A 53,278-nucleotide genomic window follows, 5' to 3' on the forward strand; every position below is an offset into this window, starting at 1 on the left:
CGCCGCGCTCGCCGTCTCCACCGCCCTCATGGTGGCCGCCACCGCCTGCGGCGGCACCACCAAGTCGGACTCCAACAAGGAGGACGCCAAGTCCGCCGCCGCGGGCAAGGCCGACCCGAACGCCAAGACCAAGAAGGGCCTCACGGTCGCCTTCCTGCCCAAGCAGGTCAACAACCCGTACTTCACGACCTCCGACACCGGCGGCAAGAAGGCGCTGGCCACCCTCGGTTCGACGTACAAGGAGGTCGGCACCAGCTCCGGCACCGACACCTCCGGGCAGGTCTCCTACGTCAACACCCTCACCCAGCAGCAGGCCGACGCCATCGCGGTGTCCGCGCAGGACCCGGGCGCCCTGTGCACCGCGCTCAAGCAGGCCATGAAGAACGGCGTCAGCATCGTCACGTACGACTCCGACACCAAGGTCGACTGCCGCAACGCCTTCGTCTCGCAGGCCTCCGCCGAGGACCTCGGCCGCACCCAGGTGCAGCAGATCGCCAAGCAGATCGGCAACAAGGGCGAGATCGCGATTCTGTCGGCGGCCCAGACCGCCACCAACCAGAACACGTGGATCAAGTACATGAAGGACGAGCTGAAGAAGCCCGCCTACAAGGACATCAAGCTCGTCACGACCGCCTACGGGGACGACGACGCGCAGAAGTCGTTCCAGCAGACCCAGGGCCTCCTCCAGGAGCACCCGAAGATCAAGGGGATCATCTCCCCGACCACGGTCGGCATCAAGGCGGCGGCCCAGTACCTGTCCGGCTCGAAGTACAAGGGAAAGGTCAAGCTGACCGGCCTCGGCACGCCCAACGACATGCGTGCCTACGTCAAGAACGGCACCGTCGAGGCGTTCGAGCTGTGGGACCCGGCGAAGCTGGGCGCGCTCGCCGCGCACACCGCCGTGGCTCTGGAGTCCGGGCAGATCACCGGCAAGGCGGGGGAGAAGTTCAAGGCCGGGGACATGGGCGAGTACACGATCGAGAAGGACGGTGTCGTCACCCTCGGCAAGCCGACCGTCTTCGACAAGTCGAACATCGACGACTACAAGTTCTGAGCGGGAAACCGGGGAACGACACATGAGTGACATGCAACGGGTCTGCTTCCTGCTCAAGGTCAAGTCCGACCGCATCGACGAGTACCGGGCGCGCCACGCGCACGTATGGCAGGAAATGCAGGACGCCCTGACGGCCACCGGCTGGCACAACTACTCCCTCTTCCTGCGCGAGGACGGACTGCTCGTCGGCTACCTGGAGACCGAGGACTTCGACAAGGCGCGCGCCGCCATGGACGCCACCGACGTGAACGCACGCTGGCAGGCCGAAATGGGCGAGTTCTTCGAGGCGTTGGACGGGCAGGCGCCCGACGCGGCGATGCGCCCGCTCACCGAGGTCTTCCACCTTGCCTGAGCGTTCGGCGGTGGGCATCAAGGATGTAGCGAGGGAGGCGGGTGTCTCGGTCGGCACCGTCTCCAACGTCCTCAACCAGCCCGCCCGGGTCTCCGAACCCACCCGCCGCCACGTCCAGCAGGTCATCGCCCGCCTCGGCTACGTCCGTAGCGAGTACGCCCGCCAACTGCGGGCCGGACAGAGCCGGATCGTGTCCCTGCTCGTCCTCGACATGGGCAACCCGTTCTTCGTGGACCTCGCGCGCGGCGCCGAACGCGCCGCGCGCGAGGCCGGGCTCGGCGTCATGGTGTGCAACAGCGCGCAGAGCCCGGACGTGGAGGCCGAATACCTCTCCATGTTCGCCGAACAACGGGTACGCGGCGCCCTGATCACCCCGGCCGACCCCAGCGGAGCGACTCTCCGGGCCTTCCGCCGCCACGGCATCCCGTACGTCGTCGTGGACCGGGTCGCGGGCGACGAACCGGGCTGCTCGGTGGCGGTCGACGACGTGGCGGGCGGGTCGCTCGCCCTCCGCCACCTCCTCGACACGGGTCACCGCTCGATCGCCTACGTCAGCGGCCCGCCCCACCTCAAACAGGTCCAGGACCGCCGCGAGGGCGCCCACAAGGCCTTGGCGGAAGCAGGCCTCCCTTCCTCCTGCTTGTACGAACTCCCGACCGACCGCCTCGACGTGGCGGCAGGCCGCGACGCGGGCGCCCGCCTCCTGGGCCTGGCCCACCGCCCGACGGCCGTCTTCTGCGCCAACGACCTCCTGGCTCTGGGCGTCCTCCAGTCCCTCTACGCGGCAGGCATCCGCGTCCCCGACGACATCTCCCTGGTCGGCTACGACGACATCGAATTCGCCTCGGCCGCGACGGTCCCCCTCACCTCAATCCGCCAACCGGCCACCAGCCTCGGCACTATCGCCGCCCACCTCCTTCTCCAGGAAACGGGCGACCACGCGGCGGACCACCAGCACGAACACATCGTGCTGAGACCGGAGTTGGTGGTGCGGGGGTCGAGCCGGGCCCCGAGCTGAGCACTCCGCTGGCGATCCGTGATGCTCGCGGAGCAGCTGGACCGCGCGCTCAAGGCCCAAGGTGCGCGGGTGGTGCCACCGTGAAGAGCGGCCAGCGCCGCCGCGGCTGCGGCGGGTTCCGCCTCGTGAACGGCCAACAGGCGAACCAGCGGTCAACGTCAAACCTAACGCCCCTCTCAGAGCGCCCACTGTCACCGGCTTGCACTCGTGCGTCATCATGCTTCTTGCAACGGTCTGGGCTGGGGCAGGGGGGCGAGTGTGCGAGGACAACTCCTCGGGGGGCGTTACCAGTTGCGTCGGCAACTGGGCGAAGGAGGCATGGGCGAGGTATGGGAGGCCCAGGACGAGACCTTGAACCGGCTGGTCGCCGTGAAGGTGATCTCGCTGCTTGCCGGAGCGGGCCGTGCCGGCGACGAAGCGCGTGCCCGGTTCTTGCGTGAAGCGCAGATCACCGCACGTCTCCAGCAGGCCAACATTGTGACGGTGCACGACCTGGGACAGACGGGGACGGGAGCGGACGCGATGCCGTTCCTGGTCATGGAACTCGTCCAAGGAGTGGGGCTGGACGAGAGGCTGCGCCAAGGCGCCGTATCGGCGCGTGACGCGGCGCAGTGGGGCGCACAGATATGTGACGCGCTCGCTCATGCCCATGCTCTCGGCGTTATGCACCGGGACATCAAACCGTCCAACATCCTCGTCCCGCACGCGGGCGGCGGAGCGAAAGTGCTCGATTTTGGCATCGCCCGCGCCGTCGCCCCTGACAAGAGCGCTGACCGGCTCACCCACACCGGGTACGTCGTGGGGACACCTGCGTACATGGCTCCCGAGCAGGCACGTGGCCGTCCCGAGCCGCGCAGCGATCTTTATGCACTCGGCTGCCTGCTGTTCGAGCTGATCACCAGCCGCCTGCCCTTTCAGGCCCCCGACGCCGTGGGGTATCTCTCTGCTCAACTGACCGAAGAGCCACCGGCCCCCAGCACCGTGCGCCCGGGCATCGACGCCGCGTGGGACGACCTGATTCTCACGCTCCTGAGCAAAGACCCCGACAAGCGATACGCCTCAGCTGACGCCGTCGCCCAGGCGCTGCGAGGCCTCGGCCAATCGCGCCATCGAACCCAGACGGGCCTGACGACCTCGTCGTCTTCGACGATGAGCACTACTTCGCAGCCCGGCCCCGCTCGGGATGCCCCATTCACCATGTCGTGGACCGGCACCGACCCGCTGGAGACATACGGCGCGCAGACACGCGCGCCGTTCGACGGTCGGCGGCAGGCAGCCAAGGTGGGGATCTCGGCGACGGCGGCGGCCATGGGCTTCTACCTGTCTCTCGGATTGAATTACGGAGCTGTCTCCGGTGAGCAATTCACTGGTTGGGCTGCCGTCTGCGTGCTCTCCGCGGTCGTGTCCTTTTACTCCCTCGGGGTGCTGGTGCACACGGCGTGGGACCGTCGCATGCGGCGGCTCCACACGGGGCATCGGGGCTGGACGCTGGAGGTCGGGCCGCATGGCATCACCACCACGAGCAGTGTCGGACGGCGAGTGTTCGGATGGGACACGATCAAACGTATCGAGATCGGCTCGATCCGGTCCGACGCACCGTATGTACACAAGGGTATTCTGCTGACACCACGCGGAAACTCATGGCCGAGGCGGAGAGACTGCCCTGCAGGCTGGCCCTACCGTGTATCGCCCATGCGAGACGGCGGCCAGCCCTTTGTCGCCTGCGTCCTGGGCCCCCTCACCTCACGCCAGCGCACCAGGCTCGTCCAGGCACTCGCCCGCTACGGCGGCAAACGCTGGCAGAAGCCGTGATGACATGTGAGTCCGTGCGTCCGGTGCTGTTGGTGGATGTGGACGGGCCGTTGAACCCGTATGCCGCGAAGCCCCATCGAAGGCCCAAGGGCTATGAGACACATCGCCTGCTCACGCCTCGCTGGGTGGCCGCCGAGCGGCGTCGGCTGAGGGAATGGGGACTGCCCAACAAGCCGGTGAAGCCGTTGCGGGTTTGGCTCAACCCGAAGCACGGGCCTGCGCTGCTCGACCTTCCCTTCGACCTGGTGTGGGCGACCACGTGGGAGGAGGAAGCCAACACCGTCATCGCGCCAATATTGGGACTGCCCGAACTGCCCTGCGTTTCCTGGCTGCCCACGCGTCACGAGCCCGGGGATGGTGTCCATTGGAAGACGCCTGAGGTCGTCGCGTGGGCGCAAGGCCGGGCGTTCGCCTGGATCGACGACGAAATCACAGAGGCCGACCGCATCTGGGTGAAGCAACGGCACAACGGACCGGCGCTATTGCACCGAGTCGACCCACGACTTGGCCTCGGCGGTGCCGACTTCGCGGCGTTGACGGCATGGGCAACCGGCCTCGCCTGAGGGCGAACTCGTCGTGGGACGCGAAGTGAGGTGGTTCACGCCTCAGGACGGTCGCGCGATCCATGACGTGATCTCGCGGGCTTACCGGCTCGGCATGAAATGGACACCCGGCCGGAAGTAGCCCGCCGACGGAACTTCGTGGCGGGCTACGTTCGTCTCCGTTTCTGCCTGCCCGCGTCAGCGCACCGAACTCGTCACCCGATACCTCCCCGGCGACAGCCGGTACGTCGCCACCTTGTCCGTGAAGCTCTCGAAGTGGACCCCGGCGGTCTTCGCCAGTGGGGTGCGGCCCTCGCGGACCGTGTCGGATGAGACGGCCGGTAGGGCCAGGGTCGCCTCCGTGTTGGGTGGGACCACCGCCTCGTACGTGAGGGTGCCGGCGGGGGAGAGGGACCAGGTGCTCGTGATCTCGCCGTAGGGGGAGAGGTGGCGGGCCTCGACCTCGGTGATCTTGCCCGTCGGGTCCAGGTGGGGCTGGAGGCGGAAGCGGCGGAAGCCGGGGTGGTCGGGGTCGGTGGCGATGCCGGCCATGTACGCGTACATCCACTCCATGATCGCGCCGTACGAGTAGTGGTTGAAGGAGTTCATCTCCACCGGGCCGAAGCCGTCTTCCTTGGAGTAGGAGTTCCAGCGTTCCCAGATCGTCGTCGCGCCGTTCTTCACCGAGTAGAGCCAGGACGGCATGGCGTCCTGGTGGAGGAGTTCGTACGCCAGGTCGGGGCGGCCCTCGTCGGTGAGGACCGGGGCGAGGACGTTCGCGCCGAGGAAGCCGACTGAGAGGGTGTTCTCCGCGTAGGCGACGCGCGCGCTGTCGGGGTGGGCCGCCTTGTACGCCGCGTCATTGCCGATGTTGTCCGCCAACAGGCCGACCAGGGCGCGGCGTTGGGCTTGCGTGTCGTAGAAGCCGAGTTTGAGGACCCAGAGGAGGGCCGACTGGCTGTTGTCCTCGGGGTCGCCGCCCATGAGCGGCTTGCCGCCGAGGCTGGAGCGGACCGTGATCTTGTCGCCGTCGACCGCGATGTACTTCGCCATGAAGGCACGGCGGATGAGGGTGAAGAGGGTCTCGTACGACTTCGACTCCGAGGTCCTGCCCGTTGCGCGTGCCATCTGTGTCATCAGGCGCACGCTGTACGCGTAGTAGACGTCGCTCATCAACTGCGTGCCGGTGTTCTGGAAGGCGAGCCAGTCGGCGAAGATCGCGCCCTGGCCGGCGTAGCTGTCGCCGCCCTTCTTCTTGATCCAGTTGATGTAGGCGACCATGGCGTCCCAGCTGCGGTCGATGACCGTCCTGTCGCCGCTCATCTGCCACACCGTCCACGGCACGACAACCCCGCAGTCCGCCCAACCGCTGCACGGCTCCGCCGCGTTGTACCGGTTGCCGGGGGCCACCGCCGTGAACTGCGCGCCGCCGACGCCGTACGTCTTCTGCGACTCGATCAGGATGTCCTCGAAGTGGCTGAGGAAAGCCACCGAGTCCGTGTTGTACAGGCCGGTGCGGGAGAACACCTGGGTGTCGCCGGTCCAGCCGAGCCGCTCGTCGCGCTGCGGGCAGTCGGTGGGCACCCAGAGGTAATTGCCGCGCTGGCCCCAATGGACGTTGCTGATCAGCTGGTTGACGTCGTCGTCGTTGGTCCGGATGCTGCCGGTCTCGCGGATCGCGGAGGTGGCGACCCTGCCGGTCAGGCCGGAGACCGTGACCTCGGCGTCCTTCGTGGTCACCTCCACCGACACGTACCGGAAGCCGTAGAAGGTGAGTGAGTCCTCGTGCGTCTCGCCTTCGCCGCCGGCGCCCTTGAGGATGTACGTGCTCGTGGCCTTCGCCGAGCGGAGATTGGCCCGGTAGAGGGAGCCGACGGGGCCGTCCGCGCCCTTGCTGTCGTCGTTGAGCATCTCGCCGAACCTGACGACGACTTCGGCTCCGGCCGGACCGCGCAGTGTGTAGCGGGGGACACCGACCATGTTCTGGCCGAGGTCGAAGACGGCGGTGTCACCGGGGCGCAGGGTGGCCGGGCCCGGCTTGCCGGAGGTGGAGCGGGCCGGGTCGGGGACGATGCGGCCCTTGCCGTTGGCGCTCGACTCCTCGCCCGTGACCTCGGAGTAGACCGTCAACGACTCCGGCGTGCGGTCCCACTTCGCCATCAGGCGGGCTGTCTCGCCGGGGTAGGCGGTCAGCTTGGCGTCCGGGTACTTCGCGGCGTAGCCGACCTCCTCGACGTCCGACCACGCGGAGGTGTCGAAGCCGCTCGCCGTCCAGCCGGGGAGTTCCTTGCGGGCGTCGTAGGTCTGGCCGTCGTAGATGTCGTCGGCGCGGTAGGGGCCGGTGTCGGTGGCCTTCCAGCCGGCGCCGGGCTTCGTGACGAAGCTCTGCGTGCTGCCGTCGGAGTACCGGACAAGCAGCTTGGCCTTGAGGGCGAGCGGATTGCCGTCCTTGGAGTAGTACTTGCTGCCCTCGGAGACGCGCGCGTTGTACCAGCCGTTGCCGAGCACGGCGGCGAGCGTCACGTCGCGGCCGCCGCCGCGTGCGACCAGGTCCGTGACGTCGTACGTCATGTAGTTGACGCTCGTGTCGTAGTTGGTCCAGCCCGGGGTGAGGAGTTCGGCCGTGCGGCCCTCGGCCTCGGGGACCGTCACGCGCTCGCCGTTGACGTACGCCTCGTAGACGCCGAGCGCCGTCACGTACAGGCGTGCCTCGCGGACCCGGCCGCCCTTGCGCAACGCGGTCTGGCCGCGCAGCAGCGGCGCGCCCGCCGAGTTGGGCTTCTTGCCCTTCATGCCGATCCACTGGGCGCCGTCCCAGCGGGTGACACCGTCGGTGCTGAGCAGGGCGGTCTCGAAGCGGGCGGCGGGGGAGGTGCCGACCTCGCGGCCGTCCGCGTCCCACACCGTCACGGACCAGAAGTAGCCGGTGGACGGCTTGAGTTCGGGCCCGTCGTAGCGCACGGCCACCGAGTCGGACGACTTGACGCGGCCGCTGTCCCACACGTCGGCGCGGGAGAGTCGGGCCGCGCCGGACGCCACCCGGATCCGGTACGCGCCCTGCGCCAGGCCGCGCTTTCGCGAGCCGAGCCGCCAGCCGAAGCGGGGGCGGGCGGCGTCGGTGCCGAGGGGGTCGACGCGGTGCTCGGTGGTGAGTCCGGTGACCGCGCCCTCCGGGGGAGCGGGCAGGGAGGCGGCTTCGCTGGGGGCCGCGGCGGCTGACGGGCTCGCGGCCGCGATGACGGGCACCGCGCCCGCGCTCGCGGCGAGGACGGTTCTGCGACGTATGTCGCTGCGCATCTCGGGGTGTCCCTTCGTCGGTGAAGGTGTTCCGGTTCAAACGATTCAGGTACGCGCCGTGAGAGGCAAGAGGCGTGCATGAGGTATACGTGAGGCACATCCGGCTTACTGGTACGGCGGATCGCGGGGAGGGAGGCGCGGCGGGTGACGTCCCGCCAGCCCGGACGACTGGTCTGACCGAAACGATTCACCCGGTCGTCCGGCGTATCGAACACCGACCGGCCCCCGCCACGTACACTCCCACTGCCGCACCAGCTCACCAGGAGGACCACACCCGATGGGACAGTCCGTGGGGATCAAGGACGTCGCCCGTGAGGCGGGGGTGTCCGTGGGCACGGTCTCGAATGTGATCAACCGGCCCGAGGCCGTGGCCGATGCGACGCGTGCCCGCGTCCAGGCCGCCATCGAGCGGCTCGGCTATGTCCGCAGCGAGTCGGCCCGCCAGCTGCGCGCCGGGCGCAGCCGCATCATCGGCCTGCTCGTCCTGGACATGGGCAACCCGTTCTTCGTGGACGTCGCACGCGGAGCCGAGCGGGCCGCCCGTGACGCCGGGCTCGGGGTGATGGTGTGCAACAGCGCGCAGAGCCCGGCCGAGGAGGCCGACTACCTGTCGCTCTTCGCCGAGCAGCGGGTGCGCGGGGTGCTCCTCACGCCCGCCGAGGCGACCGGCCCCACCGTGGAGGCCTTCCGCAGGCACGACATCCCGTTCGTGCTGGTCGACCGGGTCGCCGAAGGCGCCACCGAGTGCTCGGTCTCGGTCGACGACGTCAACGGCGGGGCGCTCGCCGTGCGCCACCTCGTCGACGCGGGCCACCGCTCCATCGCGTACGTCAGCGGACCGCCCACCCTCAACCAGGTCGCGGACCGCCGCCAGGGCGCCCAGCGCGCGCTGAAGGAGGCCGGCCTCCCGTCCTCCGTGCTGCGCGAACTCCCGACCGAACGCCTCGACGTGGCCGCGGGCCGCGACGCGGGCGCCCGCCTCCTCGGCCTCACCGAACGCCCCACCGCCGTCTTCTGCGCCAACGACCTCCTCGCCCTCGGCGTCCTGCAGTCCCTGTACGCGGCCGGGGTCCGGGTCCCCGAGGACATCGCGATCGTCGGCTACGACGACATCGAGTTCGCGGCGGCGGCCGCCGTCCCGCTCACGTCGGTGCGCCAGCCCGCGGTCCACATGGGCGCCCTCGCGGCGGACCTGCTCCTGGAGGAGATCGAGGCGGCCGACGACCCGGAGAGCGCGCACGAGCACCGGCGGGTCGTGCTGCAACCGGAGCTGGTGGTGCGCGGGTCGAGCCTCGGCGCGCGCTGAGCGTCAGCGGACCGTTCGGCCCTACCGGGGGCGGTCGACCGCGGCTAGCGTGCTGCGGAACCGCCATGGGGAGGGCGCCATGCCGACCGGGGACCGTACGAAAGCGCCGTGGCTGCCGCCGCGCTGGTTCATCCGCCTGGCCTGGAAGGTGCACCGGGGCGCGTACCGGGCCTTCGGCGGCCGGATCGGTCTGTGGAAGCCGCGCCCCAGCAAGTGGGGCACCCTGCGCCTGACCACTACGGGCCGCCGCTCCGGCCGCCCGCGCGGCGTCATCGTCGCCTACGTCGAGGACGGCCCGCACCTGGTCACGCTGGCGATGAACGGCTGGGGCGAGGGCGAACCCGCCTGGTGGCTCAACCTCCAGGCGCACCCCGAGGCGAGTGTCCACCTGGTCACCGGGCGGCGGACGGTACGCGCGCGTGCGGCCACGGGCGAGGAGCGGGAGCGGCTGTGGGACCGCTGGCGCGCGATCGAGACGAACCTGGACGCGTACGCGGCGAAGCGGTCGTTCGAGACCACAGTGGTGGTCCTGGAACCACTGTCCTGAACCGCGGTCAGGAGTTGTCAGGAGACCGGCCCACGGCCGTCCCGCAGCCGCGAGGCGAACTCCCGTGCCGCGGCGAGATCCGCGTCGTTCGGCCGGTGCTTGTTGATGCCGCCGACGACCTTGAAGGGCGCCCAGGTGTCGAACGCCCTGCACGTGAAGCCGGCGTCCACCTCGTAGCCCTTGCTCGCGAGGAGGTGCGACAGGGGACGGGTGAAGCGTGTCAGAGGTGTCTCGGGGAGCCCGCTGGTGGCGAAGACGAAGGCCCGGCCGCGAGTGGCGGGCAGCGCCCCGGCGAACTCGGTCAGGCGCGGGTGCAGCTTCGTGTAGAAGACGCCGGAGCCGAGTCCGACGAGGTCGGCCTCCGCGAGTTCCGTGGGGTCGGCCTGCTCGGGGGTGACGACCTTCGCATCCAGTACCTCGGCCATGGCGTCGGCGACACGGCGCGTGTTGCCGTGCGAGACGGAGTGGCACACGATGACGGCTTTCATCGACACGATCCTTTCTGGGACTCCTGAGCTTTCGAAAGGGAGAACCGGTCAGGCGCCCCGGATGTGACAACCGGATGTGGCAGAAGGTGTCGATCATGGGAGTGGGAGACTGGCCGGACGCACCATCCGCACCACAGCCCACCGCACAGGAGCCGCATTGAGCGCCGCCAGCTACCGACAGGCCGGGGTCGTCCTGACCGACCGCCGGTTCTCCGTCCCCCTGGACCACGACGTCCCCGACGGGGAGCGCATCGAGCTGTTCGCGCGGGAGGCCGTCGCCCCGGGGCGCGCGCACGAGAACCTGCCGTGGCTGCTCTACCTCCAGGGCGGCCCCGGCTTCGGCGCCAACCGCTTCTCCGGCCCGGCGGCCTGGCTCGGCCGGGCCCTGAAGGACTACCGCGTCCTCCTCCTCGACCAGCGCGGCACCGGCGCCTCCGCCACCGTGAACCGCCAGACGCTCCCGCTGCGCGGCGACGCCGAACAGCAGGCCGCGTACGTGGGCCACTTCCGCGCCGACTCGATCGTCCGCGACTGCGAGTACATCCGCCGCGAGGTCACCGGCGGCGCGCCCTGGACGATCCTCGGACAGAGCTTCGGCGGCTTCTGCGGCGTCCGCTATCTGTCGTCCGCGCCCGAGGGCCTGGAGACCGCGCTCATCACGGGCGGCCTGCCCACCCTCGACGGTCACGCCGACGACGTCTACCGCGCCGCGTACCCGCGCGTCGAGCGCAAGGTCCGCGCGCACTACGCCCGTTACCCGATGGACGTCGAGCGGGCGAAGGAGATCGCCGCGTACGTCCAGGAGCACGAGCCGGTCCTTCCGAACGGCTACCGCCTGACCGTCCCCGCCTTCCAGTCGCTCGGCATCTGGCTCGGCGCGGGCGACGGCAGCGACCGCCTGCATTACCTCCTGGAGGACGCGTTCGTGCGGACCCCCGGCGGGCGGGAGCTGTCCGACGCGTTCCAGGAACAGATCGCCGGCGCGCTCTCGTACCGCCCCCACCCTCTCTACGCCGTGCTGCACGAGGCGATCTACGCACAGGGAGGGCGGCCCACCGACTGGTCGGCGGAGCGCGTGCGCGGGGAATTCCCGCAGTTCGACGGGGAGAAGGCCCTCGCGGACGGCGGGCCGCTGCTGTTCACCGGCGAGACCATCCACCCCTGGCAGTTCGACTGCGACCCGGCGCTGCGCCCGCTGCGCGAGGTCGCCGAGCGGGTCGCGGCCCGCACCGACTGGGCGCCGCTGTACGACCCGACCCGGCTCGCCGCGAACGAGGTCCCGGCCGTCGCCGCCGTCTACCACGACGACATGTACGTGGACACGGAGCACGCCCTGCGCACGGCCCGCACCATCCGCGGTCTGCGCCCCTGGGTGACGAACGAGTTCGAGCACGACGGCCTGCGGGCGGGCGGTCCGCGCGTCCTCGACCGGTTGCTGGCGATGGTGCGCGGAGAGGTGTGAGCCCCCGGGCGGGGTCATAGGCTGCCCGCATGACCCTGCCCGAACCGAACACCCAAGCCTCGCTGCAGCCCATGCCGGAGGACTGGCAGCGGGCTCTCGCCGTCGTCGCCCACCCGGACGACCTGGAGTACGGCTGCTCCGCCGCCATCGCGGCCTGGACGGACGCGGGCCGCGAGGTCGGCTACGTACTCGCCACCCGCGGCGAGGCCGGCATCGACACCCTCGAACCGGCCAAGTGCGGCCCGCTGCGCGAGCAGGAGCAGCGGGCCAGCGCGGCGGTCGTCGGCGTGGAGACGGTCGAGTTCCTCGACCACCGGGACGGCGTCATCGAGTACGGCACGGCGCTGCGCCGCGACATCGCCGCCGCGATCCGCCGGCACCGCCCCGAACTCGTCATCACCCTCAACCACCGTGACACCTGGGGCGGCGTCGCCTGGAACACTCCCGACCACGTCGCCGTCGGCCGGGCCACGCTCGACGCGGTGGGCGACGCGGGCAACCGGTGGATCTTCCCCGAGCTCACCGAACAGGGCCTCGAGCCGTGGAACGGGGTGCGGTGGGTGGCCGTCGCCGGTTCCTCGCAGCCCACGCACGCCGTCGACGCCACGGCCGGCCTGGAGCGCTCCATCAGCTCGCTCCTCGAACACCGTACGTACATCGAGGTGTTGACCAGCGAGGACCCGGAGACGTACTGCCGCACCTTCCTCACGGGCAACGCGCAGGCGGCGGCGGTGCGGTTCGGCGGGAAGCCGGCGGTGCCGTTCGAGGTGTTCGCCCGGTAGGGCTCGCGCGCCCGGTGGGCCCCGCCGCTCACAGGGCGCTGCTGCTCGCCGAGTCGACCCGGCACGTGGGCCAGTGCCGGGCGCCGCGCGACACGAACCCTTCGGCGCAGCACGCGGTGTACAGCTCGGCGAACGCGTCCGCGGACAGCATGCAGCCCTTGCCATGGGCGTAGCCGCCCGAGAGATGCGCGAGGCGACAGCACTCGACGGCCATGTCGAGTTCCTCGACGATCGCCGCGCGCCGGGCCCGCTCGCACTCGGAGAGGACCGCCTGGTGCTCGGCGTAGGACCGCAGCGCGGACCGGACGAGGACCGTGGCCAAGCACAGGCCGGGCAGGCAGTGCCACGGGGCTTCGGTCAGGCCGACGTGGAGGGCACCGACGGTGAGCGCGGCCGCGGCGAAGAGATGGGCGCGGGCGGTGCGGAGTGCGCGGGTCATGATCAGTCCTCACTGGCGCGACGTTCGAAGCGGTGGCATTCGTGGGCGCAACGGTGGGAGAGCTCGTAGGGGCAGGGTGAGCGGCAGCGGCGTTCGTGGCAGTCGTGGCGGATGGTGCCCGTGCATTTCTCGTGTTGCATCGTGTTGCTTCTCGGGGGCGGAGGTGGAGGGTTCTGGTGAGGATGGCCGGATCGACTCCGGGGTGGTTGAGCGAGGGAGCGCCCTTGCTCGCCCTGTGGTGAGCAGGAGCGCGCAGGCGAGCGGCCGGATGGGCGGCGCGACGTCGAGGTGCCGGCCATGTCGGACGGCTTCGCCGTTGTGGCTGGTGTCGGCCACAGACGGGTGGTGGCGCTTTCGGGACCACGGGGACGGCCGCCCTCGTCGTCGAGGACGGCCGGTCGGGGGGCGGACGGCGCCGAGGCCTCGCGCTCGTCCGCCTCAGCGGCGCAGACGGAGCGCGGAGACGAGGAAGAAGACGCCGCCCAGGAAGGCGTATCCGGCCAGATTGGTCAGCGACGCGTCGTCCTTCGCCGCCTGGGCGACGAAGGAGGCCCCGGCGAGGGCGGAGATGCCGCCGCTGGCGATCATCGGCCACTGTCCGCCCATGCCGCGCCGCAGGACACCGACGGTTAGTTGGACGAGGCCCGCGGTGACGGCCCAGGCACCCCACAGGCGCAGCACGGCCGGGATGCCGGAGGAGACGGCCGCGATCAGCCCCGCGGTGGTCAGGACGCTGAGCGTGATGTTCGCGTAGAGGCCGAGCACGGGCCCGCGGTCGGCCCTGGCGGAGCGGACGTCGACGATCGCGCAGGCCACGTCGAACAGGGGATAGACCACCAGCAGTGTCTTGCTGAGGGGCCCCAGGGTGTCCGCGCTCGTGAACAGCAGGCCGGCCCAGACGGCGGCGAACGCGAAGCGGAGCAGGTACAGGCGGCGCAGCGACGCGACGGGGCTCGTCGCGGGGGCGGGTGTGGAGACGACGGTTTCCATGAGGATCCCTTTCGGAGGGCGGAGGGCGGAGGAGAAGCAGGAAGAAGGCGTGGGCGTGGCGCGCCGAAGCAGCCAAGCGAGGGAGAACGTTCGGTCTCTTTCCTCTTTCTCATCTAAAGCCGTCCGCGGCCCGCCGTCAAGACCGAACGTTCTCCCTCGCGCTCCTGGTACGGTGACGCCATGAGCGCGAGCACGACAGGCGGCAGAACGTCCGAGGCGCGGACGCGGCTGCTCTCCACGGCGACCCGCATCTTCTACGGCGAGGGGATCCACTCCGTCGGCGTGGACCGGATCATCGAAGAGGCCCAGGTCACCCGGGCCACGCTGTACCGGCACTTCAAGGGCAAGGAAGACCTGGTCCTCGCCTATCTGCAACAGGCCGACCAGGGCATCCGCGGCCAGGTCGAGGCCGTCCGCGCCCAGGAGCTGCCCCCCGCCGACACGGTCCGCGCCGTCGCCCGCACCATCACCGAGGGCATCCGCTCCGAAGGCTTCCGCGGCTGCGCCTTCCTGAACGCCGCAGCCGAGTACCCCGACCCGTCCCACCCGGTCCACCAGGCCGTACTGGCGCACCGGCAGTGGTTCCTGGACACCGCCGTCGAACTGCTCGACCGGGCCGGCTGCACGCCCGCGGACGCGGTAGGGCGGCACTTCGTGATGCTCCGGGACGGCGCCATGGCTGCCGGCTGCCTCTCCGACGCCACGCTCATCTCCGAGACGTTCCTGTCCGGGGTGGAAGGCATCCTGCGCTCCGCGTCCTGAATGACGGCGCGCCGCCGCGTGTCGGCCCGTGCATGCCACGATGAAGTCATGAGTCACGACGAAGGCGTGAGTGGTGCGGGTGGCGAGCGCCGCGCTCTGCTCGCCGACAAGACGCCCTTCCCCGAAGGCCTCGACGACCGGCTGCGGGACCAACTCACCTTCCTCGTCGAGGTGGATCAGCTCAAGACCGTCCTGCGGCAGTCGCCCCTGGCCGCGGCGGAGCGCCGCGAGAACGACGCGGAGCACTCGTGGCACCTGGCGATGATGGTGGTCGTCCTCGCCGAGCACGCCGACCGCCCCATCGACGTCGGGCACACCGTCCAACTGGTGCTCCTGCACGACCTGGTGGAGATCTACGCCGGCGACACACCCCTGTACGACAGTGCCGCGGGCAGCGACCAGGAGGAGCGGGAGAGCGCCGCGGCCGACGAACTGTTCGGACTGCTCCCGGCGGACCAGGGACGCCGGATGAGGGCACTGTGGGACGAGTTCGAGGAACGGCGCACCCCTGAAGCGGTGTTCGCCAAGGCGATGGACCGGCTGCAGCCCCTGCTCCTCAACTGGATGGCGCGCGGCGGCACCTGGCGCACTCCCGGCGTCACCGCCGACGACGTCCGCGCCCGCAAGGCGGTGATCGGGGACGCGTCCGCGGCCCTGTGGCAGGCCGGACAGCGGCTCATCGACGAGGGCGAGGCGCGCGGCTGGTCGCGGCGTGCCGAGCCCGGATGAGCGCGGGCCGCTGTGGCGCGGGGGTGTCGATCCCCGCAAGGCCAAAGGGGCTATCGTGTCGGCATGGCAGCCGAGTTGATCCGTATCGTCTCCCGTTCGTCGCCGATGGCGCTGGCCCAGGTGGAGCGTGTCCGCGCCGAACTCGCCGCGCTGCACCCCGGCATCCGCACCGAGGTCGTGCCCGTCACGACCAGCGGTGACAAGTGGATGGGCGACCTGTCGAAGCTCGGCGGCAAGGGTGCGTTCACCAAGGAGGTCGACCGGGCGCTGCTCGACGGCCAGGCCGACCTCGCCGTGCACTGCCTCAAGGACATCCCGGCGGACCGGCCGCTGCCGGAGGGCTGTACGTTCGGCGCGTACCTCAAGCGGGACGACGTACGGGACGCGCTGATCGACCCGGCGGGCCGCACCCTCGACGAGCTGCCCGAGGGGACCCGCGTCGGCACGTCCTCCGTCCGCCGTGTCGCCCAACTCGCCGCCTCCCACCCGCACTTGGAATGCGTCCCGATGCGCGGGAACGCCAACCGCCGCATGGAGAAGATGGCGGCGGGCGACGCGGACGTCCTGCTCCTCGCACTGTCCGGGCTCGAGCGGATCAACCGCACCGACGTCATCACGGAGGTGCTCGCGCCGGAGCGGATCTGCCCGCCGATCGGCGCCGGGATCCTGGCGCTGCAGTGCCGCGAGGACGACGAGTCGACGCTGGAGGCGGTGACCGGGCTCGGCGACCGCGACACCTGGCGCGAGGCGACCGCCGAGCGGATGTTCCTGCACGTCCTTCAGGGCCACTGCAACTCACCGATCGCCGGCTACGCCCGCGCCGAACGCTCCGGCGACCTGTCGCTGCGGGGCTGCGTATTCACCCCCGACGGCAAGCGGGTGCTGAACGCGCAGGAGTGGGCGGGGCCGTTGGACCCGGCGACGCTGGGGATGTCGGTGGCGGTGGCGCTGCTGCGGCAGGGTGCGCGGGAGCTGATCGACGGGATTCCGCACTGAGACGCTGAGCCCCGGGACCCTGGTGCCCTGGGGGCTGGTCCGATCGGCGGACTCTCCTGATCGCGTAATCTGTGGCACGGATGTTCGGGTGTTCGGGTGTCCCGTGCGCGACCAGGAGGGTGACCGGTGATCAGTGCGACCGCAGTCGGGGGAGTGGCCCTGATCGAACTGGGCATGGCGCTCACGCCGGGGCCGAACATGATCCACCTGGCGTCGCGCGCGATCACTCAGGGGCGCAGGGCGGGCCTGGTCAGCCTGAGCGGCACCGCCGTCGGCTTCGTGGCCTATCTGCTGGCCGCGGCCGCGGGGCTGTCCGCACTGTTCGCCGCCGTGCCGGTGGCGTACCTGGTGGTCAAGCTGGCCGGCGCCGCCTACCTGGCCTATCTGGCCTGGAGCATGCTCAAGCCCGGCGGGCGCTCGCCGTTCGCCCCGGCGGGGGACCTGCCGCCGGTGTCCGACGCCCGGCTGTTCTCGATGGGGCTGCTGACCAACCTGCTCAACCCCAAGATCGCGCTCCTGTACGCCGCGCTGCTGCCCCAGTTCCTCGATCCGCACGCCGGGCCCGCCTGGGTGCAGCTGCTCCAGCTCGGCGGCGTACAGATCGTGGTGGGCCTCGCCGTGAACGCCGCGATCATGCTGGGCGCGGCGCGGGTCTCGGGATTTCTGGCGGCGCGCCCCCGCGCCATGACCGCCCAGCGGTTCACGGCGGGCGGCCTGCTCGGCGTCTTCGCGGTGCGCACGGCGCTGTCCCGTACGCCGGTCTCCGGCTGAGCAGCGCCCGTCAGGACGTTTCCGTACGGGCCTGGACCGCCGCCTTCGGAGTCCTGCCCGGAAGCCGCAACGCTGTCGCGCCGGCCACGAGCACCAGGCCGGTGAGTGCCGTCAATGTCACGCCCATCGACGCCACGAAGTCCGCGCCGGACGCGAGCAGTGTCGTCGCCGTCGCCACGCCGAGCGTCGGGCCCACGTTCATCGCCGTCTGCTGCAGTCCGCCCGCCACCCCGGCCGCGCGGAGGTCGGCCCGGCGGACGAGCGACTCCGTCGCGGCGACCATCACCGTGCCGAAGCCCGTGCCCATCGCGAACGCGCAGGCTCCGACGGCCAGTTGAGGCGGCGACGTGTCGAGGCGTCCGAAGCCGAACACCCCCGCCGCCAGGATCAGCATCCCGCCCGATGTCGTCGCCCGGGTCCCGCAGCGGCGCAGCAGTACCGGGGTGAGCGGCGCCGCCAGCACCATGCACAGGGCGGCGGGCAGCATGCGCAGCGCCGTGCCGAGCGGGTCGAGGCCGAGTACGTCCTGAAGGAAGTACGTGGCCGTGAACAGTGTGCCGAACAGGGCCGCCGACGCCGTCAGCAGGATGACCAGCGCGGGGGCGACGGTCGGGGACGCGAGCAGGGCGGGGGACAGCAGTGGGTCCGCCGTGCGGCGCTCGTGTGCGACGAAGCCGACCGCCGCCGCGCCTGCGCCGCCCGCGAACAGCGTCGTATCAGCCGTCCACCCGGATCCCGGCAGGCCGGCCAGCGCCGCCACCAGGCAGCCGAGTGCCACGGCGAGCAACAGCGCGCCGCCCGGATCGAGTCCGACGGTGCGTGGTGCGGGCGCCGCCGTACGGTCGTCGGCGGGTACGTCATCGGTCCGCTCAAGGGCGTCGTCCCGCACCGCCAGGACGAGCATGGCGATCACGACGGCGGGCAGCACCCCCAGGAAGAACACCGAACGCCAGCCCAGTTGCGCCGTCAGCGCCCCGCCGACCAGTGGGCCCGCGGCCGCCGCGACACCGATCGCACTGGTGCGCAGCGCGATCGGCATACCGAGCGCATCGGCGGCGTAGGCCGTCCGCAGCATGCCCAGCGTCGCCGGCTGCAGCAGTGCACCGCACACCCCCTGGAGCACGCGCAGCCCGATCACCCAGCGGATGTCCGGCGCGACACCGATCCCGGCGGAGGCCGCCGCGAACCCGAGCGTCCCGTATCCGAAGAGCCGCGCGTGCCCGTAGCGGTCGCCGAGCCGCCCGGCGAACACCAGCAGGCTCGCCACCGCGATCAGATAGCCGGTGCTGGTCCACTGGACCTGTGCGAGGGAGGCGCCGAGGTCGTCCTGGAGCGCGGGCTGGGCGACGGTCAGGACCGTGCCGTCGAGCGCGACGAGGACCGCGCCGACGACGCTGCCCGTGAGCGTGATGCGGCGACGTGTCGAGCCGTTCACCGGGATGCCGGGCCCAGATGGGCGTCGAGCACCGTGGCCAGCAGCGGCTCGATGTCCTCGGCGGCGACGGCCAGTTGGAGGCTGCCCCAGCCCCACAGCTGGGCGACACCGTGCAGGTTCGCCCACAGCGCGCCGGCCACGAGGGCGGGTTCCGTATCGGGTCGGGCGGCGGCGATCAGCCCCGTGAGCATCTTGAAGAGCGGAAGACTGGTCTCGCGCAGACCCAACTCACCGCTCTCCAACAGGTCATGGCGGAACATCAGCTCGTACATGCCGCGGTGTCGCGCCGCGAAGTCGAGATAGGTGCGGGCGAGGGTGGCCACCTGGGTGCGCGGGTCCTGGCCGCCGTCGCCGTCGCCGTCGGCGAGCGCTTGCGTGACGCGCTTGCCGAGTTCCTCGAAGCCGCGCCGGGCGATGGCCGACAGCAGTTCGAGGTGGGTCGGGAAGTAGCGGCGGGGCGCGCCGTGCGAGACACCCGCCCTCCGGGCGATCTCCCGCAGCGACAACGCCGCCGCGCCATCCGTGTCCACGAGCGCCACGCCGGTGTCGATGAGGCGCTCGCGGAGGCTGTCGCCGGTGGGGCGGTTCATCTGCATAGACACTGTCTACCGGATGGAGGTAGACAGTGTCTACTGCGGGGTGTGTGGGTCCGTGGGTGTGTGCTTACGCGCCGAGCGGGCCCTCGGTGCACGTCTCAGTGCACGAGAAGCGAGACCGCGGTTCTCATCCGGTCCACGTAGAACTCCCGAGTCCGGGCCTGCCGCTTGAGGCCGATCGACGTGCTGATCAACGTCTGGGCGACGGGGGCGGCCGACTTCCGTGTCGACTCCTGGGCGATCGCCTTCGTGATCAGTTCCTCGAAGCGTCGTGGTGCGGATTCGGTGATCTCGTCGAGGAGGTGCGGGTTGTCCTCGATGACTGTCGTGATATCGCCCGCGAGCGGGCCGATGTACCGCCCGGCCCATCGGTCGAACGCGTCCACGAGGCGGTTGGCGAGGGGGCGACCGGTGTCGGCCAGGAGGTCTTCGATCGCGTCGAGATCCTGTTCCAGGGTCCGGGTGGCCGCGGCGCGGAACAGGGCCTCCTTCGAGGAGAAGAGGAAGTACAGGCCGGGCCGGGAGATGTGTGCGGCCCGTGCGACCTCCTCCATCGAGGTCTTCCGGTACCCGAATCGCGCGAACGTGGCCATCGCGGAGTCCAGGACCCGCGACCGGCGGTCGGCGTCGGGGGTGGCGGCGTCGGTGCTGCTCATGGAGCGAGCGTAGGACTGGTACTCGAACTATACAAATACTGTTCAGTGCGTATAGTCGCCGCATGGCTGACCGTGCCCTCATCACCACGCCTTTCACCGCGTCCAGCACCGCCGATGAAGTACTGCGCGGCGTCCACCTCGCAGGTGTCCGCGCCGTCGTGACCGGGGCCTCCTCCGGGCTCGGGGCCGAGACGGCGCGTGCGCTGGCCGCCGCGGGGGCGGAGGTGACGCTCGCCGTGCGTGACGTGGTCGCGGGGGCGGCCGCCGCCGACCGGATCGCGAAGGCGACCGGTGGGGCCCGGCCGCGGGTCGTCCGGCTCGACCTTGCCGACACGGGCTCCGTCGCGGCGTTCGTCGACACCTGGGACGATCCGCTCCATCTGCTGATCAACAACGCGGGCGTGGTCACCGGCGGCCTCGAACGCACCCGTGAGGGCTGGGAGTTGCAGTTCGCGACGAACCACCTCGGTCACTTCGCGCTGGCCGTCGGGCTGCGTGGCGCGCTGGCGCGGGGAGCGGCCGAGCGGGACGGGGCCCGGATCGTCTCGGTCAGTTCGACGGCGCACATGCGTGCCGGCATCGACTTCGACGACCTGCAGTTCGAGCGCCGTGCCTACGATCCGCAACTCGCCTACGCCCAGTCCAAGACGGCGAACTCGCTCTTCGCCGTCGAGGCGAGCCGCCGCTGGGCCTCCGACGGCATCGTGGCCAACGCGGTGAACCCGGGCGGTGTCGCCACGGGTCTGCAGCGGAACTTCACGCCTCAGCAGAAGGCGTCGCTCGACGCCGCCGAGGCCGCCGGTGTCTTCACGTACAAGACGGTCGGGCAGGGCGCCGCCGCCAGTGTCATCGCGGCTGTCGCCCCGGAGTTCGCCCACACCGGAGGCCACTACCTCGACGACGGTCGCGAGGCGTACACCGTGCCGGACGACGCCGAACTCGCGGACCACCCGCACGGTGTCAAGGAGTGGGCGCTCGATCCCGGTGCGGCGAAGCGGTTGTGGGACGTCTCAGCCGACCTCCTCCATTAGAGAGTGGCGGCCCACCGGGTCTTCAGCATGTGGCCTCGCACAGTTACGCTGCGCGCCGCCCGTTGTGCCGACCCCATCCCGGTAGGTGACCGCATGATCGACACGACCGACACCCGTATCCCGGAAGGGGACGAGCAGCGGATGCGTCTCGACGTCGGGAAGGACGGCATCGGCGTGCTCACCCTGTGCCGGCCGGCCAAGCTCAACGCCTGGAGCTGGGAGTCGAGTCGGCAGCTCGGTGTCATGGCCGACCGGATCCGGTTCGACGACCGGATACGCGTGGTGCTGCTGTGCGCCGAAGGGCGGGCCTTCTGTGCCGGGATCGATGTGACAGCGCCCGGCGGGGGCATCGAAGGGGAGAGCGGTTCCGCGCGGCATCGGGCGTACTACGAGGGCATCCGGTGGGTGCACGAGCGGTTCGCTGCGTTCGCGGGGCTTCCGCAGCCCGTCGTCGCGGCCGTGCAGGGGTACTGCCTGGGGTTCGGGTTCGAGCTGGCGCTCATGGCGGATGTGCGGATCGCCGCCGCCGACGCCGTGTTCGCCCTGCCGGAAGCGCAGTTGGGGGTCGCCGTCGACGCGGGCGGGGATCTGCGGATCGCGCGGGAGGCGGGGGCCGGGTGGGCGAAGTTCCTCGCGCTCACCGGGCGGCGCATCGACGCCGAGACCGCGCACCGCCTGAATCTGCTGCAACAGGTCGTCCCGGTGGAGGAGTTGGCGTCGGCGGCGCGAGACGTTGCCGCCGAGATCGCCGCCAACGCGCCGCTCGCCGTGCAGTCGGTCAAGCGGGACATCGACGCGTACGCCGACGCCGGGCTCGACGCGGCGCTCGACCGGGTCGCCATGAGCGCGGCCCTCACCCTCACCTCCGACGACGCGACCGAGGGATTCACGGCGAAGGCGCGACGCCGGCCGCCCACGTTCCGCGGCGCCTGAGAGCGGTCGCGGAATCAACCCGGGGACAGGGCTGTTGCCCCAGGTATGACGACGACCTCCTTCGCCCCGCGCGCACTCCTCGCCGAGAGCAGGCTCGGTGTCCTCGCCACCCTCAAGTCCGACGGCCGGCCACAACTCTCCCCGGTCCAGCCGTACTACGATCCCGACACCGAGACGCTGTACGTATCGATGACCGAGGGCCGTGCCAAGACCGCGAACCTGCGCCGCGACCCGCGCGCCGCCGTGGAGGTGACCAGCGCCGACGGGCGCGCCTGGGCGACCGCCGAGGGAACGGTGACCCTCGTCGGCCCCGGCACGGACCCGAAGGGCCCCGAGGTCGAGGCCCTCGTCGACTACTACCGCAAGGCTGCCGGCGACCACCCCGACTGGGACGAGTACCGCTCGGTGATGGTGTCGGACCGGCGTGTACTGATGGCGATGGCCGTGGAGCACGTGTACGGGCAGCGGATCGGTTGAGCCCAGGCTGAGCGCATGGATCATGAACCGATGCCGCGCGTCGCCGAGTTCCGTACCGCCTTCGACGGCAAGGCCGTGGCCGACGACCCCGAACTCGCCGCGCACCGGGCGACGTTGCTCGCCGAGGAGTCACGGGAAGCCGCCGAGGCCCTCAGCGACCTTGCCGCGGCACTGCGGTCCGGCGACGATCCGCGCGCCGCGTACCAGGCAGTGGCCAAGGAACTCGCCGATGTCCTCTACGTCACCTACGGCGCCGCGGACGCGCTCGGCATCGACCTGCCGGCCGTTTTCGTCGAGGTCCACCGGTCCAACATGAGCAAGGTGGGCGCCGACGGACACGTCGAGCGCCGGGCCGACGGCAAAGTGCTCAAGGGCCCCCACTACCGTCCACCTCACCTCGACGGCCTCGTCGAGTGGCCCGTGGACTGACCTCAGGGACCCGTCGCTCAGGCGGCGGGGCCGCCGGGCCGCTCGTGCTCGTCGGGAGCGGGAGGTTCCGTGGCGTCCTTCGGCGGTGCGCCGTCCTCGCCGAGGTCGAACACGCTCGCCCGCAGCAGTTGGATCACCTCATCGAGCTCGCTCACGCCGTGCATCAGCCGGCTCTGCGCGGGCCCCTCGCCGATCAGCGCCGCCGTGGCGTGCAGATCCAGGCCCGCCGCGAAGAGCCTGCGCACGACGCCCTCGCGCAGATCGTCGGCGATGCGGTCGCGCTCGCGGGCCAGGGACAGTTCACGTATCTCCGCCTGCAACTCCATGTTGGCCGCCATCGAGCCCTTGATGCGGTCCCGCAGCCCGTGCGTGGCCACCGCGATCAGCGTGCCGAGCGTGGCCCACAGCACCACGCGCCGCCCGATCACCACTGCGGGCGCGTGCTGGGCGAAGGACGTCACCGTCTGGACGACGACGACCGTCACGACCACCCATGCCGACTCCCAGCGAAGGTGGAAAAGGGCCGTCCAGACCAGGGGTACGAGGAGTACGAGCCCGACACCGGAAGCCGGCCCGGACGCCAGGACCAGCGGAAGCACGGAAGCGGTGTGCAAAAGGGGCACCAGGACAGGAGCCCACGCGGGCAGCCGGTTCCAGGGCAGCAGAAAGGCTCCGGCGCACAGCAGCAGAAGGGCGATACTGACCGCGTAGGCTGCCCAGGACCGCACCTCGTTCTGCGGCACCAGGATGCTGAGGGTGGCCACGAAGGTGACGAGCGCGAACGGGGTCGCCCGCGGGGCGAGTCCGGGCTGTTGGAACTGGTGTCCGGTGCTGCGGCCCTCGATGTCGGCAGGCGCCTGCCAGGGGTTGGCGCGAGAATCCACAGGCCCCCCTCAAGTGAACGACCCCAGACCCCACCGTGAGTAGGGGCGACCGTGTACGCATCGTAGCCACGGACCGGGGTGGCGGACAGGGACACTCGTTCCGGGCGGAGGCGTTCGAAGCGGCGCACTCACTCCGCGGCGAACGGGCCGCGCCCCAGCTGCTCCCGCACCGGCGTCACCGGCGCGTTGACCAGAGCGCGCCGCTGCCAGTTCGCGCCGTCCACCACCAGTGTGTGGCCGCTGATGAACCGGGCGTAGGGCGAGGCGAGGAACGTCGCCGCCCAGCCCAGTTCCCTTGGCGCGCCCACCCGGAGCGCGGGCTGGCGGGCGGCCGGGTCCTCGGCGCGGTCGAGGTTCTCGCGGATGTCGGGCGTCATGTCCTCGTGCGGCATGAGGCCCGGCACCAGCCCGTTGACCTGGATCCCGTACGGGCCCCACTCCACGGCCAGCGTCTCCACCAGGTTCTTCACCCCCGCCTTCGCCGCCGAACTGTGCGCGTAGCCGGGGCCGCCCGTCCACGCGTACGACGCGCCGACGGCGATCACCGAGCCGGGTGTGCCCGCTGCCAGGTGGCGGCGGCCGAACTCGCGGGTCATGAAGTACGTGCCGTTGAGCGTGATGTCGACGACCGTGCGCCATCCGTTCGGCGACAACTCCTCGGCCGGTACGGGGAAGTTGGCGGCCGCGTTGTTCACCAGGACGTCCGGCGTCCGCCCGTGCGCCGCGAACGCCGCGTCGAAGACCTCCGTGATCCGGGCCGCGTCCCGGATGTCGCAGGTCGCCGCCGTGATCAGCCCGGCGCCCTCGACCGCCTGCAACTCCTCGCGCGCGGGCGCCAGATGCTCCGCCTTCCGGCTGACGATCATCACCTCGGCCCCGAGCCGCGCGAACTCCGCGGCGACGGCCCGCCCGAGCCCGGTCCCACCCCCGGTCACCAGCACGAGCCGGCCGTCGTAGGTGTCCGGCGGCAGCGCGGACGCGCCGAGCGGGGGAGGGGCGGGGAGGCCGCGCGGGGCGGGCGAGGAGTGCGTCATCGGATTCCTTTCGTGGATACCCCCGGCTTCAGCCGGGGGAGGAAACGAAACCCCTGCGGAGCAGGGCAACGAGCGGGGGTTCGCCCGCTGGGCGAAAGACCGTGCACGGACCTGCGGGCTTGGTCGTCACCAGTGGGAATCGCTAGCTTGTGAGCTGTGACCGCGACGCACGTGAAGCGGGCGTTCAAGTACCGCTTCCATCCGACCGATGCGCAGGCAGCCGAGCTGTCGCGCACGTTCGGGTGTGTTCGCAAGGTCTACAACCTGGCCCTTGCCGCCCGCACCGAGGCGTGGACGCGGCAGGAGCGCGTGAACTACAACGCGACGTCGGCGATGCTGACGGCGTGGAAGAAGACCGAGGAACTGGCCTTCCTCAATGAGGTGTCCTCGGTGCCGTTGCAGCAGTGCCTGCGGCACTTGCAGGCGGCGTTCACGCACTTCTTCGGCAAGCGGGCGAAGTACCCGCGTTTCAAGTCGCGGGAAAAGTCGCGGAAGTCGGCGGAGTGCACCACCAGCGGCTTCCGGTTCCGGGACGGGCAACTGACCCTGGCGAAGATGGCGGACCCGCTCGACATCGTCTGGTCCCGTCCCCTGCCCGAAGACGCGTCGCCGTCCACGGCGACCGTGTCCCAGGACGCGGCCGGGCGTTGGTATGTGTCCCTGCTGGTCGAGGACCCGTCCGTGCAACCGCTCCCCGCCACTACGGCGGCGGTCGGTATCGACGTCGGGCTCGACCACCTGCTGGCCCTCTCGACCGGGGAGAAGATCGCCAACCCCCGGCACGAGCGGCGTGACCGTAGGCGCCTCGCGAAGGCGCAGCGGAACCTGGCCCGCAGGGCCAAAGGCGACGGGGCGAACCGGGCCAAGGCCCGCAGGAAGGTCGCCAAGGTCTACGCCCGGATCGCCGACCGCAGGCGCGACGGCCTGCACAAGCTGACCACTCGGCTCGTTCGCGAAAACCAAACGATCGTGATCGAGGACCTGACCGTGCGCACCATGGTCAAGAACCACACTCTCGCCCGCGCCATCAGTGACGCGGCATGGTCGGAGTTCCGGAGCATGCTGGAGTACAAGGCCCAGTGGTACGGCCGTGAAGTGATCGCGGTCGATGGGTGGTTCCCCTCCTCCAAGCTGTGTTCGGCCTGCGGCGCCTTGCAGGGCAAGATGCCGTTGAACGTCCGTGAGTGGACGTGCGACTGCGGGACGACCCACGACCGGGACGTGAACGCGGCGAAGAATCTTCTGGCCGTCGGGCTGACGGCGTCTGTCTGTGGAGCTGGTGTAAGACCTCAACGGAGTACTCCGGGCGGGCAGTCGGCGATGAAGCAGAAAACCCCACGGCGCGAGCCGTAGGAATCCCCCTCCTTCAGGAGGGAGAGGAAGTCAAGGCGCACATGGATACCTCCTGAACGCTCAACCTTCCATGCCCAGGACGAGGCCATAACTTGCCCTGTCTATCGAATTTCGATAGATTCCCATCGTCATTCGATGCAAGAGTAGGGGTGGAGTCATGGGGAGTTGGGCCGTGAGGGCGCTGCGCGCCGTGCTGGCGGTGGTGTTCGTCGGCACGGTGTTCGTGCAGGTGTTGATGGTGTGGATGCTGATCAGCGGGAGTGACCCGGAGGACGGGTCCCGCCCTCTGACGGCCTTCCGCGTGATCACCGTCCTGGGCATGCTGGCGGCGCAGTTCGCGCTGGTCTGCGTGGGCCGACTCGTGGGGATGGTCCGCCGCGGCACCGTCTTCTCGCACGCGGCCTTCCGCTACGTGAACGGGGTGATCGGCGCGATCGTCGCCGTCGCCCTCCTGTGGTTCACGGTCACGGCCGTCAACGCGCCCAGCCAGCGGGAGGACCCGGGCGTCACGCTCATCATGGCCGGCATCGGCCTGGCCATCCTCGGCGTCGCGCTCGTCGTGCTCGTGATGCGCATGCTCCTCGCGCAGGCGACGGAGCTGAAGGCCGAGCTGGACGAGGTGATCTGATGCCGATCGTCGTCGACATCGACGTGATGCTGGCCAAGCGCAAGATGTCCGTCGGCGAGCTGGCCGAGCGCGTGGGCATCACCCCCGCCAACCTCGCCGTCCTGAAGAACGGCCGCGCCAAGGCGGTCCGCTTCACGACACTCGCCGCGCTGTGCGAGGTGCTGGAGTGCCAGCCGGGGGATCTGCTGCGGTGGGAGGGGGACGGCGACGCAGTCGGATGACCCGCCGGCCGCCGCTACTCGATGCCGTCGAGCAGCCGCTCGATGCGCGGTCGGTCGAGCAGTGAGTGGATCTGGACGATGCGGCCCTGCGCGATCACGAAGGCCATGACCGACACGGGCCGGGCGTCGGCGCTGACGACGACCGCGGCGCAGCCGTTGACCGTGACGGGCCGGAAGGTGGCCCCGGGGACCGCGAATGCCGCCGCACGCCGTGCCACGTTCTCCGGCCCGCGGATCGTGGCGGTCGCCGCGGGCCTGGTGGCCCCGCCGTCGGCGTGGAAGGTGATCTCGGGGTGCAGCACGTTGAGCAGCCCGTCGAGGTCGCCCTCGCGGGACGCCGCGAAGAAGGCGTCGACCACACCGCGTTGCGCGGCCGGGTCGGTCTCGATCTCCGTCGGATTCACGGCGTGCACCCGCTTGCGCGCGCGACCGGCGAGCTTGCGGGTGGCCTCGGTCGACTTGCCGAGTACGGCGGCGATCTCACCGAACGGCATCCCGAAGGAGTCGTGGAGCACGAACGCGAGGCGCTCGGGCGGCGTCAGACTCTCCAGGACGATGTGCAGCGCCAGAGTGACCTGCTCGGTCAGCAGTGCCTCGTCCTCGGGGCCGGGCCCCTGATCAGGACGCACACGCAGCTCAGGGCCGAACGTGTCCGTCGGGTCCTCGGGGCGCGCCGCCCGGGCTCTGAGCTTGTTGAGGCAGGTGCGTGAGACGACCGTGGTCAGCCATCCGTCGAGGTTGGCGATCGCGGCGATGTCCGTGGCGCCCGGACGGCTGAGACGGACCCAGGCGTCCTGGACCGCGTCCTGCGCGTCCGCGCTGTTGCCGAGGATCCGGCGGGCCAGGGCGGTCAGCCGTGGGCGGCTGTCCTCGAAGTGCCGGCCGAGCTGTTCTGCGGGGTCCATCGGTCACGTCCTCGTGTCGCGGGGTGTCAGTGCCTTTGACACGCGTACGAGCGAGAACGTGACAGGAGCACGCAGTGATGGCCCCGAACCAATCGGCATCAACCCTAGAGGGCGGACGACGACCACGACAGCGCGAGCGACCACGACGCCGGACGGCCCTTGCGGCCCTGTGCCTGGCCGGATTCGTGATCCAGCTCGATGTCACCATCGTCAATGTCGCCCTCCCGACCATTCAGCGTGAGCTCGGGGCAGGACCCGAGGCGCTGGAGTGGATCATCAGCGGTTACGCCCTTGGCCTCGCGGCGCTGATCCCCTTGATGGGTGCGCTCGGCGACCGGCTCGGCCACCGGCCCGTCCTGGTGGCCGGACTCGTCGTCTTCGGCCTCTGTTCGACGGGAGCGGCGCTGGCGCCCGGCCCCGCGGCGCTCGTGGTGGCACGGGTCGGTCAGGGGGTCGCCGGAGCGGCGATCCTGGCGCTCACCCTCGCCGTGCTCACCGACCTCTACCCGCCGGAACGGCGCGGGCACGCGATCGGCTGGTGGGCGGCGATCGGCGGCATCGGCTTCGGTGCGGGCCCGATCGTCGGAGGGCTGCTGCTGTCGGTCCTGGGCTGGGCGACGATCTTCTGGGTCAACCTCCCGATCGTCGTCGGCACGGTCGTGCTGATGGTGCTGTCGGTCCCGCGAGCTGCCGTGCGGCCCGAGCCGAGGCCGCTCGACGTGCCGGGTGTCGTGCTCGCGTGCGGGGGACTCGCGGCCGTGGCCTTCGGGTTGATCACCGCGGCCGATGTGCCCTGGAGGCCGGTGCGCACCCTGGTGCCGCTCGTCGTCGGCGGGCTCGTGCTCGTGGCGTTCGTTCGGTGGCAGCGCCGGGCCGAGGATCCGCTGGTGCCGCGCGCCGTGCGCGGGAGCACCACCTTCCTCGGCGCCTGCGCCGTCTACTTCACCGGCTATGTGGCCTTCAGTGGCACGCTCTACTACGTCACCTTGCTGTTCCAGAACCTGCGCGGCTGGTCGCCGCTGCACACCGGCTTGTCGTGGCTGCTCATGAACGTCCCGTTCCTGGTCGCCGCGCAGGTGGCCGGGAGGCTCGCCCGACGCTTCACCCCACGGGCCGTCGTCACCACGGGCTGCGCGGCGGGGGCGCTCGGTGTGGCGGTACTGAGCACCCTGACGCCGACCACCTCCTTCGCCGTGGCGGGTGTCGGATATCTGGCCGCCGGGGTCGGATTCGGGCTGCTGGTCCCCGGGGTCACTCACGTGGCGATGCGTGACGTGCCCGTGGCCGTCGCGGGCGTCGCCTCGGCGGTGCTGAACTCCTCCCGCCAGCTCGGCACCGCCGTCGGCCTCGCGCTCGTCGGCGCCACGGGCGCGGCGGTGACTCACCACGCCTGGGTCGCCTCACGCGCCGGGCACCCGCACTCCGCGCCCCCCTCCGTCGCCACGGGAGACCTCCACGCCGTGCCCCCGGGCCTGCGGGCCACGGCCCGGAGCGCGTTCGAGGCGGGTTACCACGTCGCACTCGGGCTCTGCGCCGCGAGCCTCCTCGTCGGCGTGTGGCTCTCGCTGCGGTTCACGCGCCCACGGCCTCCCGCCGCGCCCGAGCCACCGCCCGCTCGCCCTCGGGGGAGAACACGCCGGAGCGGCGCCGCGCGACCTCCCGCTCCAGGTCCGCGCTGAGCAGCTGGGCGTGGAGGGTGACGCCCGCCCGGTAGCCCGCGCTCGCCGCGTTGACGACCTGTTCCGCGGGGCCGGTCGCGTTGCCCACTGCCCAGACGCCAGGGACGCTCGTCAGGCCGGTCGGGTCCACCTCGACGAACGGACCCATCGGGGTCTCCTTCGTCCGAGCCCCGAGGGCGCTCAGCAGGGAGTCGCGCGGCACCATCACCGTCGGGACGACCACCACCGAGCGCGGGAACACCCGGCCGCCTTCGAGGCGCACCCCGCTCAGCCGGTCGTCCATGACCTCGATGCCGTCGACCTTGCCGCTCACAACACTCACCCCGGCCGCCGCGAGGGTCTGCCAGTGCTCGTCCGGGAGGTCGTCCTCGTCCGCGCCGTTCAGGAACAGCGTCACGTCGGAGGACAGGCCGCTGAAGAGGACCGCCTGGTGGATGCCCCCTGCCTTGCGGTACAGGACGGCGATGGGCTCGTCGCGGACCTCGTAGCCGTGGCAGAAGGGGCAGTGGATCACGTCGTTGCCCCAGCGTTCGGCGAGGCCGGGGATGTCAGGGAGTTCGTCCACCAGGCCGGTGGCGATGATCAGGCGGCGGGCGTGCACCCGGCCGCCGTCCGCCAGGGTCACCTCGAACTCGCCCTCGCCGTCCGGCTCCGCCGCCGTCACCCGGTCCCGCACCACCTCGACGCCGTACGCGGTGACCTCGCGCCGTACCTCCGCCAGGAACTCGGCCGGCGGCATGCCGTCCCGCGAAGGGAAGCCGTGCATGTGTGCGGCCGGCGCGTTGCGGGGCTCGCCCGCGTCGACCACCAGGACCGAGCGGAGCGAGCGGCCCAGGATCAGCGCGGCCGACAGGCCCGCCGTCCCGCCGCCGACGACCACGACGTCGTACGCGTTCTTCTTGACCTGGACCGGATTGGCCTGCACCGGAGTCTGCATGGTGACCACCTCGCACTCGAAAGCTGCCTTGCTCCCGAAGGTGCACCCGGGCTCGCCATATTGACAAACAAGCTTGCCGAAACTGCAATGGACGCATGAATCGGCAAGACCACAAGCACCACGAGGACGAGCAGTCCGACGCGAGCGTGGACGCCGTCCTGACCGGCGTCGGACCCCGGCTGCGCGCGCTGCGCAAGGACCGCGGCGCCACGCTGTCCGGACTCTCCGAGACCACCGGCATCTCCGTGAGCACGCTCTCCCGCCTCGAATCGGGCCTGCGCAAGCCGAGCCTGGAACTGCTGCTGCCCATCGCCCGCGCGCACAAGGTGCCGCTGGACGAGCTGGTCGGCGCCCCGCCGGTGGAGGACCCGCGGGTGCAGGCGAAGCCGATCATGCGGGGCGGCCGGACCATGATCCCGCTGACCCGGAAGACCGGCGGGCTCCAGGCGTACAAGGTGATCGAGCCGAAGCGCCGCCTCGAACCCGAGCAGAAGACGCACGAGGGGTACGAGTGGCTGTACATGCTCTCGGGAAAGCTGAGGCTCCTGCTCGGTGAGCACGATGTGGTGCTCGAGCCGGGGGAGGCCGTCGAGTTCGACACGCGCGTGCCGCACTGGTTCGGGTCCACGGGCGAGGGCCCCGCCGAGTTCCTGGTGCTGTTCGGGCCGCAGGGCGAGCGGATGCACGTACGGGCGCGGCCCGCGCGCAAGAAGTCCGACTGAGCGTCGCGCCGCCCGACCGGCATCCGTACCCCTCCAGGGCATTCACAGATCGGCAAGCGACCGCTTAGTATGCGGCCGAACCCGGTTTGACGAAGCAGTCCCGTGGAGGCTCCGCATGCAGGCATGGCAAGTGCACGAGAACGGCGAGCCGAGCGAGGTGATGCGCCTCGAAGAGGTGGCGCGTCCCGTGCCCGGCGAGGGGCAGGTTCTGCTCAAGGTGCGCGCCGCCAACATCAACTTCCCGGACGCGCTGCTCTGCAAGGGGCAGTACCAGGTCACGCCGCCGCTCCCGTTCACGCCGGGCGTGGAGATCTGCGGCGAGACCGAGGACGGCCGCCGCGTCATCGCCAACCCCGTGCTGCCGCGCGGCGGACTCGCCGAGTACACGGTCGCCGACGAGCGCTCCCTGCTGCCGGCTCCGGAGTCCCTCGACGACGCCGAGGTCGCCGCCCTGCACATCGGCTACCAGACGGGCTGGTTCGGCCTGCACCAGCGCGCCCACCTCCAGGCGGGCGAGACGCTGCTCGTGCACGCCGCCGCGGGCGGCGTCGGCAGCGCCGCCGTGCAGCTCGGCAAGGCCGCGGGCGCCCGCGTCATCGGCGTCGTCGGCGGCCCCGAGAAGGCGAAGGTCGCCGCCGAACTCGGCTGCGACGTCGTCATCGACCGGCGCACCGAGGACGTCATCGCCGCCGTGAAGGAGGCCACCGGCGGCCGCGGCGCCGACGTCATCTACGACCCGGTCGGCGGCGACGCGTACAAGCAGTCCACGAAGGTCGTCGCCTTCGAGGGCCGCATCCTCGTCATCGGCTTCGCCTCCGGCGTCATCCCGACCGCCGCGCTCAACCACGCGCTGGTGAAGAACTACTCGATCGTCGGACTGCACTGGGGCCTGTACGCCACCAAGAACCCGAAGCTCATCCCGCACTGCCACCAGAAGCTCACCGAGCTCGCAGCGAGCGGCGCCATCAAGCCGCTGGTCAGCGAGCGCGTCGACCTGAGTGACGCCGCGTCCGCCGTGCAGCGCGTCGCCGACGGCGTCACGACGGGCCGCGTCGTGGTGGTGCCGGGCCTGAACTCCCGTACGACGGAAGGAGCCGCGGCATGAGCGTCGACGCCGCCCAACTGCGCGAAAAGACCCAGGAGTTCCTCGCCGCGCACCCGGTCGCCAGCACGTCCCGCGAGGACTTCCTCAGCGCCCGCTTCGACGCCGGGCTCGCCTGGGTTCACTACCCCGAAGGTCTCGGCGGGCTCGACGCGCCGCGCGCCCTGCAGGCCGTCGTCGAGGCCGAACTGACGGCCGCGGGCGCGCCCGACAACAACCCGCGGCGCAACGGCATCGGGCTCGGCATGGCCGCCCCGACGATCCTGCGCTACGGCACCGAGGAGCAGAAGCAGCGCTTCCTCAAGCCGCTGTGGGTCGGCGAGGAGATCTGGTGCCAGCTCTTCAGTGAGCCCGGCGCAGGATCCGACCTCGCCGCGCTCGGCACCCGTGCCGTCCGCGACGGGGACACCTGGGTCGTCAACGGCCAGAAGGTGTGGACGTCCAACGCGCACAACGCCCGCTTCGCGATCCTCGTCACCCGCACCGACCCGGACGTGCCCAAGCACAAGGGCATGACGTACTTCGTGTGCGACATGACCGACCCCGGCATCGAGGTCAGGCCGCTGCGCCAGATCACCGGCGAGGCCGAGTTCAACGAGGTGTTCCTCTCCGACGTCCGCATCCCCGACGCCCACCGGCTCGGCGAGGTCGGCGACGGCTGGCGGGTCGCCCAGACCACCCTCAACAATGAGCGCGTCTCCATCGGCGGTATGCGCGTGCCGCGCGAGGGCGGCCTTGTGGGCATCGTCGCCAAGGCCTGGCGCGAGCGCCCCGAACTGCGCACCCACGACCTGCACCAGCGGCTCGTCAAGCTGTGGGTCGAGTCCGAGGTCGCCCGGCTCACGTCCGAGCGCCTGCGTCAGCAGCTCGTCGCCGGACATCCCGGCCCCGAGGGTGCCGGCATGAAGCTCGGCTTCGCCCGCCTCAACCAGGAGATCAGCGGCCTGGAGGTCGAACTCCTGGGTGAGGAGGGCCTGTTGTACGACGACTGGACCCTGCGCAGGCCCGAGATCGTGGACTTCGCGGGCCGCGAGGCCGGCTACCGGTATCTGCGCGCCAAGGGCAACAGCATCGAGGGCGGGACGAGCGAGATCCTGCTGAACATCGTCGCCGAGCGCGTCCTGGGCCTGCCGTCCGAGCCGCGCACCGACAAGGACGTCGCCTGGAAGGACCTCGCCCGATGAGCGCCACCGTGAACACCGAGCCCGACCTCCTCTACTCCGAGGAGGAGGAAGCCCTCCGCTCCGCCGTCCGCGACCTGCTGACCGACCACTGCGACGCCACCGAGGTCCTCGCCCGCGTCGACACGGACACGCCGCACGACCGCGAGCTGTGGAAGAACCTCGCCGAGACGATGGGCCTGGCCGGTCTCCTCGTCCCGGAGGACAAGGGCGGCCAGGGTGCCTCGCACCGCGAAGCGGCCGTCGTCCTGGAGGAGTTGGGGCGCGCCGTCGCCCCGGTCCCGTACCTGACCAGCGCCGTCATCGCCACGGAGGCGCTGCTCGCGTGCGAGGGCGACGAGGCGGCCTCCGTGCTCACCGCGCTCGCCTCCGGCCGTTCCATCGGCGCGCTCACCGTGTCGCTGTCGGCCACGGCCGGGCAGGACTTCAGGGACGTACGGGACGAGGGCGGGGCCCTGACCGGGCGCGTCACCGGCGTCGCGGACGCGGTCGCCGCCGATGTGTTCCTGGTGCCCACCGCGAGCGGCCTGTTCGCGGTCGACGCGGGCGCCGAGGGTGTCACCATCGAGCCGCAGGTCTCGCTGGACCGTACGCGCCCGTTGGCGGTCGTGTCCTTCGCGGGCGCCGCCGGGCGCAAGCTGACCGACAGTGCGGCGACCGCCGTGCGGCGTGCGCTGCGGGCCGGGGCCGGGCTGCTGGTGTCCGAGCAACTCGGGCTCGCCGACTGGCTGTTGACGGAGACCGTGCGCTACACGAAGGAGCGCAACCAGTTCAACCGGCCCGTCGGCTCCTTCCAGTCGCTCAAGCACCGCCTCGCCCAGCTGTGGCTGGAGACGGTCAACACCCGCGCCGCCGCCCGCAATGCGGCCGACGCGCTGGCCACCTGCAGTGAGGATGCGGACATCGCGGTCGCCGTGGCCCAGGCGTACGCGGCGCCCGTCGCGGTGCACGCCGCCGAGGAGGCGCTCCAGTTGCACGGCGGCATCGGCATGACGTGGGAGCACCCGATCCACCTGTACCTCAAGCGCGCCAAGGCCGACTCGATCGCGCTCGGCACGGCGGGGCGGCACCGGGAGGAGCTGGCCGAACTGGTCGACCTGCGCGCGCCCTGACCGGGCCTGGTCATCCACAACAACTGCACAGCCGGGTTTTACCTCTCCTTGACGAGATGACATTATTGCGACTCGTTCGCAATAACCGTTGATCTTGAATAGGGGTGGGTGGCGTGGCACGTCCGGCAAGGAGCGTCATAGCGGGGGCGGCGGTCGGCGCACTGACACTGACCGCCGCCTGCGCGGCGCCGAACGACGACGCCAAGGGCGGCGGCGGTGACAGCGCCGTCGTCGGCATCGCCTACGAACCGGACAGCCTCAGCCCGCTCCTCGGCTACGGCAAGGACGGCAACTCGAAGATCTTCGACGGGCTGCTCACGCACGACGCCGACATGAAGCTCAAGCCCGCCCTCGCGGCGAAGCTGCCGCAGGTCACCGACGACGGCCGCACCTACACGTACGAGCTGCGCGACGGCGTGAAGTTCAGCGACGGCAAGCCGTTCACCTCGAAGGACGTCGTCTTCACGTACGAGACCATCCTCGACAAGAAGACCAACAACGCGTCCAAGACCGAACTCGACGCCGTCGAGGACGTCGAGGCGAAGGGCGACGACACCGTCGTCTTCCACCTCAAGTACCCCTACGCGCCGTTCGCCGAGCGCACCGTCCTGCCCATCGCGCCCGAGCACGTCGCGGGCGCGCAGGACGTGAACAACGGCCGGTTCACCACCAAGCCCATCGGCACGGGACCGTACGAGCTGGTGAAGTGGTCCAAGGGCGAGAAGCTCGTCTTCAAGGCCAACCCCGACTACTGGGGCGGCGCGCCGAAGGTCAAGAACTTCACCATGGCGATCATCAAGGACGACGACGTGCGCGCCACCCGGCTGCGCTCCGGCGACCTCGACGGCGCCATCCTGCCGCCCAACCTCGCCAAGACCTTCACGTCCGACACGGCCAAGAAGACGTACGCGGCGAACTCCTTCGACTACCGCGTCGTCACCCTGCCCACCGGCAACAAGGTGGCCGGCGACACCGACATCCGCCGCGCCCTCGACATCGGCGTGGACCGCAAGGCCATGGTCGACCAGATCCTGGAGGGCGCCGGCAAGGAGGCCTACGGGCCCGTGCCCACCGACAGCCCCTGGTTCACCAAGGGCACCGAGCGCGCGCACGACCTCGCAGGGGCCAAGAAGCTCCTCGACAAGGCCGGCTGGAAGGCGGGCAAGGACGGCATCCGCGAGAAGGACGGCGTCCGCGCCGCCTTCCCGCTCTGGTACCTCACCGGCGACAAGCTCCGCCAGGACCACGCCCTCGCGTACGCCTCCGACGCCAAGAAGCTCGGCATCGACGTGAAGGTCGAGAGCGGCACCTGGGAGGTCATCATGCCCCGCATGCCCAAGGACGCGGTCCTCGCGGGCGGCGGCGCACCCGCCGACCCCGACTTCGACCAGTACACGATGCTCAAGTCCTCCCTCGCGGGCGACGGCTTCAACAACATGGGGCACTACGACAACAAGAAGGTCGACGCCGCCCTGGAGGACGCCCGCCGCACCGACGACAAGGCGAAGCGGCAGGCCGCCTACGACACGGTCCAGCGCGAACTCGTGAAGGACCCGGGCTACACCTTCCTCACCCACATCGACCACCTGTACGTCGTCGACAAGAAGTTCGGCGACCTGACCACGCAGGTCGAACCCCACGACCACGGGCTCGCCTCCGGGCCGTGGTGGAACGTGGAGGACTGGAAGGCATGAGCAGGCGGCTCCCCTGGGGGCCGATGGCGCGCCTGACGGGCCGGCGGATCGTGTTCGCCGTGCCCGTCCTGGCCGCCGTCACCCTCGGCGTCTTCGCGATCGCCGCGGCGTCCCCCTTCGACCCGGTCAAGGCCTACGCGGGCACGGCCGGGCTCACCGCGTCACAGGAGAACCTCGACCAGCTGCGGGTCAACCTCGGCGTCGACCGGCCCCTGTTCACCCGCTGGTGGGACTGGCTCACGTCCGCGCTCACCGGCGACCTCGGCGACTCGGCCGTCATGCGCCAGCCGGTCGCGCAGGTCATCGGCGAACGGCTCGGCTGGTCCGTGCTCCTCGCCGCCACCGCGTTCCTCGTCGCGGTCGTCCTCGGCACCCTCCTGGGTGTGCTGGCCGCGCGCCGCCAGGGCGGCTGGCTCGACCGGGCGATCACCTCGCTCGCGTACACGCTGGAGGCCGCGCCCCCGTTCTGGCTCGGCCTGCTCGCCGTGTGGCTGTTCGCGCTCAAGCTCGGCGTGCTGCCGGCCGGAGGACTCACCGACACCGGCTCGTCGGCCGTCACCGCCGGACAGGTGCTGTCCCATCTCGCACTCCCGGCGGGCGTGCTGGCGGTCTCGCAACTGCCGTGGTTCGTCCTGTACGTGCGTCAGGGCGTCGGCGACGCGCTCGACGAGGACCCCGTGCGCGGGGCCAGGGCCCGCGGCATCGCGCCGCGCACCGTCCTGTTCGGGCACGCGCTGCGTTCCGGCACCCTGCCCGTGCTCACGCTCATCGGATCCCGCGTACCCGAACTCATCACCGGGGCGCTGCTCGTGGAGACCGTGTTCAGCTGGCCCGGGATCGCCGCCGCGACCGTGCAGGCGGCCACGTCCGTCGACTTCCCGCTGCTCGCGGCCGTCACGGTCCTCGCGACACTCGCCGTGCTCGCCGGGAACTGGGCCGCCGACCTCCTGTACGGCATCGCCGATCCGAGGGTGGGCTTCGATGGCTGACCTGACCCTTCCCTGGCGCACCCACGGGGTGCGGCGCCGCTCCACGCGCGCGTGGCGGGTGCGTTCCTCCGCCGTGATCGTGGGCGTGGTGGTGCTCGCCGTGCTGCTCGTGCCGCCGCTCACCCACCTCGACCAGCAGGCCGTCGACCTCGCCGCGAAGCTCCAACCGCCGTCCTGGGCGCACCCGTTCGGCACCGACGACGTCGGCCGCGATCTGCTGCTGCGCTGCGTGTACGGGCTGCGGGTCTCGCTGCTCGTCGGCGTCGTGGCGGCCGTCGTCGCGACCGTCATCGGCACCGCCGTCGGGGCGCTCGCGGGCGCGCTCGGCGGCTGGGTGGACCGGGGCGTGATGCGCGTGGTGGACACCTTCTCGTCCGTGCCGCACCTGCTGCTCGGCATCTTCATCGTGGCGATGTTCCGGCCGGGCGTGTGGCCGGTCGTGATCTCGGTGGGACTGACGCACTGGCTCTCGACCGCCCGCATCGTGCGCGCCGAGGTCCTGTCGCTGCGCTCGCGCCCCTACGTGGACGCGGCCATCTCCGGCGGATCCTCGCGGTGGCGGGTGACGGCCAGGCACCTCCTGCCCGGCGTCCTGCCGCAGGCCGCGCTCGCCGCGGTCCTCATGGTCCCGCACGCCATCTGGCACGAATCCGCCCTGTCCTTCCTGGGCCTGGGCCTGCCCACCCACCAGGCCAGCCTCGGCACGCTCGTCCAGACGGCCCGCGGCTCGCTCCTGGCGGGCGACTGGTGGCCGACCCTCTTCCCCGGCCTGTTCATCATCGTGCCGACCCTGGCCATCGCCGGGCTCGCGGGCGCCTGGCGCGAACGCCTCAACCCCCGCCGCCGATCGGAGCTGACCCTGTGACCACGGTGCTATCGGTGGACGGCCTGTCCGTACGGTTCCGGATGCGGGACGGCGCGTACGTACGGGCCGTCAGCGACGCCACCTTCGACCTCGCGGCGGGGGAGTGCCTGGCCCTCGTCGGCGAGAGCGGCTGCGGCAAGTCGGTGCTGGCCTCGGCGCTCCTCGGCCTGCTGCCGCAGAACGCGGAGACGGCCGGTTCTGCGCGCCTCGGGGGCCTGGAACTGATGGCGGCCGACGAGACGACCCTCGCCCGCACGGTCCGCGGCCGCAGGATCGGCCTCGTGCCGCAGAGCCCGGCCGCGCACCTCACGCTGGTCCGCACGGTGCGCTCCCAACTGGCCGAGACGCTGCGGCAGTTGACGGGGGCGCCGCGCAGGGGGCCGCGCCTGGACGAAGCCGTCGTGGCGGCGGCCGAGCGGGCCGCCTTCCCGCTCGACCACCTCGACCGCCACCCCCACGAACTCTCCGGCGGGCTCGCGCAGCGCGCCGCGACCGCGCTCGCCCTCGTCGGGGACGCGCCGCTGCTGCTGGCGGACGAGCCGACCACCGGCCTCGACCGCGACCTCGTCGAGCGCACGGTGGACGAACTGCGCCGCCACATCGGCGGCGACCGGGCGCTGCTGCTGATCACGCACGACCTCGCGGCGGCGGAACGGATCGCGGACCGGGTGGCGGTCATGTACGCGAGCCGCATCGTCGAACTGGCCGACGCGAAGGCCTTCTTCGGGGCGCCGGGCCCCCGCCACCCGTACGCCCGCGGCCTCCTGAACGCTCTGCCCGACCGCGAGTTCACCCCGATCCCCGGGATGCCCCCGGAACTGAGCGCACTGGGGGAGGGCTGCGCGTTCGCGCCCCGCTGCCCGGGCGCCGACGACCGGTGCGCGGCGCTGCCTGCGCTCACGGACGGTGTGGCCTGCCACCACCCCGTACCGGCCCACCAGGAGGCCACCTGTGCTTGAACTGCACTCCATCACGGCGGGCTACGACCGGCGCGCACCGGTCGTCCGGGACGTGACGCTGACCGTCCGCCCCGGCGAGAGCGTCGGCCTTCTCGGCCCCAGCGGCTGCGGCAAGTCGACGCTTGCCCGCGTCGCGGCGCTGCTGCACGCGCCGGACGCGGGCCGCGTGGTCATCGACGGCGAGGCGGCCCGCGGCTGGCGGCACCGCGCCCCGCGCGCCCAGCGCACCGCGTTCGGCGTCGTCTTCCAGCAGCCCCGCCTGTCCGCCGACCCACGCCTGCGCCTCGCGGACCTGATCGCGGAACCCCTGCGCGCGAACGGCACCGACCACACGGACCGCGTACGGGAGTTGGCGTCCACGGTGGGCCTGTCCGCCGACCTCCTGACCCGCCGCCCCCACGAGGTCAGCGACGGGCAGCTCCAGCGCGCCTGCCTCGCCCGCGCCCTCACCCTGCGCCCCCGCTGGCTGATCTGCGACGAGATGACCGCGATGCTCGACGCGTCGACCACGGCCGCGCTGGTGGGCGTGGTCGAGGACTACCGGCGGGAGACCGGGGCGGGCCTCCTTGCCGTGGGGCACGACCGGGTGCTGCTGGAGCGGTGGTGCGGGCGGACCGTGGAGTGGGCGGAGCTGGCGGGGGCGTAGCGGCCGGGGTCAGGCCACCACGTCCGCTCCTTCCGCAGGGGTGGCCCACTCCACGAACTGCACGACCACTCCGTTCGGGTCCGTGACCTGGAACAGCCGCTCGCCCCAGGGCTCTTCGCGCAGCGGCATCGTGATCTCGACGCCCTCGGCGCGCAGCCGCTGCTCCTCCTTCTCGATGCCGGTGCCGGTGAACGCGACGATCAGGCCCGAGGCGTGCTGGTCGCGCTGGTCGGCGGGGAGCACCTCGGTGCCGCGTGCCAGCAGCACGATGTCCAGGGCCGCGTCCTCGCGTGCCAGGGAGGCGAAGCCGTCGGCCGCGGCCTGCACGGCGTAGCCGAGGTGGCTGGTGAAGAAGTGCTGGGACGCGGTGACGTCGGCGACGGTGAGCGAGACGGTGGACGCGGTGATCTGCAAGAGGGGGCTCCTTTGTGGGGTCTCGGGGAAAACTTACGACGGACGTAAAGTTATCCGGGGGTCGTCGGGGGTGTCAATATAAAAATGCCACGGTGGTAAGTTTCTCTTCATGGCTATCGACAGCACCGCGCCCGCGCACCACGCCGGACTGCGGGAGACCAAGAAGCAGGAGACCCGGCAGCTCATCTCCGACCACGCCACCCGGCTCTTCCTGGCCCAGGGGTTCGAGCGGACGACCATCGCCGAGATCGCCGTCGCCGCGCGTGTCGCCAAGAAGACGGTGACCAACTACTTCCCGCGCAAAGAAGATCTGGCCCTGGACCACCAGGACGCGTTCGTCGGGTCCCTGGCGCGCACGGTGGCCGCCCGGCAGGCCGGCGAGTCCGCGCTCGCGGCGCTGCGCCGGGCCTTCACCGAAGCCGTCGAGGCCGCCGATCCGGTCTCCGGGTTCTCGGGACCCGACTTCGCCCGCATGGTCGCCGACAGCCCGGCCCTCGTGATCTGCCTGCGCGGACTGCACGACCAGCGCGAGCGCGCCCTTGCCGAGGCGCTCGCGGAAGCCGTCGGCGCCGCGCCGGACGACATCACCGTCCAGACCGCCGCCGGTTTGCTCGGCACGGTCCACCGGCTGCTGTTTCAGCGCATCCAGGACCTCACGCTGGCCGGACGGTCCCAGACCGAGATCGCCCGGATCATCACCGAGGAGGCGGAGGTCGCCTTTGGTCTGCTTGAGCCTGCGCTCGGCGACTACGCCGTCGCCTGAAGGGGCTGACGCTCACGCGACCCGTTCGATCTCCGTCTCCAGTGCCTCCGCCTCGCGCCGCAGCCGGGAGCGCAGCCGCTCCCACGACTCCTCCGTCTCGCCCAGATACACGGCGCGGGCATGCGCGAGGACCGCGCGGTCCCGCTCCGGGAGACGGGCGAGCGCCCAGTCCGCCGCCGCGTCCTTCGACAGGATGTCGCCCGTCGCGAGGGTGGCCCAGACGCGGGCCAGGGTCAGGACGACATTGCGGGTGTCCGTCTCCAACTCGTCGAGCAGCGCCGGGATCCCGGCCACCGTCGCGCGCCGCACATCGGCCGCCGGTACCGGTTCGAGCAACTCGGCGGCGGGTGGTCCGAGCAGGGCGACGCCGCGCTGCCGCACCATCGTGACCAGCAGCGCCAGGTCCTCGTCCACCTCCGGCTGAGGCGTCTGCCCGCGCTCGTACGCGTCCCGCAGCCACTCGCCGTACTGGAACTCCCGCACCGGCGGGAACCGCCAGGGCCGCACCTCCGCGAGCCGTACGAGCGTCAGCTCCACCGGGCGCTCCTGGCCGTGCGCCGCGCCCGCCCCCGACAGGTCCAGCAGCCCGCCTACGAGGCGTGTGCGCTGAGCGTGTGTCGTGGCGGCGCCGGTCACGGCGAACACGTCCACGTCGCTGTGCGGGCGCAGGCCACCGGAGACGGCTGAGCCGTACAGATACGCGGCCACCAGGTCGGGACCGAGTACCTCGCGCAGCGCCTCCACCACGCCCTCCACCTGGCGCACGGCCGACTCCCTTCGCTTTCCGTCGATCCTCAGCCCGTCCCCGTCATCATGCACGCCCGTGACCAGTGGGTTGTTATGGCCTCGCGGTGAACCAGGAGTGCCAGTCACGCCAACTCCCGTCCCACCTCTGCCGGTTGCCGACCCGCGCCCCGCATACTCGCCGTGTCCCACCGGCCCACCAACGGGAGGCACGCATGGCCCCGACCACCCGCCGCAGAGCCCTCGGCACCCTCGCCGCCGCACTGGCCGTCGGTGTCACCACACCCGGACTGGCCCAGGCCGCCGGGCCCAAGCGCGGCCCCGCGCCCCTGCGGCGCGCGCACGCCCACAACGACTACGAGCACCCGAGGCCCCTGTTCGACGCGCTCGGCCAGCGGTTCAACAGCGTCGAGGCCGACATCTACCTCGTGAACGGCGACCTTCTCGTGGCCCACGACCCCGTCGACCTCGACCCCACCCGCACCCTGTCCTCCCTCTACCTCGACCCGCTCGCGGCCCGCGTGAAGGCCAACCACGGATCCGTGTACCGAGGTTGGCGCACCCCGCTGCAGCTCCTCGTCGACATCAAGACCGACGGCGCGGCGACGTACCAGGAACTCGACCGCCAATTGCGCCGCTACGGCCGCCTCTTCACCACGTACGACCGAGGGCGCGTGCACACCGGGGCCGTCACCGTCGTCGTCTCCGGGGACCGGGCCGCGCGCCCGCCGATGGAGGCGCAGACCAGGCGCAGCGCCTTCTACGACGGCCGGCTCACCGACCTCGGCACCGCGGCGCCCGCCTCGTTCGTCCCGCTCATCAGCGACAACTGGGCCAACAACTTCACGTGGCTGGGCAGCGGCCCCATGCCCGCCGCCGAGCGCGACAAGCTGCGCGGGATCGTCGGCGCCGCGCACCAGCGCGGCCAGCGCGTCCGCTTCTGGGCGACCCCCGACGTCGCCGGGCCCGAACGGGACGCCGTCTGGGCCGAATTGATCGCCGCCGACGTCGACCACCTCAACACCGACGACCTCGCGGGCCTCCGCGCCTTCCTGGAGGCCCACGACAGGAGTTCCGGCCGGTGACCCCGGGTTAACACCCGTTCGGGGGACAGGTCATGCCCCGGTCGGCGCCCTCCGCTGCGTCACACTTGCGGCCGATAGCCACGGTGTTGACGTGGCGGAGGAGGTTCGGCGATGTCTCTGTCCATTTCCGTCGTGCTGTTGCTGCTCATCGTCGCGGTGATCTTCCTGCGCAACGGCGCCATGAAGTTCTCGCACGCGCTGGTGTGCGTTCTGCTGGGCTTCCTGCTCGCGGGCACCGACGCGGCCCCGACCATCCACGACGGCATCACGTCCACGGCGGGGCTGGTCAGCAGCCTCAGCCCCTGAGGCAACCCGCTCAGCACGCCGCGGAATTGACGACCCTGGACAGCGAGCGAACCGCTTTGAGACGGTGATCCGGCACGTAAATGTGTTCGTATCACGGGGAGAAGTATGTTCAAGCTCGATCCGCGCAGGGCCACCGGAGTCGCGGTACTGACCGCCGCGCTCTCCATGTGCCTCGCGCAGACCGTCAGCGCGGCGCCGGCGGCCTCGGGGTGGTCCGACCTCGGGACCAAGGGCGTCTACTACCAGAGCCACTACCGCACCAAGACGGTGAACTCCGGCGGTGGTTCCTTCAAGGCGTGCATCACCACCTCCAACAGTCACAAGGAGACCTACTACCTCTACGAGGAGGACGCGCAGGTCTACGACCCGAAGCTGGTCAAGTCGGTGACCGGTGCGGGCTGCTGGACGTTCAGCAACCTCGACGACTACGTCGACGGGGGCAACGACCGGGCCGAGTTCTACATCGCCTCGGACAACGACTCCGAGATGCTGCGCGTCCACTATTACGACTGACCGGACACCGTGGTGTCGTGAGTCAGCGGTCGCCCGGACGAGCCTGAGCGGTTCGTCCGGGCGACCGGCGTTCCAGCAGCGCTACTTCGCGGCCGAGAACACCCCGATCCCGTTCGCGACCGCCCGCTCCGGCGGGTCGCTGGGGTGGTTGCGGACCGACACCGACGGCGCGCCGGGTGCGCGTGCCACGAGGGTCGACGAGCCGCCGCCGTCCAGGCTGAACGCGTCGGCCGAGCCCAACGACCGCATCGTGGCGGCCACTTCGGCCATCGACATGCCGGTCCGGTAGGCCGGGGCGCCGTCCAGCGCCATCAGGATCAGCTTGCGGCCACCGTCCCCGATGCCCGCCGCCGTGCGCACCGCCGACGTCGTCGCGTCCAGGCCCGGCAGCGGCGCGCCGTCGCGCAGCACCGGATAGCCGCCCACCGCGAAGCGGTACGGGATGTGGGAGCGCGCGGCGACGAGCCGGTGGTGGACCGAGACCGGGTCGCCCGGCGACAGCTTGCGCAGCCACTGCGCCCCGGCCTCCCTGCCGACCAGGACTGTGGAGCCGGCCGCGATGGAGCCGCTGCCGGGTGTGTCGGCCGCGGACACGACACGCCCGCGCCGCACGGTCACCTCGTACGTGTCCGTGCTGCACGGAGCCGCCCGCTGGGTGTCGGTGCCGCAGGTTGCCCGCACCCGCGACACGCTGCCCCAGTCGGACGTGAACGCGCCCACCGAGCCGACCGGCAGGGCGTACTGGTTGAGCCCGCCCAGCGGCAGCCGCTCGTCCGGGGTGCGGATCGAGCCGTCGAGGTCCAGGGTGTCGAGGCGGGCCCGCCGGTCGACCCCGACGCCGAGGACGTCCCGGGTGGAGGTGCCCGGCGGCAGGGCGGGGCCGAAGCGCTGCCCGTTCGGCACGGCCGCCTTGAGGGTGTGCCCGCGCGCGATGGCCGGGCCCACGGAGGCGCCGGTGACCTCGACGCCCGGGTGCTGGCTCTCCGTGATGTTGAAGAAGTCCCCGTTGACCCCGCCGACGGCGCCGGCCGCGTCGGACATCGAGGAGACGGTGGCGCGGGCCGCGACCGCGCCGGGGTGCAGGAGGTCGACCCGTACGCGCGGGTCGGTCAGATCGACGGTGAGGACATGGGCGTGCGCGATGCCCTTGGCGGCGGGGACGTCGAACTCCCTGTACGTGACGCCGGGGGCGACCCGCTCGCCCGAAGTGGCGCCGGCCGGCGCCGCACCCGACAGTGCGGCACCGGCCAGCATCGACGCGACCCCGAGGGCCGCAAGGACTCTTCTGCCTCTCTTGCCAACTCTCGTCTGCATGCGGGGAGTTCAGCAGACGTGGGGTCGCGCGTCGATGGCTACGTGCCGACAAGTCGGGAACGGATGAGGAAACGTACGCCTTCGGGCGCTTCCAGCGAGAAGCCGCTGCCGCGGCCCTCCACGACGTCGACGATGAGGCGGGTGTGGCTCCACACCTCGTACTGGCTCTTGGACATCCAGAACGACACCGGCTCCGCCACCCCCTCCACCGCGAGATCGGCGAGCAGCACGTCGGAGGCGCCCGTGCGGAACTCGCCCGCCAGGTAGCACATCGGCGCACTGCCGTCGCAGCAGCCGCCGGACTGGTGGAACATCAGCGGACCGTGGGCCTCGCGCAGCCGCCGCACCAGCTCGGCGGCCGCGTCCGTCAGCTCCACGCGGGGTACGTCGGCCATGCAGGACAGTCAAAGGGGCGGGACGTTGCGACCACGTTGCACGCGCGACGCGGGCCCCGGCATAAGCTCCGCACATGGAACAGAGGGAGATCATTCTGCGGGCCATCGGCGTGCTCACCGAGACGCACGAAATGGTGCGCAGGCTCAGCGACGGCGAGGCACTCGACACCGACCTGACGCAACTGGGGCGGCTCGTGTCGGAGGTGTTCCCGACCATCGAGATCCCGTCGGGGGCGAGCGCGGAGGAGGCGGCCGAACTGACCATCGCCGCGCTGATGCCGGCGAGCGTGTCGCTCGTGGAGGCGTTCGCGTTCCTCTTCACGCAGCTCGCCAAGGTCCACGACGAGGGCCGCATGGACGTCAACTCCAGCGAGCTGCTGCAGGAGATCGCGCTGCGGATGTCCGATCCGGGTGCCCAGGAGGCGGAGGAGGAGTGAACGGGTCCGGGCGCCCGCTCGTGCCGCGCGGGCGCCCGGACCGACCGTTCCTGGACCATTGGGGCCGGCGCCTATTTGTGCGGGCCCCGGAACCGTCCGAACGCCTTGCCGAGCGTCCCGAACGGTGAGGCGTCCTTGCCGTCCGGGTCCGCCGGCGCGTGCGACGGGCTCTCCGCGCGCGGCGCCTCGGCGAGCGCGGCCCGTGCCGCTTCGGCCGCCTCCCGGTAGCTGTCCCGGGAGCGGGTCATCGCCTCGAGCGCCTCGGCGTACTTCGTGACCATGTCCTGCGCGTGCGTCAGCTCCTCGTCGGGCGTGAGCAGATGCCACCCGTCGCGCAGGCGCGTGATCGCCGCCTCGGCCTCGTCCGTCAGGGGGCGCGGGAACGCGGTGAACTCCCGGATCCGGTCGAGCAGTTCCGTCGGCTCGCTGCCGTCGAGGAAGACGCTGCGCACGGTGAAACGGTCCGCCACATAGTCCGGGTGCGGCGGCGTGGTCGGCAGCACGACGGCGCCGCCGCGCGGCATCCCCGCCTTGAAGTCCTTGCGCAGCCCGAAGTCCACGATCTGCGCCTGCTCGGGCGTCGCCCGGTGCTCGATGACGCGGTGCTGCAGGCTCGGCGGCAGGAACCGCGTGAGGGAGCGCTGCCCCTTGGCGTCCGGTGTCATCGCCTCGTGGACGACGACATGCACGTACCAGCTGGAGCGCGAACAGTCCTTGAGGAGGCGGCGCAGCGCGTCGTCGTCCTTGGGGAGGTGGTTCGGCGCCCGCAGACGCAGCCCCGCCACCGTGTCGTGGTCCCACGGCACCCGCTCGCTGTCCGGCCAGAACATCGGCGCGGGCGACGGCCAGGACAGCTGCCAGGGCCGCTCCGCCTCCGCGGCGAGGATCCAGGCGACGCCCTCGGAGCCCTTGGCGCGGGCGTCCGGGTCGTACGTCGTGAGCTGGCCGCGCACGGTGACGTTGTCGGCGACGCGCCAGCGCGCCTCGAACACCCGGCGGGCGCCGGGGCCTGGACCGGCCTCCGGCTCGCGCGGATGCAGCACCGTGGAGCGCGCCGCGTCCTCGGGATCGAGGTCGAGGAAGTCGTCGAGCACACCCGCCGCCTTGAGGGCGATCAGGTTGCGCCGGACGTCGCGCTCGGGCTCGGGCCCGAGGTGGCGTCCGCGTCCGAGCCACACGGTGTCGGGGACGGGTGTCGGGGTTGAGTTCTTCTTCGCCATGGAGTCGTTCTGTGAGTGATCGGGGCGCGACCAGTATGGGTCCGAGGGCGCGCCGTGGCCAGGGCAGGGTGGGCCGGTGTCGGGATTGTCGCGCGTGTGTGCCCGATTCGCCCTCCGTGTACCCCGGCGTGGCGCGTCCGATCCCGTACGCTCGCCGAATGGCCAGGTACTTCGACGTGCACCCAGCAAACCCGCAAGCGCGCCTGATCTCCGCGATCGCCGACGGCATCCGCGACAGCGCGCTCGTCGCCTACCCCACGGACTCCTGCTACGCGCTCGGCTGCCGCCTCGGCAACCGGGCGGGGGTCGACCGGATCCGCTCGATCCGGCAGCTCGACGACCGGCACCACTTCACGCTGGTCTGCCAGGACTTCGCCCAGCTGGGCAAGTTCGTCCAGATCGACAACGACGTGTTCCGCGCCATCAAGGCGGCCACGCCCGGCAGTTACACCTTCATCCTGCCCGCGACCCGCGAGGTGCCGCGCCAGCTCCAGCACCCCAAGAAGAAGACCGTCGGTGTGCGCATCCCCGACCACGTGGTGACGCAGGCCCTGCTCGCCGAGCTCGGCGAGCCGCTGCTGTCCAGCACGCTGCTGCTGCCCGGCGAGGAGGAGCCGCTCACCCAGGGCTGGGAGATCAAGGAGCTGCTCGACCACCAGGTGGACGCCGTGGTGGACTCCGGCGACTGCGGCACGGTGCCCACCACGGTCATCGACTTCTCCGGCGGCGAGGCCGAGATCGTCCGGCGCGGGGCCGGGGACGCCGAGCGCTTCGAGTGACTCAGCGCGTCGTCGTCGTGCCCAGATAGCGGATGTGCGGGCGGGCGCCGGGGCGGGTGACCTCGGCGCGCACCCCGTACACGTCGGCGATCAGCTCCTCGGTCAGGACCTCGCCCGGCTCCCCGGCCGCCATCACCCGGCCCTCGCGCAGCACGACGACCCGCGCGCAGTACGTGGCGGCGAGGTTCAGGTCGTGCAGGGCGACGACGGACGTGATGCCCAGCGTGCCGATCAGGTCGAGGAGTTCGAGCTGGTGCTGGATGTCGAGGTGGTTCGTCGGCTCGTCGAGCAGCAGCTCGCGCGGCTCCTGCGCCAGCGCCCGCGCGATCTGGACGCGCTGGCGCTCGCCGCCGGACAGGGTGTGCCACAGCCGGTGCGCCCGGTCGGCCAGCCCGCTGCGCTCCAGGGCCTCGCGCACGGCCGCCTCGTCGGCCGCCGACGCGGGCTGCCAGGCGCGGCGGTGCGGAACCCGGCCCAGGCGCACGACGTCGGCGACGGTCAACTCGACCTGGGCGTCGGCCTGTTGCTGCACCATGGCGATGCGCCGCGCGGCCTGTCTGCGGCCCACCGAGGCGAGCGGGTCGCCGTCGAGCGTGACGAGGCCCGCGGACGGGGCCAGCACCCCGGCGAGCAGGCGCAGCAGCGTCGACTTGCCCGAGCCGTTGGGGCCCAGCACACCGGTGACGGTGCCGGGCTCCGGCGTCACGGACACCCCGTCGAGCACCAGCGCCCCGCCCGGCGACCACGACACACGCTCCGCGCGCAGCCCCTTCGGGGAAAGGCTCATCGCACACCTCGCTGCCGGTAGAGCACCAGCACGAACGCCGGCACGCCGATCAGCGATGTCACCACGCCCACCGGAACCTCCTGGGGTTCGAGCACCGTCCGCGCCACCGTGTCCACCCACACCAGGAACACCGCTCCCGCGAGCGCCGTCACCGGCAGCAGCCGGGTGTGCCCGGGACCCACCAGGGCGCGCGCCGCGTGCGGAAGGACCAGGCCGACGAAGCCGATCGCCCCCGCCGCACTCACCAGGGCCGCCGTGAGCAGCGCCGTCACGCACAGCAGCACGATCCGGGTGCGGCCCACCCGGACGCCGAGGGTGGCCGCCGCCTCCGCCCCGAAGGCGAACGCGTCGAGCGTGCGCCCGTACGCCAGACACACCACGAGTGCCACGGCGAGCACGGCCAGGCACAGCCACACCTCGGTCCAGCCGACGCCGCTGAGCGAGCCGAGCAGCCAGAACAGCACGCCGCGCGTCGTCTCCGCGTCGGCGGAGGTCAGCACGACGAACGAGGTCAGCGCCGAGAACAGCTGCATCGCCGCGACCCCGCACAGCACCACCCGGTCCGTGCTGCCGCCCAGCGTGTGGCTGAGCACCAGCACCAGGGCGAACGAACAGACGGCGCCGGCGAACGCGCCGCCGGACACCGATACGGCGCCCCCGCCGAGGCCGAGGACGACGACGAGCACGGCCCCGGTCGACGCGCCCGACGAGACACCGAGCACGAACGGATCGGCCAGCGGATTGCGCAGCAGCGCCTGCAGCACCGTGCCGCACACCGCGAGGCCGGCCCCGCACACCGCCGCGAGCAGCGTCCGCGGCAGCCGAAGGTTCCATACGATGCCGTCCCGGATCGGCGAGAGGTCCGAGGTCGCCAGGCCGATCCGGTCACCGACCGCCGCCCACACGTCGCCGACCCGGATCTGCGCGGGACCGATCGTGATCGCGAAGGCGACCGAGGCGCACAGCGCGGCGACGGCGGCCGCCCAGGCGAGCGCGGCGCGCAGGGTGATCCGGGGCGGGGTGTGCGGAGGCGCCGCCGTCGCCGGGGGAGCGGCAAGCGTGCGAGCCGTCACCGGGCGAGCCCGAAGTCGCGCAGCCCCGCGGCCACCCGCTCCACGCCGTCGACGGTCCGGATCGTCGGGTTCATGGCCTGCCCGCTCAGGCGCACGTACCGCTTCTTCTTCACGGCGGTCATGTGCTTGGTGACCGGGTTGGACTCCAGGAACTTGATCTTCTGCGCGGCCGACTCCGCCGACTGCGAGCGGCGGGTCAGATCGCCGATGACCAGGACGTCCGGATCGCGGTCCGCGACCGTCTCCCAGTTGACCTGCGGCCACTCCGCACGCGTGTCGTCGAAGACATTGCGCGCCCCGAGCTCCTTGGTGACGACGCCGGGCGCACCGCAACAGCCGGCCATATAGGGCGAGTCGGAGTTGGCGAACCAGTACAGGACGTCGACGCCGTGCGCGTCGACGCCCGAAGTGGCGTTGCGGACACGGGACTTCAGCGTGTCGATCAGCTTCTCGCCGCGCTCCTCCACGTCGAAGACGCGCGCCAGATCGCGGATCTCGCCGTACACGACGTCGAGCCCCAGGGGCTTGGTGCGCACGCCGTCCCCGTCGCCGCCGTTGTCCTTGCCCGCGCAGTCGCTGGGGGAGAGGTACGTGGGCACGCCGAGCTTCTCGAACTCCGCGCGCGGCGCCACGCCGCCCTTGCCGAGGGTGTACGTGAACGAGGCCGCGGCGAAGTCCGGTTCGGTGCCGAGGACCTTCTCGAACGACGGGTAGCGGTCGGCCAGGCGCGGCACCTTCGCGTTGGCCTTCGCCAGGTTCTTCAGCACCGGGTCGGTCCAGGTGCCGGTGCCGACCATCCGGTCCTCCAGGCCGAGCGACAGCATGATCTCGGCGGAGCCCTGGTCGAGGGCGACGGCGCGGCGCGGGGTGTGCTCGACCCGCACCTTCTTGCCGCAGTTGTCGAGCGTGACACCGCCGCCACCGGCGGCGTCGTCCTCGGTGGCGGCGGTCGTGCCGCACCCGGTGAGCAGCAGGGTCAGCGCCAACAGCGGGGCGCATCGGCGGAGTTGACGTGCGAACAGCACGGAAGATCCTTCGCGTCCAGGGCTCATACGCGGAGCCGGCCTACGGTCCGCCCCCACGCCACGCGGCACTGGAGGCCGCCAGCAGGTCTTCGGACTCGGGGTCGTCCGCGCGAAGCGCCTTCCCGGACCGATGTGCCGGCCCAGTGGCAGTGGCTCCGCCCGTCACCCTCACCGCTGCGCGTCAGTTCCGGGTTCGCACCGGATTCCCTGACCCGTGTGCGTAGAAAAACACACAAAGGTACGACTGGCTCGGCGAAACTATCACGCCGGGTGTCCGCTACGCGGAGGGCGGTGTGAAGACCGCCTCCAGCTGGGGACGGGTGCCGTCCCGGTGGTGGTCCATGAGCGAGACGAGGCGTTCGTGGTCCCGGACGCGCAGCGCCTCGACCATCTCGGCGTGCTCGTCGACGATCCGCTTCTGCGACAGCGGGTCGTGCAGGAGGTAGGCCCGGTAGCCGTCGCTGAGCTGCCAGACGCGGCGCAGTTCGGCGACGACCAGATCCAGGCCCGACGCGGTGAACATGCGGAAGTGGAAGTCGGAGTTGAGGCGCGCCATGGCGGTGAGGTCGCCGCGCGCCGAGGCCTCCGCTATCCGATCGTTCACGGTGCGCAGCCCCTCCAGGGCGGAGGCCGAGAAGGGCGGCAGCCTGCGCAGCACCTCCGCCTCCAGGACCCGCCGCATCAGATAGGTCTGCTCGAACTCGGCGGCGGTCAGCACCTTCACCCGGTACCCGACATTGCGGACGTGATCGAGGACGCCCTCGCTGGCCAGCACCCGCAGCGCCTCGCGGACCGGCGCCCGGCTGACGCCGAGGCGCGCGGCCAGTGCCTCCTGCCGCACCGGGCTGCCCGGCGTCAGATCGCGCGCGAACAGCATCGCCCGCAGCTCCTCCACCACCTGGGCCACCGCGCCGGACACCGCCTCAAGGCGCTCCGCCCCCGTCTGAGCCGTCACTGGTGCCTGCCTTCCCGTCGAGGGTTGTCGACTCTAACTCCCCTGACAGCGCAGGGGCATTGACATCATGCCGGGCCGTGCGTCAGATTGCATCCAATCTTGCTCGGGTGGAAGTCCGGTTAGCCGGGAACACCCGAAATGAAACCCGCTGATGGCTCCAATGGGTGCCATCAGCGGCCGATTTCGGAGGAGGATTCGGCGATGACGCCGAAGGCACCGGCAGAATCGGTAGACAATCCGAAGCCCGAGGGGCTTCCCGCGGACCGGCCGCTCGACGGCGTCCGCGTCGTCGACATCACCTCGACCCTGATGGGTCCGTACTGCACCCTGCTGCTCGCCCAGTGGGGCGCGGACGTCGTCAAGATCGAGCCGCCCGCGGGCGACGTCGTCCGCTACATCGGCGACACCCGGGGCAACGGCATGGGCCCCGCCTTCCTCAACACCAATCGCGGTAAGCGCAGCGTCGCCCTCGACCTCAAGGCCCCCGGCGCGGCGCCCGTCCTCGCCGCCCTGGTCGACTCGGCCGACGTCCTCGTGCACAACCTGCGCCCCGCCGCGGCCCGCCGGCTCGGGCTCACGGCCGAGACCGCCCTGGAGCGCAACCCGCGCCTCGTGCACTGCGCGTTCCGCGGGTTCGCCGCCGGCGGCCCCGACTCCGACCGGCCCGCCTACGACGACGTCATCCAGGCCGCCGGGGGAGTCGCCGCACTCCAGGGCGGCGACGGCGGCGCCGAGTACGTACGGCAGGCGGCGGCCGACAAGACCGTCGGCATCTACGGGGCCGCGGCGGTCCTCGCCGCGCTGCACGGCCGCCAGGCCACCGGGCGGGGCCGCGCCGTCGAGGTGCCGATGCTGGAGACGATGGCCTCGTTCACCCTGCTCGAACAGCAGGGCGGCCGCGTCTTCGACCCGCCCACGGGCCCGACCGGCTACGCCCGCACCAGCTCCCCGCACCGCCGCCCGTGCCGCACCAAGGACGGCCACCTCGCCGTCATGATCTACACCGACGCCCAGTGGCGCGCCTTCTTCGCCGCGATCGGCCGCCCCGCGCTCGCCGACGACCCGCGCTTTCGCACCATCACCGAGCGCACCGAGCACATCGACACCCTCTACTCGATGGTCAACGCCGAACTGCTGCTGCGCACCACGGCCGAGTGGCAGGCCGAGTTCGACGCCCGCGACATCCCCGCGACCCGCGTGAACACCCTCGACGACCTCTTCACCGACCCGCACCTGAGCGCCACCGGATTCTTCGAGCGCACCGAACACCCCACCGAGGGACCCCTGTTGCTCGGCCGGCCCCCGGTGAAGATGACCGACCCCGACACGGGCGCTGCCCCGCGCGAGGACGAGGGCCCGCTGCGCCCCGCCCCGCATCTCGGCGAACACACCCGCGAGGTCCTGGCCGAACTGGGCCTGCCGGGCGCGGATGCCACCGCCCTCTTCGACACCGGCGTGGCGCGCGAGCCGAGCCCCGCGACCGCCGCCTGAGCACACAGCACACCGACGGAACGGAAGGAACCACCATGTCCGCGGCCGAAGACCTCCTCTACTCCACCCGCGACCACATCGCCACCATCACCCTCAACCGCCCGCACCGGAAGAACGCCTTCACCCTCCCCATGGCCGACGCCTGGGCCGAGGCCCTGCGCC

At 71.4% G+C, this 53,278-nt stretch carries 58 protein-coding genes and 1 riboswitch (2 of these 59 cut by a window edge); of the genes, 38 read left to right on the plus strand and 20 right to left on the minus strand.

Translation table 11 applies throughout. From position 1 onward, the window contains the following. The 5 genes from rhaS to ACZ7L4_RS03935 all read left to right on the plus strand — a co-directional run. Positions 1-1,054: the 3' portion of a rhamnose ABC transporter substrate-binding protein gene (rhaS, locus tag ACZ7L4_RS03915; protein WP_472099429.1), read on the plus strand. It extends 26 nt beyond the left edge of the window; 1,054 of the gene's 1,080 nt are visible here — the last part of the coding sequence; its start codon lies off the left edge, out of view; its stop codon occupies positions 1,052-1,054. A 31-nt stretch (positions 1,055-1,085) separates the two neighbouring features. Continuing rightward, positions 1,086-1,406 carry an L-rhamnose mutarotase gene (locus ACZ7L4_RS03920; RefSeq protein WP_472100386.1) on the plus strand — a complete coding sequence of 107 codons (321 nt, stop codon included), beginning with the start codon at positions 1,086-1,088 and terminating at the stop codon, positions 1,404-1,406. Next, complete coding sequence (locus ACZ7L4_RS03925; RefSeq protein WP_472099431.1) at positions 1,399-2,424, plus strand: LacI family DNA-binding transcriptional regulator; 1,026 nt, start codon at positions 1,399-1,401, stop codon at positions 2,422-2,424. The genes ACZ7L4_RS03920 and ACZ7L4_RS03925 overlap by 8 nt, the downstream gene beginning before the upstream one ends. Before the next feature lie 318 nt (positions 2,425-2,742). Continuing rightward, complete coding sequence (locus tag ACZ7L4_RS03930; RefSeq protein WP_472099432.1) at positions 2,743-4,236, plus strand: serine/threonine-protein kinase; 1,494 nt, start codon at positions 2,743-2,745, stop codon at positions 4,234-4,236. After that, a complete protein-coding gene (locus ACZ7L4_RS03935; protein WP_472099434.1) occupies positions 4,236-4,799 on the plus strand; it encodes a hypothetical protein in 564 nt (187 codons plus the stop codon). The genes ACZ7L4_RS03930 and ACZ7L4_RS03935 overlap by 1 nt, the downstream gene beginning before the upstream one ends. Before the next feature lie 177 nt (positions 4,800-4,976). On the opposite strand, the gene ACZ7L4_RS03940 is transcribed toward ACZ7L4_RS03935, so the two are convergent. Beyond that, the gene (locus ACZ7L4_RS03940; RefSeq protein ID WP_472099436.1) at positions 4,977-8,075 is read right to left on the minus strand and encodes a family 78 glycoside hydrolase catalytic domain; all 3,099 of its coding nucleotides are present in this window, start codon (positions 8,073-8,075) and stop codon (positions 4,977-4,979) included. A gap of 277 nt (positions 8,076-8,352) precedes the next feature. On the opposite strand from ACZ7L4_RS03940, the gene ACZ7L4_RS03945 reads away from it, so the two are divergent. Further along, complete coding sequence (locus tag ACZ7L4_RS03945) at positions 8,353-9,381, plus strand: LacI family DNA-binding transcriptional regulator (protein WP_450809117.1); 1,029 nt, start codon at positions 8,353-8,355, stop codon at positions 9,379-9,381. Positions 9,382-9,460: 79 nt separating this feature from the next. Further along, positions 9,461-9,928: a nitroreductase/quinone reductase family protein gene (locus ACZ7L4_RS03950; protein WP_472099438.1), complete on the plus strand. Its 468-nt coding sequence runs from the start codon at positions 9,461-9,463 to the stop codon at positions 9,926-9,928. 17 nt (positions 9,929-9,945) lie between these two features. Here ACZ7L4_RS03950 and ACZ7L4_RS03955 read toward each other — a convergent pair whose 3' ends face one another. Then, positions 9,946-10,416: a flavodoxin family protein gene (locus ACZ7L4_RS03955; RefSeq protein ID WP_472099440.1), complete on the minus strand. Its 471-nt coding sequence runs from the start codon at positions 10,414-10,416 to the stop codon at positions 9,946-9,948. A gap of 157 nt (positions 10,417-10,573) precedes the next feature. Between ACZ7L4_RS03955 and ACZ7L4_RS03960 the strand changes: the two genes are divergently transcribed. Together ACZ7L4_RS03960 and ACZ7L4_RS03965 are read left to right on the plus strand one after the other, a co-directional pair. Further along, complete coding sequence (locus ACZ7L4_RS03960) at positions 10,574-11,878, plus strand: alpha/beta fold hydrolase (protein WP_472099441.1); 1,305 nt, start codon at positions 10,574-10,576, stop codon at positions 11,876-11,878. Between the two features lie 29 nt (positions 11,879-11,907). Next, positions 11,908-12,660 (plus strand): PIG-L deacetylase family protein, encoded by a 753-nt coding sequence (locus ACZ7L4_RS03965; protein ID WP_472099442.1) that lies wholly within the window; start codon positions 11,908-11,910, stop codon positions 12,658-12,660. 28 nt (positions 12,661-12,688) lie between these two features. Here ACZ7L4_RS03965 and ACZ7L4_RS03970 read toward each other — a convergent pair whose 3' ends face one another. Both ACZ7L4_RS03970 and ACZ7L4_RS03975 read right to left on the minus strand, forming a co-directional pair. Then, positions 12,689-13,099, minus strand: coding sequence for a hypothetical protein (locus ACZ7L4_RS03970; protein ID WP_472099444.1), 411 nt, complete (start codon positions 13,097-13,099; stop codon positions 12,689-12,691). A 438-nt stretch (positions 13,100-13,537) separates the two neighbouring features. After that, positions 13,538-14,089, minus strand: a complete 552-nt coding sequence (locus ACZ7L4_RS03975) for a hypothetical protein (protein WP_472099446.1) — start codon at positions 14,087-14,089, stop codon at positions 13,538-13,540. 180 nt (positions 14,090-14,269) lie between these two features. On the opposite strand from ACZ7L4_RS03975, the gene ACZ7L4_RS03980 reads away from it, so the two are divergent. The 4 genes from ACZ7L4_RS03980 to ACZ7L4_RS03995 all read left to right on the plus strand — a co-directional run bounded on the left by ACZ7L4_RS03980 (position 14,270) and on the right by ACZ7L4_RS03995 (position 17,347). After that, positions 14,270-14,851 (plus strand): TetR/AcrR family transcriptional regulator, encoded by a 582-nt coding sequence (locus ACZ7L4_RS03980; protein WP_472099448.1) that lies wholly within the window; start codon positions 14,270-14,272, stop codon positions 14,849-14,851. Positions 14,852-14,899: 48 nt separating this feature from the next. Further along, positions 14,900-15,580, plus strand: coding sequence for an HD domain-containing protein (locus ACZ7L4_RS03985; protein ID WP_472099450.1), 681 nt, complete (start codon positions 14,900-14,902; stop codon positions 15,578-15,580). A gap of 63 nt (positions 15,581-15,643) precedes the next feature. Beyond that, complete coding sequence (gene hemC, locus ACZ7L4_RS03990) at positions 15,644-16,576, plus strand: hydroxymethylbilane synthase (RefSeq protein ID WP_472099452.1); 933 nt, start codon at positions 15,644-15,646, stop codon at positions 16,574-16,576. Positions 16,577-16,702: 126 nt separating this feature from the next. Then, entirely contained in the window at positions 16,703-17,347 is a 645-nt protein-coding gene (locus ACZ7L4_RS03995; protein ID WP_472099454.1) for a LysE family translocator, read from the plus strand. Positions 17,348-17,357: 10 nt separating this feature from the next. Here the strand turns inward: ACZ7L4_RS03995 and ACZ7L4_RS04000 are convergent, their stop codons facing one another. From ACZ7L4_RS04000 to ACZ7L4_RS04010, 3 genes are all read right to left on the minus strand, one after another. Continuing rightward, positions 17,358-18,782, minus strand: a complete 1,425-nt coding sequence (locus ACZ7L4_RS04000) for an MFS transporter (protein WP_472099456.1) — start codon at positions 18,780-18,782, stop codon at positions 17,358-17,360. Continuing rightward, a complete protein-coding gene (locus ACZ7L4_RS04005; RefSeq protein WP_472099458.1) occupies positions 18,779-19,378 on the minus strand; it encodes a TetR/AcrR family transcriptional regulator in 600 nt (199 codons plus the stop codon). The genes ACZ7L4_RS04000 and ACZ7L4_RS04005 overlap by 4 nt, the downstream gene beginning before the upstream one ends. 98 nt (positions 19,379-19,476) lie before the next feature. After that, positions 19,477-20,034, minus strand: coding sequence for a TetR/AcrR family transcriptional regulator (locus ACZ7L4_RS04010; protein ID WP_472099460.1), 558 nt, complete (start codon positions 20,032-20,034; stop codon positions 19,477-19,479). A 62-nt stretch (positions 20,035-20,096) separates the two neighbouring features. On the opposite strand from ACZ7L4_RS04010, the gene ACZ7L4_RS04015 reads away from it, so the two are divergent. The 4 genes from ACZ7L4_RS04015 to ACZ7L4_RS04030 all read left to right on the plus strand — a co-directional run bounded on the left by ACZ7L4_RS04015 (position 20,097) and on the right by ACZ7L4_RS04030 (position 22,904). After that, positions 20,097-21,065, plus strand: a complete 969-nt coding sequence (locus ACZ7L4_RS04015) for an SDR family NAD(P)-dependent oxidoreductase (protein ID WP_472099461.1) — start codon at positions 20,097-20,099, stop codon at positions 21,063-21,065. Positions 21,066-21,158: 93 nt separating this feature from the next. Further along, positions 21,159-21,998 carry an enoyl-CoA hydratase/isomerase family protein gene (locus ACZ7L4_RS04020; RefSeq protein ID WP_472099463.1) on the plus strand — a complete coding sequence of 280 codons (840 nt, stop codon included), beginning with the start codon at positions 21,159-21,161 and terminating at the stop codon, positions 21,996-21,998. Between the two features lie 45 nt (positions 21,999-22,043). Next, on the plus strand, positions 22,044-22,475 hold the full coding sequence (locus tag ACZ7L4_RS04025; RefSeq protein WP_472099464.1) for a PPOX class F420-dependent oxidoreductase: 432 nt from the start codon (positions 22,044-22,046) through the stop codon (positions 22,473-22,475). 15 nt (positions 22,476-22,490) lie between these two features. After that, positions 22,491-22,904, plus strand: coding sequence for a pyrophosphohydrolase domain-containing protein (locus tag ACZ7L4_RS04030; RefSeq protein ID WP_472099466.1), 414 nt, complete (start codon positions 22,491-22,493; stop codon positions 22,902-22,904). 17 nt (positions 22,905-22,921) lie between these two features. On the opposite strand, the gene ACZ7L4_RS04035 is transcribed toward ACZ7L4_RS04030, so the two are convergent. Together ACZ7L4_RS04035 and ACZ7L4_RS04040 are read right to left on the minus strand one after the other, a co-directional pair. Continuing rightward, on the minus strand, positions 22,922-23,788 hold the full coding sequence (locus tag ACZ7L4_RS04035) for a sensor histidine kinase (RefSeq protein ID WP_472099467.1): 867 nt from the start codon (positions 23,786-23,788) through the stop codon (positions 22,922-22,924). A gap of 128 nt (positions 23,789-23,916) precedes the next feature. Further along, the gene (locus tag ACZ7L4_RS04040) at positions 23,917-24,822 is read right to left on the minus strand and encodes an SDR family oxidoreductase (RefSeq protein ID WP_472099468.1); all 906 of its coding nucleotides are present in this window, start codon (positions 24,820-24,822) and stop codon (positions 23,917-23,919) included. A 156-nt stretch (positions 24,823-24,978) separates the two neighbouring features. Here ACZ7L4_RS04040 and ACZ7L4_RS04045 point away from each other — a divergent pair, with 156 nt between their 5' ends. The 3 genes from ACZ7L4_RS04045 (at position 24,979) to ACZ7L4_RS04055 (ending at position 27,024) form a co-directional block, all read left to right on the plus strand. Beyond that, complete coding sequence (locus tag ACZ7L4_RS04045; protein WP_472099469.1) at positions 24,979-26,175, plus strand: RNA-guided endonuclease InsQ/TnpB family protein; 1,197 nt, start codon at positions 24,979-24,981, stop codon at positions 26,173-26,175. Positions 26,176-26,332: 157 nt separating this feature from the next. Further along, the gene (locus tag ACZ7L4_RS04050) at positions 26,333-26,803 is read left to right on the plus strand and encodes a DUF2975 domain-containing protein (RefSeq protein ID WP_472099470.1); all 471 of its coding nucleotides are present in this window, start codon (positions 26,333-26,335) and stop codon (positions 26,801-26,803) included. Beyond that, positions 26,803-27,024, plus strand: a complete 222-nt coding sequence (locus ACZ7L4_RS04055; RefSeq protein ID WP_450809098.1) for a helix-turn-helix domain-containing protein — start codon at positions 26,803-26,805, stop codon at positions 27,022-27,024. Before ACZ7L4_RS04050 ends, ACZ7L4_RS04055 begins: the two co-directional genes overlap by 1 nt. A 14-nt stretch (positions 27,025-27,038) precedes the next feature. Here ACZ7L4_RS04055 and ACZ7L4_RS04060 read toward each other — a convergent pair whose 3' ends face one another. Further along, positions 27,039-27,929 carry a sigma-70 family RNA polymerase sigma factor gene (locus ACZ7L4_RS04060; protein WP_472099472.1) on the minus strand — a complete coding sequence of 297 codons (891 nt, stop codon included), beginning with the start codon at positions 27,927-27,929 and terminating at the stop codon, positions 27,039-27,041. Between the two features lie 77 nt (positions 27,930-28,006). Here ACZ7L4_RS04060 and ACZ7L4_RS04065 point away from each other — a divergent pair, with 77 nt between their 5' ends. After that, positions 28,007-29,608: an MFS transporter gene (locus ACZ7L4_RS04065; protein WP_472099474.1), complete on the plus strand. Its 1,602-nt coding sequence runs from the start codon at positions 28,007-28,009 to the stop codon at positions 29,606-29,608. Here the strand turns inward: ACZ7L4_RS04065 and ACZ7L4_RS04070 are convergent. Next, positions 29,502-30,545, minus strand: coding sequence for an NAD(P)/FAD-dependent oxidoreductase (locus ACZ7L4_RS04070; RefSeq protein WP_472099476.1), 1,044 nt, complete (start codon positions 30,543-30,545; stop codon positions 29,502-29,504). The two genes, ACZ7L4_RS04065 and ACZ7L4_RS04070, sit on opposite strands and share 107 nt — an antisense overlap. Positions 30,546-30,640: 95 nt before the next feature. Between ACZ7L4_RS04070 and ACZ7L4_RS04075 the strand changes: the two genes are divergently transcribed. The 9 genes from ACZ7L4_RS04075 to ACZ7L4_RS04115 all read left to right on the plus strand — a co-directional run bounded on the left by ACZ7L4_RS04075 (position 30,641) and on the right by ACZ7L4_RS04115 (position 39,815). Continuing rightward, positions 30,641-31,267, plus strand: a complete 627-nt coding sequence (locus tag ACZ7L4_RS04075) for a helix-turn-helix domain-containing protein (RefSeq protein ID WP_472099478.1) — start codon at positions 30,641-30,643, stop codon at positions 31,265-31,267. A gap of 115 nt (positions 31,268-31,382) precedes the next feature. After that, a complete protein-coding gene (locus tag ACZ7L4_RS04080) occupies positions 31,383-32,372 on the plus strand; it encodes an NADPH:quinone oxidoreductase family protein (protein WP_472099480.1) in 990 nt (329 codons plus the stop codon). Further along, positions 32,369-33,553, plus strand: a complete 1,185-nt coding sequence (locus ACZ7L4_RS04085; RefSeq protein WP_472099482.1) for an acyl-CoA dehydrogenase family protein — start codon at positions 32,369-32,371, stop codon at positions 33,551-33,553. Before ACZ7L4_RS04080 ends, ACZ7L4_RS04085 begins: the two co-directional genes overlap by 4 nt. Next, positions 33,550-34,662 (plus strand): acyl-CoA dehydrogenase family protein, encoded by a 1,113-nt coding sequence (locus ACZ7L4_RS04090; protein ID WP_472099483.1) that lies wholly within the window; start codon positions 33,550-33,552, stop codon positions 34,660-34,662. Before ACZ7L4_RS04085 ends, ACZ7L4_RS04090 begins: the two co-directional genes overlap by 4 nt. Before the next feature lie 113 nt (positions 34,663-34,775). Next, a complete protein-coding gene (locus ACZ7L4_RS04095) occupies positions 34,776-36,356 on the plus strand; it encodes an ABC transporter substrate-binding protein (RefSeq protein WP_472099485.1) in 1,581 nt (526 codons plus the stop codon). After that, positions 36,353-37,345 carry an ABC transporter permease gene (locus ACZ7L4_RS04100; protein ID WP_472099487.1) on the plus strand — a complete coding sequence of 331 codons (993 nt, stop codon included), beginning with the start codon at positions 36,353-36,355 and terminating at the stop codon, positions 37,343-37,345. The genes ACZ7L4_RS04095 and ACZ7L4_RS04100 overlap by 4 nt, the downstream gene beginning before the upstream one ends. Further along, positions 37,338-38,210, plus strand: coding sequence for an ABC transporter permease (locus ACZ7L4_RS04105; RefSeq protein ID WP_472099488.1), 873 nt, complete (start codon positions 37,338-37,340; stop codon positions 38,208-38,210). Before ACZ7L4_RS04100 ends, ACZ7L4_RS04105 begins: the two co-directional genes overlap by 8 nt. 41 nt (positions 38,211-38,251) lie before the next feature. Beyond that, positions 38,252-39,169 carry an ABC transporter ATP-binding protein gene (locus ACZ7L4_RS04110; RefSeq protein WP_472100387.1) on the plus strand — a complete coding sequence of 306 codons (918 nt, stop codon included), beginning with the start codon at positions 38,252-38,254 and terminating at the stop codon, positions 39,167-39,169. Continuing rightward, positions 39,162-39,815 carry an ABC transporter ATP-binding protein gene (locus tag ACZ7L4_RS04115; RefSeq protein ID WP_472099490.1) on the plus strand — a complete coding sequence of 218 codons (654 nt, stop codon included), beginning with the start codon at positions 39,162-39,164 and terminating at the stop codon, positions 39,813-39,815. Before ACZ7L4_RS04110 ends, ACZ7L4_RS04115 begins: the two co-directional genes overlap by 8 nt. A 9-nt stretch (positions 39,816-39,824) precedes the next feature. On the opposite strand, the gene ACZ7L4_RS04120 is transcribed toward ACZ7L4_RS04115, so the two are convergent. Beyond that, on the minus strand, positions 39,825-40,229 hold the full coding sequence (locus ACZ7L4_RS04120; protein WP_472099492.1) for a VOC family protein: 405 nt from the start codon (positions 40,227-40,229) through the stop codon (positions 39,825-39,827). Between the two features lie 109 nt (positions 40,230-40,338). Here ACZ7L4_RS04120 and ACZ7L4_RS04125 point away from each other — a divergent pair, with 109 nt between their 5' ends. After that, positions 40,339-40,992 (plus strand): TetR/AcrR family transcriptional regulator, encoded by a 654-nt coding sequence (locus ACZ7L4_RS04125; RefSeq protein WP_472099494.1) that lies wholly within the window; start codon positions 40,339-40,341, stop codon positions 40,990-40,992. 12 nt (positions 40,993-41,004) lie between these two features. Here ACZ7L4_RS04125 and ACZ7L4_RS04130 read toward each other — a convergent pair whose 3' ends face one another. Next, entirely contained in the window at positions 41,005-41,757 is a 753-nt protein-coding gene (locus ACZ7L4_RS04130) for an aminoglycoside adenylyltransferase family protein (protein ID WP_472099496.1), read from the minus strand. 194 nt (positions 41,758-41,951) lie between these two features. Here ACZ7L4_RS04130 and ACZ7L4_RS04135 point away from each other — a divergent pair, with 194 nt between their 5' ends. From ACZ7L4_RS04135 to ACZ7L4_RS04145, 3 genes are all read left to right on the plus strand, one after another. Further along, positions 41,952-42,821 (plus strand): phosphatidylinositol-specific phospholipase C/glycerophosphodiester phosphodiesterase family protein, encoded by an 870-nt coding sequence (locus ACZ7L4_RS04135; RefSeq protein ID WP_472099498.1) that lies wholly within the window; start codon positions 41,952-41,954, stop codon positions 42,819-42,821. Positions 42,822-42,932: 111 nt separating this feature from the next. Next, positions 42,933-43,127 carry a hypothetical protein gene (locus ACZ7L4_RS04140; RefSeq protein ID WP_425840184.1) on the plus strand — a complete coding sequence of 65 codons (195 nt, stop codon included), beginning with the start codon at positions 42,933-42,935 and terminating at the stop codon, positions 43,125-43,127. A gap of 105 nt (positions 43,128-43,232) precedes the next feature. After that, positions 43,233-43,640, plus strand: a complete 408-nt coding sequence (locus ACZ7L4_RS04145; RefSeq protein ID WP_472099500.1) for a hypothetical protein — start codon at positions 43,233-43,235, stop codon at positions 43,638-43,640. A gap of 81 nt (positions 43,641-43,721) precedes the next feature. On the opposite strand, the gene ACZ7L4_RS04150 is transcribed toward ACZ7L4_RS04145, so the two are convergent. Both ACZ7L4_RS04150 and ACZ7L4_RS04155 read right to left on the minus strand, forming a co-directional pair. Further along, the gene (locus ACZ7L4_RS04150) at positions 43,722-44,954 is read right to left on the minus strand and encodes a phosphodiester glycosidase family protein (RefSeq protein WP_472099502.1); all 1,233 of its coding nucleotides are present in this window, start codon (positions 44,952-44,954) and stop codon (positions 43,722-43,724) included. Between the two features lie 38 nt (positions 44,955-44,992). Further along, positions 44,993-45,349: a DUF779 domain-containing protein gene (locus ACZ7L4_RS04155; protein WP_472099504.1), complete on the minus strand. Its 357-nt coding sequence runs from the start codon at positions 45,347-45,349 to the stop codon at positions 44,993-44,995. 74 nt (positions 45,350-45,423) lie between these two features. Here ACZ7L4_RS04155 and ACZ7L4_RS04160 point away from each other — a divergent pair, with 74 nt between their 5' ends. After that, a complete protein-coding gene (locus tag ACZ7L4_RS04160) occupies positions 45,424-45,786 on the plus strand; it encodes a hypothetical protein (RefSeq protein WP_399237669.1) in 363 nt (120 codons plus the stop codon). A gap of 71 nt (positions 45,787-45,857) precedes the next feature. On the opposite strand, the gene ACZ7L4_RS04165 is transcribed toward ACZ7L4_RS04160, so the two are convergent. Then, a complete protein-coding gene (locus ACZ7L4_RS04165; RefSeq protein WP_472099506.1) occupies positions 45,858-47,006 on the minus strand; it encodes a hypothetical protein in 1,149 nt (382 codons plus the stop codon). 158 nt (positions 47,007-47,164) lie between these two features. On the opposite strand from ACZ7L4_RS04165, the gene ACZ7L4_RS04170 reads away from it, so the two are divergent. Next, complete coding sequence (locus tag ACZ7L4_RS04170) at positions 47,165-47,785, plus strand: L-threonylcarbamoyladenylate synthase (protein WP_472099508.1); 621 nt, start codon at positions 47,165-47,167, stop codon at positions 47,783-47,785. Position 47,786: 1 nt separating this feature from the next. Here the strand turns inward: ACZ7L4_RS04170 and ACZ7L4_RS04175 are convergent, their stop codons facing one another. From ACZ7L4_RS04175 to ACZ7L4_RS04190, 4 genes are all read right to left on the minus strand, one after another. After that, positions 47,787-48,572, minus strand: a complete 786-nt coding sequence (locus ACZ7L4_RS04175; protein ID WP_472099510.1) for an ABC transporter ATP-binding protein — start codon at positions 48,570-48,572, stop codon at positions 47,787-47,789. After that, a complete protein-coding gene (locus tag ACZ7L4_RS04180) occupies positions 48,569-49,582 on the minus strand; it encodes a FecCD family ABC transporter permease (protein WP_472100389.1) in 1,014 nt (337 codons plus the stop codon). The genes ACZ7L4_RS04175 and ACZ7L4_RS04180 overlap by 4 nt, the downstream gene beginning before the upstream one ends. A gap of 59 nt (positions 49,583-49,641) precedes the next feature. Further along, positions 49,642-50,697 (minus strand): ABC transporter substrate-binding protein, encoded by a 1,056-nt coding sequence (locus ACZ7L4_RS04185; protein WP_472099512.1) that lies wholly within the window; start codon positions 50,695-50,697, stop codon positions 49,642-49,644. 36 nt (positions 50,698-50,733) lie between these two features. Then, positions 50,734-50,923, minus strand: a riboswitch (cobalamin riboswitch). 24 nt (positions 50,924-50,947) lie between these two features. Then, positions 50,948-51,625, minus strand: coding sequence for a GntR family transcriptional regulator (locus tag ACZ7L4_RS04190; protein ID WP_472099514.1), 678 nt, complete (start codon positions 51,623-51,625; stop codon positions 50,948-50,950). 201 nt (positions 51,626-51,826) lie between these two features. On the opposite strand from ACZ7L4_RS04190, the gene ACZ7L4_RS04195 reads away from it, so the two are divergent. Continuing rightward, positions 51,827-53,116, plus strand: coding sequence for a CaiB/BaiF CoA transferase family protein (locus ACZ7L4_RS04195; protein ID WP_472099516.1), 1,290 nt, complete (start codon positions 51,827-51,829; stop codon positions 53,114-53,116). 35 nt (positions 53,117-53,151) lie between these two features. Continuing rightward, positions 53,152-53,278, plus strand: the 5' end (the start) of a protein-coding gene (locus tag ACZ7L4_RS04200) for an enoyl-CoA hydratase/isomerase family protein (protein ID WP_472099518.1). It continues 665 nt past the right edge of the window; the window shows 127 of its 792 coding nt (coding positions 1-127); it begins with the start codon at positions 53,152-53,154; its stop codon lies off the right edge, out of view.

It is taken from the genome of Streptomyces sp. NPDC107575, assembly GCF_055657265.1.

What these genes read in the sequence shown, in the direction of transcription:
- ACZ7L4_RS04110 (WP_472100387.1), top strand. Translation starts at nt 38,252, where the DNA reads ATGCGGGACGGCGCGTACGTACGGGCCGTCAGCGACGCCACCTTCGAC.
- ACZ7L4_RS03940 (WP_472099436.1), bottom strand. Translation starts at nt 8,075, where the DNA reads ATGCGCAGCGACATACGTCGCAGAACCGTCCTCGCCGCGAGCGCGGGC.
- ACZ7L4_RS04070 (WP_472099476.1), bottom strand. Translation starts at nt 30,545, where the DNA reads ATGCAGACTCCGGTGCAGGCCAATCCGGTCCAGGTCAAGAAGAACGCG.
- ACZ7L4_RS04010 (WP_472099460.1), bottom strand. Translation starts at nt 20,034, where the DNA reads ATGAGCAGCACCGACGCCGCCACCCCCGACGCCGACCGCCGGTCGCGG.
- ACZ7L4_RS04195 (WP_472099516.1), top strand. Translation starts at nt 51,827, where the DNA reads ATGACGCCGAAGGCACCGGCAGAATCGGTAGACAATCCGAAGCCCGAG.
- ACZ7L4_RS04040 (WP_472099468.1), bottom strand. Translation starts at nt 24,822, where the DNA reads ATGACGCACTCCTCGCCCGCCCCGCGCGGCCTCCCCGCCCCTCCCCCG.
- ACZ7L4_RS04150 (WP_472099502.1), bottom strand. Translation starts at nt 44,954, where the DNA reads ATGCAGACGAGAGTTGGCAAGAGAGGCAGAAGAGTCCTTGCGGCCCTC.
- ACZ7L4_RS04125 (WP_472099494.1), top strand. Translation starts at nt 40,339, where the DNA reads ATGGCTATCGACAGCACCGCGCCCGCGCACCACGCCGGACTGCGGGAG.
- ACZ7L4_RS03920 (WP_472100386.1), top strand. Translation starts at nt 1,086, where the DNA reads ATGCAACGGGTCTGCTTCCTGCTCAAGGTCAAGTCCGACCGCATCGAC.
- ACZ7L4_RS04160 (WP_399237669.1), top strand. Translation starts at nt 45,424, where the DNA reads ATGGAACAGAGGGAGATCATTCTGCGGGCCATCGGCGTGCTCACCGAG.
- ACZ7L4_RS03970 (WP_472099444.1), bottom strand. Translation starts at nt 13,099, where the DNA reads ATGACCCGCGCACTCCGCACCGCCCGCGCCCATCTCTTCGCCGCGGCC.
- ACZ7L4_RS04085 (WP_472099482.1), top strand. Translation starts at nt 32,369, where the DNA reads ATGAGCGTCGACGCCGCCCAACTGCGCGAAAAGACCCAGGAGTTCCTC.
- ACZ7L4_RS04100 (WP_472099487.1), top strand. Translation starts at nt 36,353, where the DNA reads ATGAGCAGGCGGCTCCCCTGGGGGCCGATGGCGCGCCTGACGGGCCGG.
- ACZ7L4_RS03955 (WP_472099440.1), bottom strand. Translation starts at nt 10,416, where the DNA reads ATGAAAGCCGTCATCGTGTGCCACTCCGTCTCGCACGGCAACACGCGC.
- ACZ7L4_RS03950 (WP_472099438.1), top strand. Translation starts at nt 9,461, where the DNA reads ATGCCGACCGGGGACCGTACGAAAGCGCCGTGGCTGCCGCCGCGCTGG.
- hemC (WP_472099452.1), top strand. Translation starts at nt 15,644, where the DNA reads ATGGCAGCCGAGTTGATCCGTATCGTCTCCCGTTCGTCGCCGATGGCG.
- ACZ7L4_RS03930 (WP_472099432.1), top strand. Translation starts at nt 2,743, where the DNA reads ATGGGCGAGGTATGGGAGGCCCAGGACGAGACCTTGAACCGGCTGGTC.
- ACZ7L4_RS03985 (WP_472099450.1), top strand. Translation starts at nt 14,900, where the DNA reads ATGAGTCACGACGAAGGCGTGAGTGGTGCGGGTGGCGAGCGCCGCGCT.
- ACZ7L4_RS04080 (WP_472099480.1), top strand. Translation starts at nt 31,383, where the DNA reads ATGCAGGCATGGCAAGTGCACGAGAACGGCGAGCCGAGCGAGGTGATG.
- ACZ7L4_RS04060 (WP_472099472.1), bottom strand. Translation starts at nt 27,929, where the DNA reads ATGGACCCCGCAGAACAGCTCGGCCGGCACTTCGAGGACAGCCGCCCA.
- ACZ7L4_RS04005 (WP_472099458.1), bottom strand. Translation starts at nt 19,378, where the DNA reads ATGCAGATGAACCGCCCCACCGGCGACAGCCTCCGCGAGCGCCTCATC.
- ACZ7L4_RS03965 (WP_472099442.1), top strand. Translation starts at nt 11,908, where the DNA reads ATGACCCTGCCCGAACCGAACACCCAAGCCTCGCTGCAGCCCATGCCG.
- ACZ7L4_RS04075 (WP_472099478.1), top strand. Translation starts at nt 30,641, where the DNA reads ATGAATCGGCAAGACCACAAGCACCACGAGGACGAGCAGTCCGACGCG.
- ACZ7L4_RS04065 (WP_472099474.1), top strand. Translation starts at nt 28,007, where the DNA reads ATGGCCCCGAACCAATCGGCATCAACCCTAGAGGGCGGACGACGACCA.
- ACZ7L4_RS04185 (WP_472099512.1), bottom strand. Translation starts at nt 50,697, where the DNA reads ATGAGCCCTGGACGCGAAGGATCTTCCGTGCTGTTCGCACGTCAACTC.
- ACZ7L4_RS04145 (WP_472099500.1), top strand. Translation starts at nt 43,233, where the DNA reads ATGTTCAAGCTCGATCCGCGCAGGGCCACCGGAGTCGCGGTACTGACC.
- ACZ7L4_RS04175 (WP_472099510.1), bottom strand. Translation starts at nt 48,572, where the DNA reads ATGAGCCTTTCCCCGAAGGGGCTGCGCGCGGAGCGTGTGTCGTGGTCG.
- ACZ7L4_RS04165 (WP_472099506.1), bottom strand. Translation starts at nt 47,006, where the DNA reads ATGGCGAAGAAGAACTCAACCCCGACACCCGTCCCCGACACCGTGTGG.
- ACZ7L4_RS04030 (WP_472099466.1), top strand. Translation starts at nt 22,491, where the DNA reads ATGGATCATGAACCGATGCCGCGCGTCGCCGAGTTCCGTACCGCCTTC.
- ACZ7L4_RS04135 (WP_472099498.1), top strand. Translation starts at nt 41,952, where the DNA reads ATGGCCCCGACCACCCGCCGCAGAGCCCTCGGCACCCTCGCCGCCGCA.
- ACZ7L4_RS04105 (WP_472099488.1), top strand. Translation starts at nt 37,338, where the DNA reads ATGGCTGACCTGACCCTTCCCTGGCGCACCCACGGGGTGCGGCGCCGC.
- ACZ7L4_RS03980 (WP_472099448.1), top strand. Translation starts at nt 14,270, where the DNA reads ATGAGCGCGAGCACGACAGGCGGCAGAACGTCCGAGGCGCGGACGCGG.
- ACZ7L4_RS03945 (WP_450809117.1), top strand. Translation starts at nt 8,353, where the DNA reads ATGGGACAGTCCGTGGGGATCAAGGACGTCGCCCGTGAGGCGGGGGTG.
- ACZ7L4_RS04050 (WP_472099470.1), top strand. Translation starts at nt 26,333, where the DNA reads ATGGGGAGTTGGGCCGTGAGGGCGCTGCGCGCCGTGCTGGCGGTGGTG.
- ACZ7L4_RS04140 (WP_425840184.1), top strand. Translation starts at nt 42,933, where the DNA reads ATGTCTCTGTCCATTTCCGTCGTGCTGTTGCTGCTCATCGTCGCGGTG.
- ACZ7L4_RS04090 (WP_472099483.1), top strand. Translation starts at nt 33,550, where the DNA reads ATGAGCGCCACCGTGAACACCGAGCCCGACCTCCTCTACTCCGAGGAG.
- ACZ7L4_RS03975 (WP_472099446.1), bottom strand. Translation starts at nt 14,089, where the DNA reads ATGGAAACCGTCGTCTCCACACCCGCCCCCGCGACGAGCCCCGTCGCG.
- ACZ7L4_RS04025 (WP_472099464.1), top strand. Translation starts at nt 22,044, where the DNA reads ATGACGACGACCTCCTTCGCCCCGCGCGCACTCCTCGCCGAGAGCAGG.
- ACZ7L4_RS04015 (WP_472099461.1), top strand. Translation starts at nt 20,097, where the DNA reads ATGGCTGACCGTGCCCTCATCACCACGCCTTTCACCGCGTCCAGCACC.
- ACZ7L4_RS04170 (WP_472099508.1), top strand. Translation starts at nt 47,165, where the DNA reads ATGGCCAGGTACTTCGACGTGCACCCAGCAAACCCGCAAGCGCGCCTG.
- ACZ7L4_RS04055 (WP_450809098.1), top strand. Translation starts at nt 26,803, where the DNA reads ATGCCGATCGTCGTCGACATCGACGTGATGCTGGCCAAGCGCAAGATG.
- ACZ7L4_RS03935 (WP_472099434.1), top strand. Translation starts at nt 4,236, where the DNA reads ATGACATGTGAGTCCGTGCGTCCGGTGCTGTTGGTGGATGTGGACGGG.
- ACZ7L4_RS04020 (WP_472099463.1), top strand. Translation starts at nt 21,159, where the DNA reads ATGATCGACACGACCGACACCCGTATCCCGGAAGGGGACGAGCAGCGG.
- ACZ7L4_RS04155 (WP_472099504.1), bottom strand. Translation starts at nt 45,349, where the DNA reads ATGGCCGACGTACCCCGCGTGGAGCTGACGGACGCGGCCGCCGAGCTG.